Consider the following 41,355-nt stretch of genomic DNA (forward strand, 5'->3'; position numbering starts at 1 on the left):
ACAAGCCAACCGACGGCGGCGACAGCAACAACTTCTACGGCCTCAAGGATCGCGACTTCCGCAAGACCCGCGCCGACATCAGCACGTTCTCCATCGAGCACGACCTGAACGACAACATGACGCTGAAAAACACCCTGCGCCACGGCAACACCGGCCAGGACTATATCGTCACGCAACCCGACGACAGCCAGCACAACGTCAACCAGTTCGGCACCGTGTGGCGCCGCGCGAACACCCGCGTGTCCACCACCGAGACCACCACCAACCAGACCGATCTGTTTGGCAGCTTCCAGGCGCTGGGCTTCAAGAACACCTACTCCACCGGGCTGGAATTCACCGGCGAAGAAACCCGCTACAGCGGCTACACCGTCAGCCCGAACAGCAACCCCGGTTGCCCGGCGCCCGGCAAAGGCGGCCAGTGCACCTCGCTGGGCAACCCGAACCCGGACGATGCCTGGACCGGCAGCATTGCGCGCAACTACAACGGCACCAACACCAAGGCCACCAGCCGTGCCGCCTATGTGTTCGACACCATCGAGCTGGACCCGAAATGGCTGCTGAACGTCGGCCTGCGCTACGACACCTTCGACACCGTGGCCAACACCAATGCGGTGCCGACCGCCACCGTCAAGGCCCGCAGCAAGATCAAGAACGACAGCCAGTTCTTCAACTGGCAGGCGGGCCTGGTCTGGAAGCCGGTTGAAAACGGCAGCATCTATGCCTCCTACGCCACCTCGGCCTCACCGGCCGGCGGCCTGGTAGGTGAAGGCGCCGACGGCAACCCGCTGTCTGCCGGCGCCGCCACCAGCGACCTGAAACCGGAAGAGACCGTCAACTACGAGCTGGGCACCAAGTGGGACATGTTCCACGACCGCCTGTCCCTGACCGCCGCGGTGTTCCGCACCGAGAAGAAAAACACGCGGATCCTGGTGGACGCGCTGACCTATGAAAACGGTGGCGAATCCCGCGTCGACGGCCTGGAGCTTTCCGCCAGCGGCAAGCTGACCGATCAATGGCAAGTGTTCGCCGGCTACAGCTACCTGAAAAGCGAACTGGTGGACCCGGGCCTGAACGGTCGTAACGGTGTCGTCAGTGCCGGCTCGAACAAAGGCAACCAGATGCCCAACACGCCGAAGAACACCTTCAGCCTGTGGACGACGTATGACGTGACACCGAAGCTCACCATCGGCGGCGGCGCGTTCTATGTCGACGAGGTCTACGGCGATGCGGGCAACACCGTCTACGTGCCGTCCTACACCCGCTACGACGCCATGGCCAGCTACAAGCTGACCAAGAACGTCGACCTGCAGTTGAACGTGCAGAACCTCACCGACAAGACCTACTACGACAAGGCCTATGCCTCGCATTTTGCCAACCAGGCAGCCGGTCGTACGGCCCTGCTGACCACCAGTTTCCATTTCTAAACCGATACAAATGACTGCACGAAACCCCACGCATCGGATGCGTGGGGTTTTTGCGTGTAAAAAAGAATGTTTCTCGACAACTCGCGGCATAATGCGCGCCGTGAAACACCTAACCTGATGACGAGGCCGTACGACGTGTTGAAGAAAACCCTGTTCCAGTTGCATTGGTTCTTCGGCATTACCGCCGGGCTGGTGTTGGCCTTGATGGGGATCACCGGCGCGACGGTGTCGTTCCAGGATGAAATCATCGAGTTGCTGAACCCGACGGTGTTGACGGTGGAAAAGCGTCCGGCCGGGGTACTGCCGCCCGCTGAACTGGTGCACCTGCTGGAAGCCCGTGAAGGCAAAGTCGTGTCGATGCTCACGGTGCAGCCTGACAGCACCAACGCGGCCAAGGTCTGGTTCACCCCACCGCCCGGTGAACGTCGCGGGCAGATGCGCTACTTCGACCCGTACACCGGCGACTACCTGGGCGATGCCGTCGGCCAGGAATTCTTCGGTTTCGTGCTGCAACTGCACCGCTTCCTCGCCATCGGCGACACCGGCCGGCAAATCACCGGCGCCTGCACGCTGATCCTGGTGTTCTTCTGCCTCTCGGGCCTGTACCTGCGCTGGCCGCGCCAGGTGGCAAGCTGGCGTGCATGGCTGGCGGTGGACTGGCGCAAGAAAGGCCGCAGTTTCAACTGGGACCTGCACTCGGTATTCGGCACCTGGTGCCTGCTGTTCTATCTTCTGGCGGCACTGACCGGACTGTTCTGGTCCTACGAGTGGTACAGCAACGGCATGACCAGACTGCTGTCCGACGCGCCGCAGAACGAACGCGTACGCAAGCGCGGCCCGGCCCCCGAAGGGCCTGCGCCGGTGGCCAATTACGCCGCGATCTGGAGCAGCATCTACAGCAACGCCGGCCCCGGCTTGAGCGGCTACAACATCCGCATGCCCGCGGTCGCCGGCCAACCCGCCACCGTCTACTACCTGCTGAAGACCTCGCCCCACGATCGCGCGCTGAACCAGATCAACCTCGACCCGGCCACCGGCGAAGTCAAATCCCATGACACCTACGCCGGCAAAAGCTTCAAGGCGCAGATCCTGACCAGTATCTATGCGCTGCACACCGGCAGCTACTTCGGCCTGCCCGGCCGGATCATCCTGACGTTCAGTGCGCTGCTGATGCCGCTGTTCTTCATCACCGGCTGGCTGTTGTACCTGGACCGCCGCCGCAAGAAACGCCAGGTGCGCGATGCCCGCAAAGGCCTGACCGGCAACCACAGCGACGCGCCGGCCTGGCTGATCGGCTTTGCCAGCCAGAGCGGCTTTGCCGAGCAACTGGCCTGGCAGACCGCCGGGCAGTTGCAGGCCGCCGGCGTGCCAGTGAACGTGCAGTCGCTGGGCAGCGTCAGCGAAGAGGATTTGCGCCAATCGAGCCATGCGCTGTTCGTGGTCAGCACCTTCGGCGACGGCGAGGCACCGGACAGCGCCCGCGGTTTCGAGCGCAGCGTGCTCGGCCAGGACCTGTCCCTCAAGGGCCTGAACTACTCGGTGTTGGCCCTGGGTGATCGCCAGTACCAACACTTCTGCGGCTTCGCCCGGCGCCTGCATTTCTGGCTGACCAACCAGGGCGGCAACCCGCTGTTCGCCCCGGTGGAAGTCGACAGCGGCGACACCGATGCGTTGCTGCACTGGCAACAACAACTGGGCCAACTGACCGGCCATGCACCCGCTGCGGCGTGGGCCAGCGCGACCTATGAAAACTGGACCCTGAAGCAACGCACCCTGCTCAACCCGCACAGCAGTGGCTCCGGCGTCTATTTGCTCGGGCTCACCCCGCCAGCCCCCCGGGACTGGCTGGCCGGCGACCTGGTGGAAGTGCTGCCACGCAATTGCCCATGGGCCATCGAACACTTCCTGGAAGGCCTGGGACTGGCCGGCAGCGAAGGTGTGGTAGTCGACGGCCTTGCACACACCCTCGACCAGGCCCTGGCCGGCCGCCAACTGCCGGACAATCGCGCACACCTGGTGGGCCTGCATGCCCAGGCGCTGGTCAATGCACTGGTGCCGCTGGGCATGCGCGAATACTCCATCGCCTCGATTGCCAGCGACGGTGTGCTGGAGCTGATCGTGCGCCAGGAGCGTCACCCCGATGGCAGCGTGGGCGTGGGTTCCGGCTGGTTGACCGAACATGCACCGCTGGGTTCGACCATCAGCCTGCGAGTGCGGCGCAACAGTGGCTTCCATCTGCCGACCGAGCCGCTCCCGATGATCCTGTTGGGCAACGGCACCGGCCTTGCCGGGTTGCGCAGCCTGCTCAAGGCGCGGGTTGCCGACGGCCAGCAGCGCAACTGGCTGCTGTTTGGCGAACGCAATATCGCCCACGACTACCACTGCCAGGATGAGCTGCAAGGCTGGCTGGCCAGCGGTGACCTGGCGCTACTGGACCTGGCCTTTTCCCGGGACCAGGCAGAGAAAATCTACGTGCAGGATCGCCTGCGCGAATCAGCGGATGTGCTGCGTAAATGGGTGGCCGATGGCGCCGCGATTTACGTCTGCGGCAGTTTGCAGGGGATGGCGGCGGGTGTGGATCAGGTGCTGCATGAGGTGCTGGGCAGCGAAGCCGTCGAACGCTTGATCGAGCAGGGCCGCTACCGCCGGGATGTTTACTGACCCCCTGAAGATACACCGATCAAAATGTGGGAGCGGGCTTGCTCGCGAAGGCAGTGGATCAGTCCATACATCTGTTGACTGACACACCGCCTTCGCGAGCAAGCCCGCTCCCACATTGGCTCTTCTTCAGTAGGTAGATTGCATTGCAATCACACTGGCGCCAGCTTCTGTTCAAACACCGAAACCCCATCCAGGTCCCGCAAAATCACCGTCAGCTCCGCCGTCTGCCCGTCAATCTGCACCTCGCCAAAAAACTGGAACCCGGCAAACGGCGAGCTGTTCTGCACCGTCGGCGCCTTCTCGAACACCACTTCCGGGCCAAAGGTTTTATCCAGCGGATTAGGCCCGAAACTCCCGGCATTCAACGGCCCGGCGACAAACTCCCAGAACGGCTCAAAATCCTGAAACGCCGCCCGATCCGGATGGTAATGATGGGCCGCGCAGTAATGCACATCCGCCGTCAGCCACACGTGATTACGCACCTGCTGCGCCCGCAGAAACGCGAGCAGTTCAGCAATTTCCAACTCGCGCCCCTGGGCCGGGCCCGGGTCGCCGTTGGCGATCGCTTCCCAACGCGGCACGCCGGGGCTGACCTCACCGTCGGGCACGCCCAGGCCAATGGGCATGTCGGCGGCGATGACTTTCCACTGCGCCTGGGAGGCCTTCAATTCGCGCTTCAGCCAGTCCAGTTGCTCACGCCCAAGGAACGGTTTTTCACCGCCAAGGTTGTCATCGTTCGGCCCGCGATAGCTGCGCATGTCCAGCACAAACACATCCAGCAACGGGCCGTAGCCGAGCTTGCGATAGATGCGCCCGCCCTGGTCGGCGCTTTGCCGGCGCATCGGTGAATATTCCAGCCAGGCCTGGCGCGCACGGCCCACCAGGGTATTGATGTCGCGAGTCTTGTAGCGTTCATCCAGTTGCTTGCTCGGCGACCAGTTGTTGATCACCTCGTGGTCGTCCCACTGCCAGATCTGCGGCACTTCGGCGTTGAAGCGACGTACGTTCTCGTCCATCAGGTTGTAGCGGTAGTTGCCCCGGTATTCATTCAGGGTTTCAGCGACTTTGCTTTTGGCTTCGGTGGTGATGTTGCGCCAGATGCGTCCGTCCTCGGTGGTCAGTTGCGCGGGCACCGGGCCGTCGGCGTAGATGGTGTCGCCGCTGTGAATGAAGAAGTCCGGCAGACGCAGGCGCATGGCTTCGTAGATGCGCATGCCGCCGATGTCCGGGTTGATGCCGAAGCCCTGGCCGACGGTGTCGCCGCTCCACACAAAGCGGATATCCCGGCGCTGCTGCGGCACGCTGCGCAGGTGACCGAACCAGGGCTCGCTGGCCACGCCGGTCTGGGCATCTTCAAAGTGCACACGGTAGAAAATCGCCTGGTCGACGGGCAGGCCGGTGAGTTCGACACGGGCGGTGAAATCGGTGCGGCTGTCGGCCAGGGGCGAGACGAATTTGCGCGGGTTGCTGAATACGCTACGGGTGTCCCACTCCACTACCATCCGGGCCGGGCGGTCGCTGCGGCTCCAGATCATCGCGCGGTCGCCCAGCAGGTCGCCGGACTGCACGCCGTCGGTGAGTTGCGGGCGATCCTTGACCGAGGCGATCACCGCAGGCGCGAGGCCCGGCAGCAACAGGCCGGCGCCGACGGCTTGCATCACGCGGCGGCGGCCGAGATTGAAGTGGCTCATGCGGGTTCCCTCTCGAACGGCAAAAGGGAAACTTAAGCATGACGGGATGAACGAGTTATGACACCGGCCTTATTGCTCACGGAGGTCAAATGTGGGAGCTGGCTTGCCTGCGATAGCCTCAACTCGGTTGCGCTGATACACCGAGGTGCCTGCATCGCAGGCAAGCCAGCTCCTACATGAACCGCGTTATGCCTGGGCGGGTGCGACAGAAAGTTCTACGGTCTCAGGGCGCTTGAGGAATGCATACACCACGGCCGTCAACAAACTGCCCGCCACGATCGCCAGCAGGTACAGCAGCGCATGGTTGATCGCATTCGGGATCAGCATCACAAACAATCCACCATGGGGCGCCATCAGCTTGCAGCCGAAATACATCGACAGCGCACCGGTCAGCGCACCGCCGGCGATGCTTGCCGGGATTACCCGCAACGGGTCCTTGGCAGCAAACGGAATCGCGCCTTCAGAGATAAAGCACATGCCGAGGATCAGCGCGGCCTTGCCGGCTTCACGCTCGGTCTGGGCAAACTTGCGCCGCGCCAGGAAGGTGGCGATGCCCATGCCAATCGGCGGCACCATGCCGGCGGCCATGGTCGCGGCCATGGGGGCACCGCTTTGCGCTGCCAGCAGGCCGACGGAAAACGCGTAGGCCGCCTTGTTGATCGGGCCACCGAGATCGACGCACATCATGCCGCCCAGCAAGATGCCCAGCAGCACGGCGTTAGTGGTGCCCATGGTGCTGAGAAAATCCGTGAGGCCGGTGAGCATCTTCGCCACCGGCGGCCCAACCAGGTAAATCATCGCAAGACCCGTGAACAGGCTCGCCAGCAACGGGATGATCAGGATCGGCTTGAGGGCTTCCAGGCTCTGGGGCAAACGGATCGCGCGGCTGATGAATTTGACGCAGTAGCCGGCGAGGAAACCGGCAAAAATACCGCCGATAAACCCCGCGCCCAAAGTGCTGGCCAGCAGGCCACCGATCATGCCGGGGGCCAATCCAGGACGGTCGGCAATCGAGTAGGCGATGTAACCCGCCAGCAGCGGCACCATCAGCATGAACGCCTGGTCGCCGACGGTTTTCAGCGCGGCGGCAAGAGTGCCTTTTTCTTCAAAGGCATGAATGCCGAACACGAATGACAGGGCGATCAGCAGACCGCCCGCCACCACCATCGGCAGCATGAACGACACGCCGGTGAGCAAGTGTTTGTAGACACCGGTCTTCTCCGGTTTGGCAGCGGCACCACTGGCAGCGGATTCCTGCTTGCCTTCGGCCAGCGCCTTGTTGAGGGTCGCCTCGGATTGCTTGAGCGCGATCCCGGTGCCGCAGCGATAGATTTTCTTGCCGGCAAAGCGCTCGGTGGCGACTTCGATGTCGGCGGCGAGCAGTACCACGTCGGCGTCACGAATCGCCTCGGGACTCAGCGGCGTGCGGGCGCCCACGGAGCCCTGGGTTTCCACCTGCAAGTCATACCCGAGGCGCTTGGCGGTTTGCTGCAACGCTTCGGCAGCCATGAAGGTGTGGGCGACGCCGGTCGGGCACGCGGTGATCGCGACGATACGCGGCGTGCTTTTCGCCGGTGCCGCGTCAGCCACCTGCACCTGGGCCTCCTCGGCCCCGCGACGCAACACCGCGTCCACATCCTGCAACGCCTGGGCCGGCGTGCTGCGGAATACACGTTTGCCGACAAAACGCTGCATGTCCACCGGCGTGCTGCTGACCAGCAATACCCACTCGGCGGCTTCAATGGTGGCCGCCGACAATTGGCGTTCCGGATGCTGCACGTCGACCACTTCGACGCTGGTGCTCCAGCCCTGGCGTTGCGCGGCAGCATCCAGCAAGCGGGCGCACAGCACACTGGTGACCATGCCGTTCGGGCAGGCAGTAACAATGGCTAACTTCATGACCAACCCTCTTATTGTTCTGTCAGCGGGCGCACGTGGACGCCGCTCTGCAAAGTCTCAAGCTGCGCTTCGTCGGTGATGCCAAAGCCGATCTGCGTGACCGCCATCGCGGCAATGGCGGTGGCGCGGCCCAGGGTCTGCTCCGGCGTATCGCCACTGAGCAAACCGTGAAGCATCCCGGCCAGCAGCGAGTCGCCGGCGCCTACGGTACTGGCCACGGTTACCTTGGGCGGCGTGGCGTGCAGCGCGGTATCCGGGCTGTACCAGCTCACACCCGCGGCACCGTCGGAGACCACCACATGCTCCACACCTTGCCGATGCAGTTGGCGGATGGCATCTGTGGAATGACCAAGGGCATCGGCCAGTTCTTCGGTATTGGGTTTGACCAACCACGGGCCGGCGTTCAATCCGGCGCGCAGCGCTTCGCCGCTGGTGTCCAGGGCGACTTTCAAGCCGAGGTTTTTCAGTTGCTGCAGCAGGCCCTGGAACCACTGAGGGGTGATGCCGCGTGGCAGGCTGCCGGCCACGACGACGGCGTCGTAGCCGGGAGCAATCCGCGCCAGTTGCTCAAGCAGTGCGTGTTGCGCCTGCTCGCTGACCAACGGGCCCGGCGCATTGACATCCGTGACCCGCCCGTCCTGCTCGGCGATCTTGATATTGCTGCGGGTTTCGCCCGGCACCCGAATAAACGCATCGGTAAAACCGCGACGGGCAATCAGCATCTCGAATGCCTGGGGATTGTCCTCACCAAGAAAGCCGCCCACGGTCACCTGATGACCAAGGTCCGCCAGCACCTGGGCCACGTTCACGCCCTTGCCGGCAGCGTGGGTGATCATCGCTTCGCTGCGATTGACCTCGCCCGGTTCCAGGCGCGCCAGGCGCACCGTCAGGTCCAACGCCGGGTTCAGCGTCAGGCTTAAAATCCTTGCCATTTACACGGCCTCCACAAGCGCACGCACTTCGGCGGGAGAACCCACCGCCAGGGCTTTTTGTGCCAGGCCCTGGGCCTCGCTCAGACTGAATTCACGCACCCGTGCCTTGACCTCGGGGATGCTGCGCGCAGACACACTCAGCTCATCCACTCCCAGGCCGATCAGCACCGGAACTGCCAACGGGTCGGCTGCCAGCTCGCCGCACACGCCGACCCATTTGCCATGGGCATGGGCGGCGCGCACGGTGATGTCGATCAGTTGCAACACCGCCGGATGCAGGCCGTCAGCCTGGGCCGACAGCGTCGGATGGCCACGGTCGATGGCCAAGGTGTATTGGGTCAGGTCGTTGGTGCCGACGCTGAAGAAGTCCACTTCCTTGGCCAGTACCGGCGCCAGCAACGCGGCCGACGGCACTTCGATCATGATCCCCAGTTGCAGGTCGGCCACCGGGATTTCCAGGCGCAGGCGCTCGGTCATGTCCCGGGCCTGGCGCCACTCGTCAACACTGCCAACCATCGGGAACATGATGCGCAGTGGACGGTTGTCTGCCGAACGCAACAGTGCGCGCAATTGCGCTTCCATGATCTGCGGGCGTTGCAGGGTCAGGCGAATGCCGCGCACGCCGAGGAAGGGGTTTTCTTCCTTGGCGATCGGCCAGTAAGGCAGCGGTTTGTCACCGCCCACATCAAGGGTGCGCACCACCAGCGGCCGGCCGCCGAGGCCGTCGAGCACGCGGCGGTATTCGGCTTCCTGGGTGGCTTCGTCGGGCGCTTGTTTGTGGGCCATGAAAATCAGTTCGGTGCGCAGCAGGCCGATGCCTTCGGCGCCCTGCTCCACCGCGCCGGCAACCCCGGCGCTTTCGCCGATATTGGCGAACACTTCGACGGCATGGCCATCGCGGGTCAGGGCCGGTTCATGGCGTTGGGCGGCGGCGGCTTGCAGACGTTGTTCGCGGGTGTCGCGTTCGACGGTGGCGCGCTGCAAGGTGGCGGCGTCGGCGTCCACATGCAGGCGACCGCGCTGGCCATCCAGCAACAACGGCGTGCCCGAAGCCAACAGCAATACAGCAGGGCCTGCACCCACCAGCGCGGGAATGCCCAAAGCACGGGCGACGATGGCGCTGTGGGCGGTGGCGCCGCCACGGGCAGTGAGGATGCCGGCGACACGCACCGGGTCCAGGCGCGCCACGTCCGAGGGACCCACTTCGTCCATCACCAGGATGTAGGGTTCGTCCGGCTCCTGGGCGGTTTCGACGCCGCACAGTTGTGCCAGCACGCGGCGGCCAATGTCACGCAGATCGGCAGCGCGCTCGGCGAGCAAGGCGTCCTGCAACGATTCCTGCTGTTTGGCGGCGGCTTCGATCACGCTCATCCACGCGGCCTCGGCGCTTTCGCCCTGCTTGAGGCGCGTCTCGACTTCGTCGGTCAGTTCCGGGTCGTCGAGCATCTCCTGGTGGGTGATGAAGATCTCGCGGATGGCCTTGGATTTGCTGCGCTCGATCAGGCCCTGGATGTCCCGGCGCACGTCGGTCAATGCCGCGTGCAGGCGCTGGCGCTCGATCACCGGCGACTCGCCGCGCAGCGGGTATTCGAAAGGTTGCAGCACCTGGATATGCGCCGGGCCAATCGCAATGCCGGGGGCGGCGGCGATGGCCTGGATCAGGCTGCCGGACACTGGCGCGCTGATGACCGGTTCGATCTCGGCCACGGCTTGTTGGGCGCTGACTGCCGGCAACGGCTCGACTTCTTCGCCGAGGCCGTCTTCCACTGCCGCCAGCAAGGCGGGCAAGGCGTCACCGGCAATGGTTGGCTCAGCGACAAACTCCAATACCTGGCCGCGACGCGCACCGAGGCTGAGCAACTTGCTCAGGCTTTTTACCGATACCGCGCCGACGTCTCCATCGACGATGCGCACACGGATTTCACCGGCAAAACTTTTCGCCAATTGCGCGAGGATCTTCGCCGGGCGCGCATGCAGCCCGTGGGCGTTGGCCAGGGCAATGCGCACGCTTGGCCAGTCGGCTGGCAGTTCACCGCCGAGCACTTCCAATACGGCGCGGCTACTGGTGGCGCGGCCGAGTTCCTGGCCACGGCCTTCGATCAGCAAGGCACACAGGCGTTCGAGCAAGGTCTGGTGGGCCTCGCCGAGGCTGGCCAGGCAGAACAGGCCGCTCAAGGGCTGGCCCAGGTAACGCACGGGTTTGTCCGGGGTGACGAAGGCCAGGCCGGGACGCTTCACCGTCTGCTCGCTGTGCAGCCACCACAGGCCATCGCCCAGGGGCAGCGCGTCGACTTGTTGCAGCACGGCGGCAAAGCCATTGCTCACGCAATCGGCCTGGCGCAACAGGCGTGCGCCTCTCCACACCAGTTCTTCGAAATCATCAGCCGACACGCCCAGGCCAATCATCTGTGCGTCCAGCGCCAGCTCCTGCGGCGCGCCTTGCAGCAGTTTCAGCAAGGCTTCGGCAGAACTGGCGCGACGCAGGGCCTGGCCCAGGTCGGTCTCGCCGAGGGCGCGGGTCAGCAGTTGCAGCAGGCGCAGGTGTTCGTCGGATTTGGCGGCAATGCCGATCGCCAGGTAAACGATCTGGCCATCGCCCCAATCCACGCCGTCGGGAAATTGCAGCAGGCGCACGCCGGTGGCGAACACCTGGTCGCGTGTTTCGGGGGTGCCGTGGGGGATGGCGATACCCTGGCCGAGAAAGGTCGAGCCTTGGGCTTCACGCGCTTGCAAGCCACTGAGGTAACCCTCGGCGACCAGGCCATCGGCCACCAGTTTTTCAGCGAGCAGTTGCAAGGCAGCAGACTTATCCACAGCCGTCTGGCCCATGGATATCTGCTCGTGGGTGAGCTCAAGCATGCCGTTCTCCTAGTTAGTGCGGCGGGCGCACTAGGTATTATTTTGAATAAATCAGTGCAAAAGCGTTCGAATAAAATTGACTGAGTGGTCAGTTGGCAGGACCACACTCGTCGCGATAATCGTAAAAATACGCTTGCTGAAACGTTTAATCTAGAATTTATGGCAGATTACGCGTTAATTTCCCATGATTGAAGAGCCACTCGGCTGTTGAGTTGCGACAATGGTCGCCTGCAGTAATCGGTTACGATTGGACAAAATGTCGGGGCAAGCTCTAAAAAACAAGGAAATCCCGGTTTGAAACTCAGTGATATCGCGCGCATTGCCGGTGTGTCTGTGACCACCGCCAGCTACGTCATCAATGGCAAGGCCGAACAGCAACGGATCAGCAGCGCAACCGTCGAACGGGTGCGCGCCGTGGTTGAAGAACATGGCTTTACGCCCAACCCCCAGGCCGCCGGGCTGCGCAGCCGGCACACCCGTACCCTGGGTTTTATCCTGCCGGACCTGGAAAACCCCAGTTACGCACGCATCGCCAAGCTGCTCGAACAAGGCGCCCGTGCCCGCGGCTATCAATTGCTGATCGCCAGCTCCGACGACGAAGCCAACAGTGAGCGGCAACTGCTGCAACTGTTCCGCGCCCGCCGTTGCGATGCGCTGTTTGTCGCCAGCTGCCTGCCGGCCACCGACGACAGCTACCGCGAACTGCAAGCCAAGGGTTTGCCGGTGATCGCCATCGACCGGGTGATGGAGTCTACGCAGTTTTGCTCGGTGGTCAGCGATGATCGCCAGGCCTGCCAGCAATTGACCAGCAGCCTGCTGCACCCGCTGCCCAAGCAGATCGTGTTGATCGGCGCGCGGCCAGAGCTGAGCATCAGCCAGGAACGTACCGCCGGTTTCAAGCAAGCGCTGAAAGACTTCAGCGGCGAAGTGCTGATCGAACAAGGCGAGTCGTTCAGCCGCGACTGTGGCCGACAGCTGATGGAGCAGTTGCTGCAAAGCCTGGGGCATTTGCCTGACGCACTGGTGACTACGTCCTACGTCCTGCTGCAAGGGGTGTTTGACGCGCTGCATGACTTCCCGCTCAAATCCCGGCCACTGCGACTGGGGACGTTTGGCGACACCCAACTGCTGGATTTCCTGCCGCTGCCGGTGAATGCCATGGCCCAGCAGCATCAGTTGATTGCCGACACCGCGCTGCGCCTGGCGCTGGCGGCCATTGAAGAACAGCACTACGAACCCGGCGTGCATGCCATCGGCCGAACGTTCAAGCAGCGGATTCACTCGGAGTAAGCGGTGTGGAGCTGATCGACAGCCACACCCATCTGGATTTTCCGGACTTCGATACGGACCGCCGCGAAGTCCTGAGCCGCAGTCGCCGCCTGGGCGTGCGCAGGATGGTGGTGCTCGGGGTCTACCAGCAGAATTGGCAACGGTTGTGGGACCTGGTGCAAACCGACGCGGATTTATTCGCCGCCTTCGGCCTGCACCCGGTGTATCTCGACGACCATCGCCCCGCCGACCTGACGGAACTGGGCGACTGGCTGACCCGCCTGAACGGCCACCGGCAACTGTGCGCGGTGGGCGAAATCGGCCTGGATTATTTCCTCGAACAGCTGGACCGCGAACGCCAGCAAAGCCTGTTTGAAGCGCAACTGAAGCTGGCGGTGGATTTCCAACTGCCGGCGCTGCTGCATGTGCGCCGCAGCCACGCTGCCGTGATCGCCACCCTCAAGCGCATTCGGCTGCCACGAGGCGGAATCATCCACGCGTTTGCCGGCAGCCAGGAAGAGGCCCGCGAGTACACCAAGCTCGGCTTCAAACTGGGCCTGGGCGGCGCGGCCACATGGCCGCAAGCCCTGCGTATGCACAAGGTGATCGCCCGGCTGCCGCTGGAAAGCGTGGTGCTGGAAACCGACTCACCGGACATGGCCCCCGTGATGTACCCCGGCCAGCGCAACAGCCCCGAACACCTGCCAGACATCTGTGCCGCCCTGGCGGAGCGCATGGGCATCAGCTCCTCAGCGCTGGCCGAGGCGAGCACCCGCAATGCCTGCGAGCTGTTCAACTGGTAGGGGCCCATCCCCGATGCATGCCTGGCCATGCCTCACACTCGAAAGGCCCCGATCAACTGCTTCAGCTCGATCACTTGCAAGGACAATTGCCGGCTGGCCTCTTCAGTCTGGTGCGCGCCCTGCGCTGCATGTTCACCGGCGCGATTGATCTCGACGATGTTCTGATCGATGTCATGGGCCACGGCAGTCTGCTGTTCGACGGCGGCGGCAATCTGCTGGTTCTGGTCGACGATCATGCCTACCGCGCCGAGGATGTTTTCGAGGGCCTGCTGGACTTTTTCCGACTGCCCCACCGTGCCATTGGCCATCTCGTGGCTGGTGCCCATGGCCTTCACCGCAGCGCCGACACCGCTGTGGAGCTTGGCAATCATCTGCTCGATTTCCTCGGTGGAGTGCTGGGTGCGCCGGGCCAAAGTGCGCACCTCATCGGCCACCACGGCGAAACCGCGTCCTTGCTCACCGGCGCGCGCGGCCTCGATGGCGGCATTCAACGCCAGCAGATTGGTCTGTTCAGCAATGCTCTTGATCACTTCCAGTACGCGACTGATGGATTGGCTGTCGATGGCCAATTGGTTGATGACCCGTACCGATTGATCGATCTCCGAAGCCAACGCCGCGATACTGCCTTGCTGGGACTGCACCAGGCCGCGTCCGCTGACGGTTTCATCGTTGACGCTGTGGGCGCTGCTGACCGCCGCCGCTGCACTGCGCGCCACTTCCTGGGCAGTGGAGGACATCTGGTTCATGGCGGTCGCCACCTGCTCGATCTGGCTGCGTTGGCCGGACACCGCCTGGTTGCTGCTGGCCGAGACCGACTCCACTTGCCCGGCCTGGTGTTCGACCTGGTTGACGGTGTGCCCTACCCGCTCGATCAGGTCATGGATCTTGGCCACGGTAGCGTTGAACACCTGGCCCAAATCCCCCAGTTCGTCGCGGCTGTGGGCGATGAAGGTGACGGTCATGTCACCGGCCGCCACCTTGTCCATCGTCGCCCCCAGGCGGCGCAAGGTGGTGCGGGTGGAGGCGTAGAAACCGGCATACAAATAGAAGATCAGCAAAAACACCGACGCCAGTGCCGCCACCAATCCGATCATGTGCGTGCGGTTTTCTGACAGACGTTGCTCCAGTTGCTGCTCGAGAAAGGTCAGGGTGGCTTCGTCGAGCTGATAGGTCTTGGCCATCAACGTGCTGACGTCGTCGTAGAAGCCTTGCCATGGGGCGTCGAGGGTTTCGGCCACCACGACCTGCTCTTCGAACAACTCACTGCCTTGCTTGAGGCTGGCCTTGCTCGCGTCCGCCAGGCTCGCCAACGCTGCGTGGGCGGGCTTGCTGGAGCCGAGGGCATCCTGCAGTTTCAGGCCGTATTCCGCCTGGAGCTTTTCCAGTTGCTGCAGCAGCTCGTCAAAACGAGTGCTGGACGACGAATTGAGAAAACCCTGGCCCAACGAATAAGCCCCCATGGCCCGGCCTTCCCCCAGGGTCTGGGTGACTTGCGGGGTGACGCTGGTGATCAGTTCACTGAGTTGGCGCAGGTCGCCCTGGGGGTCACGGCTCAAACCCGACTGGCTGGCGATGATCTGGCTGAGCATCTGCGCCTTGTTGAGGAGTTTGCCGATCAGCGCGCTTTTGCTGAGCAGTGAAGTTTCCTGTTGCTGGGCCTTGAAGGCGGCGATCATTTCATCGCGCTTGGCTTCGAAGGCGGCGGCCTGCTCAGGGTCGGCGGACAGGGCGTGGAAGCTTTGCAGGCGCTGCAGCAGGCTGTCTTCGAGGGCGGTGATTTTGTTTTCGATATCACCGGCCTTGCCTGATTGGCCGAGGGTTGCGTTGATCTGTACCTGGTTGTTCAGGGTTTCCAGGTCGCGGCGCAGGGCCAGGCTGCTTCCCAGCAGGTCGAGGCTTTGCAGCTCGATGCGAGTGCCCTGGAATTCACGCCAGGAATCGCGCACCAGGTAGTAGTTGGTGGCCAGCATCGGGAACAGGAACAGCACGCTGATAAGGCTGAACTTCATGCCGAAGGTCAGGCGGTTCATGAACGCGACGGCGGGATAGAGCAAGCTCTTCACAGGTGAACTCCCTTTTCTTTTATTTTTATTGAGGGCGCAGGGCGGCGGCAGATAGCCACTATTTGGCGCTCTGTCTGTATAGCTCAATTCGAAAAGGAGGTTTGTAACTTAAGGTTAACGAGGTAGGAGCGAGCTTGCCCGCTCCTACAGGGGGGGCAAATCAGGGCAGCACGGTCCAGATGGCAAAGCCGGCGTACCACAGCACGGCGGCACGCAGCAGCAACTCCCAGATACGATCAAGGCTGTTGATGCCCTCGGCGCCTACCACCGGTGGCGGGATCTCCGCGGCCACCAGGCCCACCTTCTCCACCAGTTGCGCAGCACTGATGTCCCAGCTCAGCAGCTCATGCAGCATCACCCGGCCGACCGCCACAAAGTTGCCGACCAGGGCGAAACTCGCCGCCAGCAAACGTACCGGCAACCAGTCGAAGGCATGGCGCAATTGCCCGGCACGCTCGGCCACCAGTGGGTTCTTGCTGTTCTCGGTCGCCAGCGCCAGCAGACGGTAGGCCAGGGCGGCCACCGGCCCGAGGAGGAAGTACCAGAAAATCACCGCGAAGAAGCTTTGGTAGGCCTGCCACAACAGATGGCCCTGGACCCGCTCCAGCAACTGCTCACCACTGTCGGCACTGATGCTCAAGTCACGTTCGGCCACATGTTCGGCCGCTTGCAGGTCACCCCGGCGCCAGGCATCACGGAACGGGCCCAATCCGGCCAGGAGATCGCCACGGCCCAGGCTGTAGATCACCACCAGCAAGTGCACCGGCAGCGCCAACAGGCCATAGGCCACTGGCTCCAGCACCAGCAACAACAACGCAAGCAAGGCCACCGGCAGCAGCACCAGCAATGTGAGGATCAGCCACGGCTGCTTGCCCAGGCTGGCGCTCGACTCCAGCTTGGCCAGTTCCCGCAACCAACCGCCATCACGTTGTATTCGGTGACGCAGGGCCGAGAACTTCTCGATCCATACCGCCAGCACCAACACCAGAAAACTCATTGTGCGTGTCCTCCATCCTGCAAGGCGCTGCGAAAGCGCGCCCAATCAAATTCGGGTCCGGGGTCGGTCTTGCGTCCCGGGGCGATATCGCTATGGCCACAAATGCGCTGGCGGGTAATGCCCGTGTACGCCGCCAGCAACTGGCGCGTCAGGGCGATCAGGGATTGATACTGGGCATCGGTGAAGGGCAGGTCATCAGTGCCCTCCAGCTCGATCCCCAGGGAAAAGTCGTTACACGTCTCACGCCCCTCGAAGCTCGATACCCCGGCATGCCAGGCCCGGTCCCGGCACGAGACAAACTGCGTCACCGCGCCATCACGCTCAATCAGAAAATGCGCAGAAACCCGTAGGTCGGCAATACCTTCAAAGTAGGGATGTTCCGTGACATCCAGGCGATTCTGGAAAAACTCGTGCACCTTGCCGGTGGCGAATTGCGCCGGTGGCAGGCTGATGTTGTGCACCACCAACAGGGAAATCTCGCCACCGGGGCGCTCGTTGAAGTTGGGCGAGGGGCAATGGCGAATGCCCTGGCACCAACCGCTGGCGGGGTCCAACTGCATACTGGTTCCTTGAACGAGGCTGGGGTGACTCAGTATGCCGCGTTCCGCTGTCTGGTTGCGATCACTTGGCGCGATGAAGTTGGCGCAGGTTGCCAATCACCGAAGCCAGGGCGCGGTCGAACAACAGCGCATCATCCAGGGTTCGCACCGCGCCGCGCTTGAACTCCAGGGCCAGTTCAAGCGGATTTTTTTCCAATACCTTGAGGCCGGTTCGATTGACGAAAATACAGGTATTGCCCGGCGCAATAATCGCCGTCAGCTTGCAACGCAGGGTGTTTTCGGCGTCTTCCTGAAATTCCACCCAGCAACCGATCCGCAGTTGGCGAACCTTGAGCAGGTCGGGATCATCTTCCGGCAGGCTCGCCTCGATGGCCGGTGCCGCGGGACTGAGGACGAATGCCTCGCGCACCTCGACTTGCGACAGCGACGGTTGTTCCTCGGCACTGCCCCGGAACGATTGGACATGCAGGGTTTGCAAGCGGGTGAAAAATTCCCGGGTAATGAAGGGATCGAATGCCGCGCCGCTCAACCCATCGCGCAAGGCTTTCAGCAAGCCTGGCAACTGCTCCAGCAGGTGCCGGCCGGCTTCGGTGTCTTCGCTGAGGCCGACACTCCAGATCAACTCGTCCATGGTGCGCAACCCGGCCAGCCATTGTGGCGAGTGCTCGCCATGCTTCAGGCACGCCAGCAACAGCACCTGGCTCCAGGCCTGTTGCAGGAACTGCACCACGACCTCGGGCAGTACTTTGCCCAGCAACCGCAGATTGAGGGCTTCGGCTACACGCTGACGAGCGATTTCGGTACGGGCGCGCCCTTCTTCCGCATCGCGGGTACGTTGCTCCAGCAATTCGCTGCGGCGTCGCTCGTCATGGGTAAACGCGGTGAACTCGGTCAGTAACTGGGAAAAGATTGCCGGATCATCCACAAAATCGTTCAGCAACCGCTGCACCACCTGCTCGATGTGCAGGTACAGGCTGTCGCGCTGATAATCGTCGCGCTGGCTCCAGCCCATGGCCGCCGAAGCGATTTCATTGAGCAAGCGTCGCGCCGGGTGATTGGTGCGGCTGAAAAAACTCTTGTCCAGCACCGCCACTTTCAGCATCGGGATCTGCAGGCGCGCGATCAGCGCCTTGAGGGATTCGGGCACCGTACCGTCATTGAGGATGAACTCGAACAGCATGGCGATCAGGTTGATCACATCCTCGTCCGCATCCTCCACCACCCGAGACTTGCCGCTCTTGACGCTGACCCGGGTCAGCAATTGTTCAAGCTGGTTGCGCAGGTCGAAATCATCCTCGACCTCAGGCTCAGGCACATATTGCTGCAAATGGGAGAGCAGGCGCAGCAAGTCACGGGTGGAGATGGGCTGGGTCTCGGCGCTGGCTTCCAGCGTGGGTGCCACGCTGCCGCGCACTGCCGACAGCAATTCCTGCAACGCCGCGAAAACTTCCTGGCCGCTGTCGTCTGCCGGATGGCCGGCAATCGGCGGGGTGTCTTCAGGCAACTCGGCCGTGGCGACGGCGCGCCGCGATGGCACGGCCTTGAGTTCGGGCAATACGCCGGTGGCGATCAGCAACTGATTGGCTTCGCCGTACAACAGATCAGCGTCACTGAGCACGTATTTCTCAAACAGCTTGAGAATGATCAGCTTGACCCGGATTTCCACGCCAAGGCTGCGTCCTGCTTGCAGAAAAAACGCGCACAGCATTGCCGGGCCCAGGGGGTTGTCCCGATCATCCAGGCGTTTGTCGAGCAAGGCATTAAGCCGGGCTGTCAATTGCCCAAGGGCGAGCCCGTCACGGCGCAGCACCTTGCCCAGCATGGCCTCGAGCGCGACGGCTTTTTCCAGCTCATCGCCCGAGACCCCGGGCGCCGCGGTGTAGGACACCACCGGAATCAGTTGCAGCTCACCGCGCTCCACGTTGCCAAGATTGGCAAACGCTTCGTAGAGTTGCTCCATGAAGCCACGCTCGAAATTCTTGCGCTTGAGGCGCAGGTCGCGCATGGCTTCAAAGAAAATACCGTGGTCGACGTTACTGCGGGTCTTGTCGGCCATTTCGAACAGGGTGTCGTCGGCGTTATCAAACAGCTCCTGCAGTCCCTGCCTGAGTTGCTGCGCCGCCTTGTCACGGACCTGGAGCAACACCACCGGCAGGCGGGCGAGCGGCGATGGCGTCGCCCGTGCCTTATTGATCGGCACCACCTTCCCGTCATTGTGCATCCTGGCCTCCTGAAACGGCGGTATTCGATTGTGTGAAAGATCGGTGCAGCAACTGCGCGAAGCACGCCGGGGCACTGCGAAAATCGGGCTATCACCGTGACGTCAAAGCTATGACGCCAATTGCAAGGCGCGAGATTATCTTGCAAATGAGGGTTGTTGCGCCAGCGAACTCTGTGATTGCCGTGTAAATGAACATCGCGCACCGCACCCGTGGTGCCAGTTGCCTTGGGTTCAGGCCCGCCCTGCCCCTATAATCCAGGCACTTTGTTTGTGGAGCCTGTTATGCCCAATCTTCGTCTAGCCGACCTGACCGCCGAAATCGAAGCCAACGTGCGTCGCGCACTGCTGGAAGACATCGGCAGCGGGGATATCACCGCACAACTGATCCCCGCCGAACGCCTGGCCAAGGCCACGATCATCACGCGCGACGCCGCCGTCATCAGCGGCACGGCCTGGGTGGAAGCGGTGTTTCGCCAATTGGACCCACGCGTCGCGGTGCATTGGCAGGTGCGCGACGGCGAACGTGTCAGCCCCAACCAGGCGCTGTTTCACCTCGAAGGCCCGGCCCGCTCGCTGCTCAGTGGCGAGCGTTGCGCGCTGAATTTCCTGCAACTGTTGTCAGGGGTTGCCACCCGCGCCCAATACCTGGCGGACTTTGTCGCGTCCACCCAGGTCAAGCTGCTGGATACCCGCAAGACCCTGCCCGGCCTGCGCCTGGCGCAAAAATATGCAGTGACCTGCGGTGGTTGCCACAACCACCGCATCGGCCTGTATGACGCGTTCCTGATCAAGGAAAACCATATCGCAGCCTGTGGTGGCATTGCCCAGGCCATCAGCGCCGCCCACAAGATCGCCCCGGGCAAGCCGGTGGAAATCGAAGTGGAAAGCCTGGAGGAACTGCGTGAGGCACTGGCGGCGGGCGCCGACATCATCATGCTGGATGAGCTGAGCCTGGATGACATGCGCGAAGCGGTGCGCCTGAACAACGGCAAAGCCAAGCTGGAGGCCAGTGGCGGGATCAACGAAAGCACCCTGCTGCCCATCGCTGAAACCGGCGTGGACTACATCTCCATCGGGGCGATGACCAAGGATGTGAAGGCGGTGGATTTGTCGATGCGGCTTAGTCTCTGAAACGCCCTTGAATGTAAGCGCCTGCTTTTGTGGCGAGGGAGCTTGCTCCCGCTGGAGTGCGCAGCGCTCCCAAGGTTTTTGGGGTCGCTTGGCAACCCAGCGGGAGCAAGCTCCCTCGCCACATCAAACTTGTGTCAGATCGCGAGATTGTTCATCCCGCAATACTCGTTCCAATCGACACCCAACACCTCGGCCGCTTCCTTGTGCAAAGCCAGGCGCGCCGCCTCGAACGCTTCGGGGGTGGAGGTGTACTTCAGGGTCAGTTCCCATGGCTGCAGGCCCTGGGCCTCGGCCTCATCCTCAAACGCCCATTGGATCTGGTCCCTTTGATCATCGGCGCTCAGGTCCTTGATCTCATCCAGCAGTTCCGGCGACTCCGCGACGTACTTTTTGAGGGCTGCTTCGTGCCGCGCTTCCTGGGTCATTTCTTGTGTGGTCATGTCGTTCTCTTAGATCGAGGAATGGGGATGCATCTGGGTCATCAAGGTCGCGCAGATACAAAAGAACAGGCATGAATACCGGTTCGTCTGGCCTTCAGAACCATTCTGGGATCATCTGAAAACTGTGTTGCCTTTGTGCCCGAGACAGGAATCGAACCTGCGACCTTCGCGTTACGAGTGCGCTGCTCTACCGGCTGAGCTACACGGGCGGTGGGCTAAAGCTAGCACTGCCTTGGACGTCCGGCAACTCACTGCATTTCGAGGGCAATCACGCCTTGCACCCAAAAGCGTGGCTGCAGGTGACCGTTACTCAGGCCCATGTAGTGCTCGCTGCGCTCCTTGAGTCGGGGCACATCACGAATCGCGACGAACACCAGCAAGCCGACGGCCACGACGCTCGCGGCCATCCACACCCTGTACAACGCCGGCACCGGGGCGACCGATGGAGCGCGCCACACATGCAATCCCATCAGCCAGCCAACCACGAGCGCCAGCCAGAGTTGCGACACCGGCATCACGATTACCCCATCCACCTGTGCCTGGGTCAGTGCACCGATCAGCGAGGCAAACAGGCACAGGCGCAGCAGGTCCACGGGCGCCAATGACAACGCACGCTCACGCAACACGCCCAAGGTTGACCAACCCGCCCACGCAACCAACGCGATCACGCACAGCGTCGACGGTACGCCCCATTCGCTGGCCCACTGCAGAATCGCCTGGTGAGGGTGAGCGGCAATGTCATTGGCGATGTCGGCAAAATGCATCGGCCCGAAACCCAGCCAGGGCCGCTCGATAATCATGCTCCAGGCCTGCCACCATATCGGCCCACGCCCCGAGAGGCTGGTGGTCAGTCGATCTACGGCACCATTGGAAATTACAATCCCCAAGTACCCTGCCAGCACCGTGAAGACCAACCAATACAACACTAACCCACAGGCCAGTGCCGCCAACTGCCAGCCCAGCCAACGGCGCCCCTGCGGCCCCAGGAACATCAGCACGCAGCCGGCAGCGCCCATACCGAGCCAGGTGCCGCGGGTACCGCCACCGATCGCGATCAGCCACCAGACACACAGCAGAGCGAACACTGCGCCCCGCGCTGGACGAGCGACGTTTGAAACCAGCAAGGGAAGCGCCAGCAGCGGCAGGGTGAAGGTCTGGAACTGACCGTAGAAACGTTTATTGGAGAACCCGGACAACAGCAAATCGGTATTCACGATTGCTTCGCCGCTGGTGAAGGCGAGGACCCCGGCGTGCAGATATTGAATACTTTTAACCGTGCACAGCAGCAATACGAACAGGACCAATACACGATCCAGGGACTCATCCCCATTGCGCCTGGCCCGGCTGAAAGCCACAGCAGTGGCGCAACAACTGATGAGCAGCGCCAGCTCGGTCAACGCCCAGAGTGGCTGGTGGGCCAACAGGGCCGAAACCAGCCCAGCGCCCCCAATCAGCGACACCCCGAGCGCTGTCGACCTGTCGACGCATCGCTCTGCCCGCGGCAAGCACAGCCCATACACCACTGCACACAGCCCCACCGATATCTGCACCGCACGTTGCCAGTCATGGCTACTGAAAGGCGCGCAGATCGCCAGCATCAGCAGACACATAACCACGATGAGGAATATGTTCCCCCGCTGCTGGACAGACGACGTCATCGGCAACCTCTACTTCCTTGTGATGGGCGTAGAGCGGTTTACACACACGCTCTTCCTTGCTGCGTAAACAGTAGACGACCTGATGATCACGCGCCGCCGGAAGCACAACCTTTAGCGGCGTATTGGTCTTCTGCCGTGGTGGTGCACTTCCAGCCGGTTGTGGCGCTACGGGTCAAGGTGATGATCTTGCCCAGGACCGGCGCGGGTGCGTCGAGGATTTCACAGGCAATCGTGCCAGCACCGGTGGCGATGTCGCCGGTCACGTCAATCTTGCAGTTGGCCGTTGGGCTGGTCCCGCCAATCAACGCCAGGGTCGGTGGCGTCCCCTGGTTCAGCGTGTCTTCAAAGCCCGCCTTCAACGCGGAGACTTCGGCCAGCCCTGCGGTGAACTTGGCCTTGGCCTGGTGCTTGGTGTACATGGGCAGGCCGATGGTGGCCAAAATGCCGATGATTGCCACGACGATCAACAATTCGATCAAGGTAAAACCTTTCTGACGCATCACATTCACTCTCCAGAATAAAACCTTTCGCGAGGCGCATCCTGCACCCCGTCTCGGCAACCGCGCCAGTGTACTCACCCCCGCGCAACCAATGCTGAACAAGACGCACAAACTGACATTTTTTCGCTCACGGCGAGCCTGCCCGAATCCGTCACCTGACTAAGCTATAAATCTTCCACTGTCTGTGTGCGGAACCGTGAAATGAATGATGTTTCAGCGATCTATGCCTGGGAAGGCGTCAACCGCAAAGGGCGCAAGGTATCCGGAGAAACCCGTGGTCACAATCCCGCCCTGATCAAGGCACTGCTGCGCCAGCAAGGTATCAATCCTGGGCGCGTACGCAAGAAATTCGCCGGTTGGCCGAGCCTCGCCCTGCCGGTCAAACCGGCAGAGATCGCCCTCTTCACCCGCCAATTGGCGACGCTGCTGAAGGCTGGTATCGCACTTTTACAGGCGCTGGATATCATCGCCGAGGGCTTCGACAACCGGCATATGGGGGCGCTGGTACAAGGCTTGAAGCAGGAGAACGCCGCCGGCAGCAGCCTGGCTGTCGCCTTGCAGAAATACCCACGCTACTTCGATGATCTGTACTGCAACCTGGTTGCGGCGGGTGAACAGGCGGGCGCACTCGAATCGCTGCTGGAAAGGGTGGCCATTCACCTGGAAAAAAGCGAACAGCTGAAAGCCAGAATCAAGAAGGCCATGACCTATCCCGTGACGGTACTGGCAGTCGCCACCGCTGTCAGCGCAATCCTGCTGATTCACGTGGTGCCGCAGTTTCAGGGGTTGTTTGCCGGCGTCGATGCACAACTGCCGGGCTTTACCCTGGGCGTCATCAGCCTGTCGGAGTTCATGCAGCAAAGCTGGTGGATGCTGATCCTGGCCGCGGGTGCCGGTTTCGCAGGAATGCGCAAAGCCTATCGCTCGTCCACAGGCTTTCGCCACTGGCTCGATGCCAGTTTGTTGAAAGCTCCCGTGGCAGGCACACTGCTGAAAAAATCGGCGGTCGCCCGCTATGCTCGCACGCTCTCGACCACCTTTGCGGCGGGCGTTCCATTGGTGCAGGCATTGGATTCCGTGGCCGGCGCCACGGGTAACGGGCAGTTCAGACAGGCAATCAATCGTATGCGGCACGACGTTGCAACCGGAATCCAGCTGAATGAATCCATGGCCATAAGCGGCCTGTTTCCAGGCATGGCGATCCAGATGACGGCTATCGGCGAGGAGTCGGGCACCCTCGATAACATGCTGGAAAAAGTCGCCTGCCACTACGAGGCTGACGTCGATAACCTGGTGGACAACCTTACCAGCCTCATGGAGCCGCTGATCATGGTGGTACTCGGTGGCATCGTCGGGGCATTGGTGCTGGCCATGTACCTGCCGATCTTTCAACTCGGTACAGCCTTTTGAGCACGCCACTGACTGAAATCCTCGTTTATCAGCCGTGGGTGTTTGTGTCAGGCGCGTTGCTGCTGGGCTTGATTGTCGGCAGTTTTATCAACGTGCTGGTATGGCGCCTGCCGAAGATGCTGGAGCGCGAATGGCGAGCCCAGGCCCATGAAGTACTGGGGCTTCCCGCCGAGCCCATCGCGGCTCCCTATAACCTGATGCGCCCCAACTCCTGTTGCCCACACTGCAGCCACCCGATTCGCCCCTGGGAGAATATTCCGCTGCTCAGTTATGTACTGCTCAAGGGACGTTGCTCAAGTTGCCATCAACCTATTGGCGCGCGTTATCCCATCACAGAACTGGCGTGCGGGCTGATCTCGGCGGTTGTCGCCTGGCATTTCGGTTTTGGCTGGGCAGCCGGAGCGGTGTTGTTGTTGAGTTGGGGCTTGCTGGCGATGAGCCTGATCGATGCAGACCACCAACTGCTGCCGGATGTGCTGGTGCTGCCGTTGCTGTGGCTGGGCCTGATCCTCAACAGCTTTGGCGTTTTTGTGTCCTTGCACGATGCGCTGTGGGGCGCGGTAGCCGGTTACATGAGCCTGTGGTCGGTGTTCTGGGTGTTCAAGCTGATTACCGGCAAGGACGGGATGGGGCACGGGGATTTCAAGCTGCTGGCCATGCTCGGTGCCTGGGGCGGCTGGCAGATCCTGCCGATGACGCTGTTGCTGTCTTCCCTGGTGGGTGTGATGGGAGGCCTGATTCTATTGCGCCTGCGCAAAGCCCAGGCATCCACTCCAATGCCTTTTGGTCCGTATCTGGCAATTGCCGGCTGGATTGCATTGCTCTGGGGTGGTCAAATAACCGACTTCTATTTGCAGTCTGTCGGTTTCAGATGACCACTTCTGTCGCAACACCCTGGATTCTTGGCCTCACTGGCGGCATCGGCAGTGGCAAAAGCGCCGCCGCCGAACACTTCGTCCGGCTTGGCGTGGACTTGATTGACGCCGACCACGCCGCGCGCTGGGTAGTCGAACCCGGGCGCCCTGCCCTGGCGCAGATTGCCGGGCATTTCGGTGCGGGTGTGCTGCAGCCTGACGGGCAACTGGACCGCGGCGCGTTGCGCAAGCTGATCTTCGAAGTGCCCGACGAGCGCCGCTGGCTGGAGGCGTTGCTGCACCCGCTGATCGCCGAGGAGATTCGCAGCCACCTGGCGCGTGCACAATCGCCTTACGCGATCCTGGTGTCACCACTGCTGATCGAGTCCGGCCAGTACACCATGACCCAGCGGGTGCTGGTGATCGACGTGCCGCAATCGTTGCAGATACAGCGTACCCTGCAACGCGATGGCATCAGCGAAGCGCAGGTGCAGGCGATTCTCAAGGCCCAGGCCACCCGTGAAGACCGCCTGCGCCATGCCGATGACGTGCTGGTCAATGACCAGGACCTGGCCCGGCTGCACGCCGAGGTCGAGCGACTGCACCACTTTTACCTTACTTTGCGTGGAGGCCGATCATGAGCCAACCCTTGAACGTCGAATGCCCAACCTGCGGCGCACCTGTGGAATGGAAAGCAGAAAACGTCAACCGTCCCTTCTGTTCGGACCGTTGCAAACTGATCGACCTGGGCGCCTGGGCGTCCGAGGAACACAAGATCCCGGTCAGCCCGGACGCCGAGGACGACCTGTTCTCCGAAGACTTTCAGCCCAAACACTAAGGCCGCATAAAGCCATAGTCCTGCTGGTCGTCGAGATTCTCTGCAAGGTACTGCAGCTCGTCGGCCAGGTCTTCAAAACTGCGCACGCCCTTGCTCTGCTGCACCACCGCACTGAGCATGGCGCGCAGGGTCAAGCCCGGGTCAAAGCCGATTTCCTGCGCCGCGTCCTGGCTTCTGCGTAACTCCTGCCGTGCCCACTCGTACACACTCATGATTCCGTGCTCCTGGAAATTTTGCAGAGCATGCGACCACTTGCGCGTGCGGCATTTGACCTGGATCAAGGCCGCGGATCGTCATCCTTCCAGGGCGCCGAGAGGTAGCGAGTGCGGTTGAATGTCTCCAGCCACTCGGGGCAGAACACCACCAGGGCGCTGATCACCATGCCGTTGATAAAGGCCTCGGGGAAAATGATCAGCCACAAGTAGCCGACAAAATCCTCGATCCATTCCGGCATCGCAAAACGGCCATCGAACCACAGCAGCCCCAGGCCTGCCAGCAGGCACAACAAGGCCGACAGTGCGGCGGCGAAAAAGCCCGAACAGAAGATATACACAAAGGGATTGCGTGGCCTCGCCCGCTCCACCAGCAGCGCACAGCCTTCGGTGACCAGCACCGGCAACAGGATCAGCAGCATGCCGTTGATCCCCACGGCGGCCAGGTCCTGGCGGCCGAGCAACACCAGGCCGATTTGCGCGGCAAAGCCTCCGACAATCGCCAGGGGCCAATCGAGCAACAAGGTCACGGCGGTCATGCCGATGAAGTGGTAGGACACCCCAGTGTCGAAATCCCGGCGCACCAACCACAACATGAACAGTGCGAATACGGTGCCGAACAGCAAGTGCTGGCGTCGGCGGTCGGCAAACAGCTCGACCCACGGCGAACGCAGGAGCGCCCACATCACCACCGGCGCATACAGCAGCCAGCCGATGCTGAGGGTTTCCGGCGCCAACACCGCTGCGCTGATCACGGCTGCACCTGCTCCAGGGCCTGGCGCAGTTCAGCGGCGGAGTCGTATTCGTGCTGCGCCACCAGCGTCCCGTGATCCAGTTGCAGCCACAGCACTTTATCCACAGGTGCGGGATAGCGCGGGGTAACACGGGCATCGCGGTCGAGCATGACGCGATAGTTGTAGGCCTGCATCGCCGGCACCGCGAACATCTTCGCGATCAGCCGGGGCATGCGCTGGATATCGGCGAGAAACACCACATGCCGAGCCTCCAGGTAACCCTTGGGCTGGCCCTGCAGCGCCGTATCGACGATCTTGGCGGCGTCCATGCTGCGCGCTACGAGCAAGGTTTGCGCCTGCTCATCCAGGGTGTAGGCCTGGTCGAACTGATCAAGCAACGTCCAGGGTGCAACACGCTCACCCACTTCGACGGCGTGGGCCCACACGGGCAAAAGACTCAAGAACAGCACCACAAAACCCTTCACTGCATACTCCTCATGCCACGGGACACTGTCGAGTGGCCAGTCTACACCGACCTTTTGACGCAGGACTTCCTGCGGTCATCATTTGGACGCTAAGCTGGTGACATGGATGACTCAGATTATCTGCGCCTGCTCACCGTAGCGGCCGAACAAGCCAATGCTTTCCTGTCCAATGCCCGCAAATGGGAGCGTGAGCGTTGGGTCTGCCAGCGCCTGTTGCAAGGCTTGAACGTGCCCTACCGCGCCGAAGAATTCCACGCCGCCGGGCAAGAGCCGCCGGACGTGCTGTTTCGCGACGCCAGTTTTGAAGTGTTTTTCGTACTCGATGAAGGCCGGCGCCTGAACGATGAATGGCGTGACGAACTGCTGCGGCGGCGCAGCGCGTTTTCCCTGAGCCAACTGGTTCGGCGAGAAGCCAAGCCCCGGCGCATTCCCGCCCACGAATTCCTGTTGCGCCTGGCGCCCACCCTGCGCAAGAAGGCCCACAACTATAAAGAGCGCGGGATGGACCTGGGGGAGCTGGACCTCATCGCCTTCGCCAGCCTCAAGCGCGAAGTACTGGACCTCAACAGTCACTTCCCTCCTCCCACCGAGTACCTGCGCCAGGGCTGGCGCTCGCTGTCCCTCGTGGGGCCGACCTTCGCCCGCGTACTGTTCGCGCACCCGGACGCACCGGACTTCTTGCGCAACAATCTGGGGCGCAGCATAGTGTTCGATGTGGGCATCAGCCTGTGATCGGGTTGGCGACTATGCTTCAGGCAATGCCGCCAATCACCCGACTGTAACGTGGCGCCCTTCAGCAACGTCTACCTGACGAGGCCTTTATGACCAGCCGCCTGAACCCCGACGACCAACAGCATGTCGAAGAGTACCTGCAACTGTCCCAGAACCAAGTCGAGCGCAAGCCTTTCCGGCCCTGGCTGCTCCTTGCCGTGGTGCTGGTTGCAGTGATCGGCCTGGGTTTGCTGAGCCGCCTTTTGAGTTACCTGACGCTATGAGCTGCCTGGCGCTCGCTCGGGTAACTGCACCGATTTCCTTTAGCCTTGCGAGATATCCCCATGACCCATCGTATTATTATCGTCGGCGGCGGCGCCGGCGGCCTGGAGTTGGCTACCCGCCTGGGTAAGACTCTGGGCAAGCGCGGCACCGCCAGCGTCACCCTGGTGGATACCAACCTCACCCACATCTGGAAACCCTTGCTCCACGAGGTGGCGGCCGGCTCGCTGAACTCTTCGGAAGACGAACTCAATTATGTTGCCCAAGCCAAATGGAACCACTTCGAGTTCCAGCTGGGGCGCATGAGCGGGCTTGATCGCGAGCAGAAAAAAATCCAGCTGGCCGCCACCCTCGACGAAGAAGGCCGGGAACTGGTGCCCGCGCGCGTGCTGGGCTACGACAGCCTGGTGATCGCCGTCGGCAGCACCACCAATGACTTCGGCACCGAAGGCGCGGCGCAACACTGCCTGTTCCTCGACACCCGCAAGCAGGCTGAGCGTTTCCACCAGCAATTGCTCAATCACTATCTGCGCGCCCATGCCGGGCAGACGGACGTGGTAGAGCAGATCAGCGTCGCCATCGTCGGCGCCGGTGCCACCGGCGTCGAGCTGGCCGCCGAGCTGCATAACGCCGCACATGAACTGGCCGCCTATGGCCTGGACAAGATCAAGCCGGAAAACATGCACATCACCCTGATCGAAGCCGGCCCAAGGGTGCTGCCTGCCCTGCCGGAGCGGATCGGCGGGCCTGTGCATAAAACCCTGGAGAAACTCGGGGTGACCGTCCTGACCAACTCCGCCGTGAGTGAAGTGACGGCCGACGCCCTGATCACCAGCAGCGGCCAAGTAATCCCGGCCAGTCTCAAGGTATGGGCCGCCGGGATTCGTGCGCCAGGCTTCCTCAAGGACATCGACGGCCTGGAAACCAACCGTATCAACCAACTGCAAGTGCTGCCGACCCTGCAAACCACCCGCGACGAGAACATCTTCGCCTTTGGTGACTGCGCGGCCTGCCCGCAACCCGGCACCGATCGCAATGTGCCGCCACGGGCCCAGGCAGCTCACCAGCAGGCATCGTTGCTGGCCAAGTCGCTGAAACTGCGAATCGAGGGCAAGGACCTGCCGTCGTACAAGTACACCGACTACGGCTCGCTGATCTCGCTGTCGCGCTTCTCGGCGGTGGGTAACTTGATGGGCAACCTGACGGGCAGCGTGATGCTGGAAGGCTGGCTGGCGCGGATGTTCTATGTGTCGCTGTATCGCATGCACCAGATGGCGCTGTATGGCTTCTTCCGCACGGCGATGCTGATGCTGGGGAGCAAGATCGGGCGAGGGACCGAGCCGCGCCTGAAACTGCACTGACAGCACGTTCCGGGATAGGACTCGGTGAGTGTGGGAGCGGGCTTGCTCGCGAAAGCGGTGGTTCAGTGCCAGATGCACTGGCTGACACACCGCTTTCGCGAGCAAGCCCGCTCCCACATTTGTTTTGTGGTGAGGCCAGGATTCCGCGCACAAAAAAAATCCCCGTATCTTTCGATACGAGGATTTTTAATATGGTCGGGGTAAGGGGATTCGAACTCCTGACATCCTGCTCCCAAAGCAGGCGCGCTACCGGACTGCGCTATACCCCGGTAAAAAAAAGGCGACCTCTCAGTCGCCTTCTTCGATCAGCGCTTTTGGCCTCTGATCTTAAGATTCGATTCCAGCGTTAACTGGTCTCAAAAATGGTGGGTCGTGTGGGATTCGAACCTACGACCAATTGGTTAAAAGACAATTGGTTTTAGTGCTTCATAGCCCAGGATCGTGTTCGCTACACATAGCTGTTTCCGTGGCCTCGCAGCCTCTAATGAACCCACATTAGAGGCTCCAAACCATGAAAATCTCTGCGGTCGTTTCGACCAAAGGCGGCGTAGGCAAAACTACCATCGAGGCCAACCTCGGCGCTTTTTGTGCGGATGCAGGCCTGCGCGTGCTCATGATCGACCTAGATCCTGCACAGCCTTCGCTCTCCTCGTATTACCAATTGGTCGATGAAGCTCAAGGAGGCATCTACGACCTGCTGGCATTCAATATCACCGAATCAGCCAAGATCATATCCAGCACCACGATACCAAACCTGTCGCTTGTCATTTCCAACGACATCAACAACCAACTGAACAGCCTGATCCTGCAAGCACCTGACGGACGGTTGCGACTCGCCAACCTGATGCCGGGCTTCAAAGATCATTTCGACCTGGTACTGATTGACACCCAAGGCGCCAGGTCGGCAATGCTCGAAATGGTGGTCCTAGCCTCTGATTTGGTCATATCCCCACTTCCGCCCAATATGCTCGCTGCACGGGAGTTCAGCCGGGGATCCATGCAGATGCTGGACGGCCTGCGCGCCTATGGGCGCCTGGGCATGAAAATCCCTCCTGTGCGGATCGTCGTCAACAATCTCGACCAAACCACCGACGCGCAAATGATCGAGCAGTCGGTACGGGAAATTTTCCAGGACAATGACGAAATCAACGTTCTGGAATGCGTCGTCCCCTCCGCAGTGGTGTTTCGTAACAGTTCATCCCTGGGCGTCCCAGTACACCGCTTGGAATACAGACAGCCTTCCAACCGCATATCCCCTGCAGCCCTTGTCGTGATCCGCCAATTGGCCATTGAGCTTTTTCCAGAATGGCGTGACCGCTTCGAGGCCATGACCGAGGAAAAGGTAGCTAACTTGGTGAGGGAGGGTCGTTGAAATGGCGAAGCCCTCCATTACCGACGCCCGCAGTATTACTGCAAACCTCATCCTAGAGGTTGGCAAGTACTACAGCGCTCAGCAATTGCGCAGCTTGCAAGCCAAGCTCAGTGGAACCGCACGAGAAATCCGAGCCCTGACAAGCGGTTACCAATTACCCGGTCGGATTGGCGCTCAGTTGAGCGTTGACCAGCTTCAGCTTTTGCAGGACGCCGCGAAGCTTATCGAGTCAGTGAACTCGAACATTAAGCACGCGAAGGAAAAGCGCGGCCGCGACGAAAACCAAGCCAAACGCCGTCAGCAAAGTCGATATGCCGAAGCCAAACGCCTGGTAGCTGAAACATATTTAGAACCCTTTGCTCCTGAGCCAACGGCTTTGGACCCTCTTCTAGATATTCTTAAAACAGCGCTGACGCTTAATCGAGCAGACGTTTTCAGGAATGGTTATTCCCCTAGGGAGTTCAATCTCAGGCTCCGTGATTACCTGTCGCCTGCCAGAACTCGAAAGCTCATTGGCTGGACCAGCCCAAGTGCTTTTTGGATAAGCACGGTTCTCTCTCTTCGTAATGACGTTGTGCAAGCTGTTGAGCAAGAGATTGCTTACGACGATGGGTCAAGTGTTCAAGACCGCCTTGATGCCCTGAAACAGAAGGTTGCGGACTGCCTTGCCCGGACTCACCTCTCTGCTGATGAGGAAGAAACACTTCGCCTGTGGTCAGAGGCGCTCTCCCCCAGCCTTCAAAAGGAAGGGGGCGAATGATGGACAAGCAAAAAGTCCTCTGCAAGGTTGCCAAACTCATGGCGCTGGCCAAGTCACAAGGCGCTGCCCCAAACGAAGTGGAAATTGCACTTCGTCAAGCTCGCCATTTGATGAAGCAGTACAACCTGGAACACACCGAAGTTGCTGCCCATACAATCAAAGAAGCCATTGTGGGTACCAAAACCCGTAGGGCACCGCAGGATTGGCTGCACAACCTGGCCTCAATCTGCTCCCAAGCCTTCGATTGCAGCCACTTGGCGTATTTCAATCCGCTGCTTGGCTGGTCCTTCAAGTTCTTGGGGAAGGGTATTTCACCCGAGCTGGCAGCTCACACCTATTCAACGCTGCATCACCAGCTTGTCGCAGCCCGACGAGCTCATGTTGCCCGGCAGAAGCGCTGCCAACAAAAAACCAAACGTCACCGTGGCCAACTGTTTGCAGAGGGCTGGCTCAATGCCGTCGCCTCTAAGGTGCACCAGTTTGCAGGCGGGATAGACGAAAACACTGCGCTGGAGATCCAAGCCTACCTGGAATGGCACCATCCAAAACTAACACTAGCCATTATCAAGCCCATCGAAGCCAAAGGTCATGACACCCGCTCTTTGCAAGCGGGATGGGACCAGGGCAAGCATGCCAGGCTGCATCGTGGTGTTGGACAGCAGTCGCAAGGAGCCCTTGGGCATGGGAGGAGCCAATGAGAACTCATTCGCCTCCACCTTTGGCCATGGCGGCGCTGGAAAAAGCCAGATCCCAGCTTGGACTTACCCCGGTTCACAAACACCATGTTTGGAGTGAGGCAGAAGAGCGCACGCTCATTGCCCGTTATCCCGATGAACCGACTCATGTCCTAGCCGCCGAATTGGGGCTCAGCGTCTATCAGGTCTATGCCAAAGCCAAACGGCTGGGTTTGAGCAAAAGCACCGAGTTTCTTCGCAGTAGTCTCTGTGGCCGGCTTGACGGCAAGTTGGGCGCTGAATTCCGCTTTCCCAAGGGTTTTGTCCCGTGGAATAAGGGCCTCAAGGGGCTCCCCTCCTCTGGTCGCATGACTCAAACGCAGTTTAAGGCGGGGAATAAACCAGGGAACTGGCTCCCTGTTGGCAGCCTGCGCACGACTCCTGACGGCTATCAGCAGAAGAAAATCACTGATACCGGTTATCCACCCGTTGACTGGAAAGCGGTGCACGTACTGCTCTGGGAGGAGCATCACGGACCAGTCCCTTTAAACATGTGCGTGTGCTTCAAGGACGGCAACAAGGCCCATATAGCCCTGAATAACCTGGAGTTACTGACGAGGGCAGAACGCATGCGTCGTAACACCATTCATCGGTATCCGGAAGAGCTGAAATCCGCAATACGCGCTATCGGCAAACTCAAACGCACCATCCGGGAGGTTGAAAATGAAGAACAAGATTGAAGATCTACGTAATCACCTGTTCGTCGCGATCGAGAGCCTCCTGGACCCGGAAAAACCAATGGAAATCGAACGGGCTAAAGCGGTAGCGGAGGTTGCTCAGGTCATGATCAATTCAGCGAAGGTTGAAGTCGACATGGTCAAAGCCCTGGGGGCACGCAACGGGAGTGGTTTTCTTCAGATAGGTCAGGAGTCAGGGAAATGAATCACCTTGACCTATCACCGCCCTACTCCGTAGAGGCTGAACAAGGTGTGTTAGGTGGGCTACTGCTCGACAACAACACCTGGGATCTCGTCGCGGACAAACTGGATGCCTCTGATTTTTTTCGACACGACCATCGGTTGCTGTTCCGGACAATGGCAAGCCTTGCTGACAAGTCGATTCCGTTCGACATCGTCACCGTCCACAACGCGTTGGAGGAGCCAGACGAAGCCGGAGGGCTGGGCTATCTGGGCGAGCTGGCCAAAAACACGCCGTCTGTAGCCAACATCGAGCATTACGCATCCATCGTGCGTAATCGCTCTCGGCTCAGACAGCTCATGTCCCTTGGATACCAATGCTCTCGCGAGGCGACAGACCCGTTGGCAAGTGCGGAGGATGTTCAAGAATCTATTGAACAGCAACTGTTCGCTCTGGGTGAGGGCAAGAGCGCAACGGAATTCGTCAATATCAACCAGTGCCTGACGAATGTCGTCGAACAAATAGACGAACATTTCAACGGCAATATCACCGTGACCGGCCTGCCTTCAGGCCTGGAGGACCTGGACGAGCTGACGTCGGGTTTTCAAGAAGCCGACCTGATCATCCTCGGCGCGCGCCCGTCTATGGGGAAGACCTCTCTGGCCTTGAACTTCATAGATACGGCTCTGCAGGCAAAGCTTGATCGTACAGTTCAGGTTTTCAGCATGGAAATGCCGGCCAAAGCACTGATGTATCGATTGATGGGCATCCTAGGCCATATCGATCTGGGCAGGCTATTGAAGGGCAAGCTCGATGATGATGATTGGCCGAAGCTGACTGCAGCGGTTTCTCGTATTAATGGCTATGGAGAGCGGCTGGTCATCGACGACTCATCAGCGCTCACGCCTGCAGTAATCAGAGCTAAATCTCGTCGAGCAGCTCGTCGCTTCGGACACCCGAGCTTGATCCTGATCGATTACCTGCAGCTCATGCGCTGCCCAGGTCAGGAAAACAGGGCCAACGAGATCAGCGCTATATCCCAGTCCCTCAAGGCCCTAGCGAAAGAGATGAATTGCCCGGTGGTTGCGCTTTCCCAGCTCAACCGAGAACTGGAGCGACGGCCAAATAAGCGTCCGATCAACGCAGACCTGCGTGATAGCGGTGCGATTGAACAGGACGCGGACCTGATTATGTTCGTCTACCGGGACGAGGTGTACCACCCTCAGAGCGAACACAAAGGCATTGCAGAAATCATTCTCGGCAAGGCGCGTAACGGCCCAACTGGGACCGTACGAACAGCCTTCATCGCCAATCAGACCCGGTTTGCCAACCTCAGTCCCAACGCCGGCTGGCAAGGGGCTCAACTATGAAAAAGCACACCTCAGCGATGAATACTCTCGTACGCATCACTCACTGGTGCCTTCAATGCGATAGCCACCACCCGAAACATCAAGTGAGTGGCGCTCCAGCCTTACCCGGCGGTGAAGTGGACGAGCTTATTTGCCCTACTTGCAATAGCTATGACATCGAGGAGCTTCAGGAGGTGTCGGATGCACAGTAGCGCCGAGCTATTTCCTAGTATCCATGCCGGTGCCGTGTTCGAAGCCTCTGCTGTGGCTCATGCCCATAAATCTGGGATCAACCCGGTGGAGCTCGACGCATTAGCTCAAGCGATCGGCCGCCTTGCTCGTGACCACAGCACCGTGGTCCCAATGAGCATGCGTGAGGATCTGTTGGAGTTTGAGAAGCTCGGCTACGTCGAGCTGACCAACACGCCCAGCGCAACAATTACCGTTGAACTGCTCTGTGCGGGCGCCTTGCTATCCAGCTACTTCTGGTCGGTTTGGGTGCCCCGCTACCTCCAGTGCTGCTCGCTGAAAGTGGCCGTCATGTCTCACCTGCAACACCCCGCGGAAGTTCAGCACTGCAGCGTGGTGTTCCGCGTGCCTGGAGCACGTGAGGCTACGCGTCACTTTTTGCATGAGCTCGGTACCAAGTTTCCTGGCGATCAGGCTGAAATCATCGCGATCCAGACCGGTAACGTTCTGGCAGACAGGGATGCAGAGCTATGACCACCAATCTCCTACGCGGAAAAAGCGAGAGCCTTCGTGTACTCGTGAAGTTTGCTGAAGCGAATGGCTGGACGGTGTCTCGCACTCAAGGTGGCCATATCAAGTTCACGAAATCTGGCCTTGGATCGATTTACACCTCATCAACCGCAAGCGATTACCGCTCAGGCCTCAACGCCAAAGCCCGTATTCGTCGTGCTGATCGAGCTCAAACCCTACACTCGCAGGAGGCAATCTAATGCCTATCCGTCATTGCATCGTCCACCTGATCGACAAAAAACCCGATGGCACACCTGCTGTTCTCCAGGCACGCGATTCGGAGCTATCCGAATCGGTCGCCATCGAGAACATGCTTGCCGACCTCAACGAGAGCTATAACGCCAAACAAGGCAAGGCCTGGGGTTTCTTCCATGCCGAGTCCGGCGCGCACCCGTTTAGCGGCTGGTTAAAGCAGTACTTTGAAGGTGACCAGGACTTCACCGCCTTCAGCCACACGGCGGTCGAGCATCTGCAAAAGCTGATGGAAGAGTCCAACCTCTCCACCGGTGGCCACGTACTGTTTGCCCATTACCAGCAAGGCATGACCGACTACCTAACTGTCGCCCTGCTCCACCACAGTGAAGGCGTGGTGGTTACTGACGATCTGGACGTCACTCCTTCACGCCACCTGGACGTTGGCCAGTTGCACCTGGCAGCGCGTATCAACTTGTCCGAGTGGCAGAACAACAAGCAATCCAAGCAGTACATCTCGTACATCAAAGGCAAAAACGGTAAGAAGATCTCGGGGTATTTCAGCGACTTCATTGGCTGCATGGAAGGCGTCGACGGCCCGGGCGAAACCCGCGCCCTCCTCAAGGCGTTCAGCGACTTCGTTGAAAACGAAGACCTGCCAGACGAATCGGCCCGCGAGAAAACCAAGGCCCTGGTGGACTACGCCACCAGCCAGGCCAAGCTCGGTGAACCCATGGGCCTGGAGGAACTGTCAGGCTTGATCGATGAAGATCGCCCCAAGGCGTTCTACGACCATATCCGCAATAAGGACTACGGCCTGTCGCCGGAAATCCCCCTGGATAAACGCACTCTCAACCAATTCCGTCGGTTCACCGGCCGTGCCGAAGGCTTGTCCATCAGTTTTGAAGCGCATCTGCTAGGGGACAAGATCGAGTACGACGAGGCGTCCAATTCATTAGTCATCAAGGGGTTACCTACCCAACTCACTGATCAGTTGAAACGTCGCTGAACACACTTTCTACCCTAGGCATCGGAGCCCACCATGAGTAACAAACCACAGCGTCTGCATGAAGAAAAATTCGTTATTCGCCTGCCCGACGGGATGCGCGAACGCATCGCGTTGGAAGCACGTGAAAACGCCAGGTCGATGAACTCAGAAATTGTTTATCGGCTGGAGACAACTGCCGAACTTGAAGCTGCTCTGGATCGTGCTTTGAAAATCATTGACCAGCTTTTGGCGGCAAGCCCGGCTTATGAGCAGCCAGGAGCCAGAGTATGAAAGCGTCTTTGGCCCAAACCATGAAAGATAAGCTGTTGCTGCCGGCGTTTGAATCGAAGTCGCCGGTGGCAGCGCGAATGAGCGACCCCATCGTCGATACCCCCATGCTGTTGACTCTCGACGAAACGCTGCCGTATGACGAAAACCCAAGGACGACTCGTAACCCGAAGTACGATGAAATTAAAGAGTCGATACGAAATCGGGGACTCGATACGCCACCTCCCGTCACTCGTAAACCTGGGGAAGATAAGTACCGGATCCGCAACGGCGGCAACACTCGCCTGGCAATTTTAAACGAGTTGTATCGTGAGACCGGCGACGAGAAGTACTTCAAGTTTCACTGCCTATTTCGACCCTGGGACGCCGTTCGGGGCGAAATCATCTCGCTCACCGGCCACTTGGCTGAAAACGACCTCCAAGGCCAGCTCCTGTTCATTGAGCGGGCTATTGGGGTCGACAAAGCGAGAGCGCTGTATGAAACAGAGGCAGGGGAGTCTATCTCATTACGTGAGCTTTCACGGCGGCTGTCAGCGGATGGCTACCCGGTCTCCGCGTCTCACTTGAGTCGTATGCACGACACCATTCGGTACTTACTGCCAGCAATTCCAGGCGCGCTGTACTCTGGACTGGGAGTAGACAGAATCATAAAGCTTCTGTCTTTGCGCAAAACAGCTCTTCAGTGCTGGGATCGCAATTATCAAGAGCAGGAGCAGCACCTTGATTTCGATACGCTTTTCCAAGATGTACTGTCCCAGTTTGAGGGCGACGCTGAAGAATTTCTATTCCAGCGATTTCAGGACGAACTGATAGATCACCTTAAAAAGCCGCTGAACCTCGGCTACGAGCAAATACTGTTGGAAATCACTCAGAACCAGGACCAATTGCGCCGGTCTACGCCGGTTCTTGAGCTGCCACAGTACCCTGCATCGCAATTTGAGGGGGGGACTCAACTTAACGTTTCGAACAATGGCATTGAGGCTAATCAGAACCCTCTACAACTACCCCCTACTACTTCGGGGGGCAGCACACATAAGACGACGCCCTCCAAAGAGAGTCCTTCACCTCAAGGGGTGCAACAGCAACTGGCCCCAACTCCGCAGGAGCAAATGAGCCCACAAGAGCGCCAAGCACGTATCGATGGGCACGTTGCGAGCCCTGTGAAGACTTCTCCCAGAGTCGACAAGATGAAACGGGAGCTCGCTGCGCTTGACGGTGAGGTCTTGCCCGACTTCGCCTCCAATGCCTTGGTGGCCATCCCTGTTCAAGCTGGCGGACTCAATCCCATTTCTGACCTTTGGTACATCGAACGCGAAATAGACAATACCGCGACCCTGCGTCAGCACATCGCTCAATTGGCTCGCGAAATAGCCAGCTCGGTCAAAGCCCCAGGTCAATTTATCGATATCGATGGTGGCGTCGGGTTCAGCTACCGACACCCCGAAGCGGAAGTCGAAATTACTGCCACAGCCCAACATACCTTGACGCTGCTCCAGTCTTTGAGCGGCTCGATGGCCATCGTACTGAAAATGATTCAGCAGCAACCCAAGCTTCAAATCGACGCGTTGGCTGACTTTGAGTTCGCAGCCGGACTGGGCCAGATCTTACTGGGCCAGCCTCACACAAAAGATCAGCCCCCTGAAAGTGAATGCCGTCTCAGCGACGGCGCTCTAGTGAAGCTGTTCCGCATTATTCGTCTCGCAAGACGTTTGATTGACCTGGAAATCCAGTCAGTCGCCAACAACGGTCCGAATTCAGCCAGTTAACACACGGACTCTACAAGGGGGAGTCGTCATGTCCAAGACACCAATAAATGAAGCAATCCTGTCACAGGTGCTTCATCACATGCGTAATGGCCAACTTCGGCGCTGCATCGAAATGGGCCTGGAGCCAGAGATATTGGCTCAGCTCCAACAACCTTCAGTACTGAGCTTGCTGCTTAACACTCCCGTGTCTTGGTGCAACGTCACCATTGATGGGGACATGGTAAAAAAACTACTGTCAGGCGCGCAGCGTTCTGATGAAGAAGTGCGCATGATTGAACGTGCGCTGCGACTTGGCGCGACCACTCAAATGCTGCAACAGTTCTTCGGGCTGTCTCCGCAGGATGTGGCCCTTCAACGCCTAATGATCGGCGTGACGGCACGTCGTGGCCGTTGGCGCGAATTCAGTGAGGAGATGGACGCTCAGCTTTGGTACCGATGGACGCACCTAATGCAAGAGCATCAGGTAGAGCTTGGCGACAGTCTCGCGTTGCTGGACATCGCCATGTTGGTCGCCGAGGAACTCAATGCTCCACAGGATACTAGCCCAGATGAGACCCACGAAAACCTCAGCCTGGCCATCATCTGGCATCGCATTCAGTCCTGGATAAAGGAAGGGCTTTACCCTCCTGCAAACCCTGGCCTTCCGAGAAGGCTACAGCTTGTGTCTTCTCAACGACTTGCACAGCCTGCAGCGACATCGGTGGAAGGTGACTCTGTATTATGAGGTTGTCTCGGCTTCCCTTGTCGACGCTTTTAGACTCGGCCTCGGGTCACCTTGAAGCTCATTTGCTTCAGAAAAAAGAGTCGGCGCCTCCGGGGATTGAAGGGTCTTCCCCCTACTCCGGAATTATTTTCAGCGGGAACCCACACGAAACGGTTCCTCGCCGATTGCTTTTGGATGATCGCTTAACCCCGCTTGAAAGAAACACCTGGCAGGTATTTCGCCTACTGATCAATGACGACGGCCTTACGGCGTTCCCTACCTATGACCAACTGCGGCCATATTTGGGTATGCAACCCGGTAGGCCTGCCTCGCGTGAAACTGTATCAAAAGCATTAGTGACCTTACGTCTCACCCGTTGGCTTAGCCTGGGGCGACGGGTGCGCAATGATCTGAGTGGACAAGTGCAAGGCAACGTCTACCTGCTTCACGACGAACCGGTCACACCGGCCGAAGCTATAGAGTTCGACAAGGACTACTTGCAGCTACTCGCGCAGTCAATGCAGCACCAGACCAAGGTGATTCGCGAAGTGGCAGAAATTGCCTGGAAGGAATTTGCAGCTGATCCTGATGTTGGCCAACGCTTACCTAGCAGGCTGGACATCATCGAATCCCGCATGAATAGCCAGGCCTGGACCAAAGCGCAGGCTCCAGTCGTTCTTAAAGCGACTGAGTTCGGAATCCGAACTCAGCAAAATATAGCTCTATCTCCACTGAGTTCGGATACCGAACTCAGTGAAAAAGGCGAAGAGCGAATCGCTTTGGAGCAGAGTTCGGATGCCGAACTCAGCCGTAAATCACTGAGTTCGGACTTAGTTCGGCATCCGAACTCATATAGTACGTATACAGATACACACAAAGATGTTTGTAAAAGCTCTGTACATGTACCGCCCACACCAAACGACATCGCTGCCGATTTGCTCGGTGCACTGCATCGACTACCGGTCGAGCAAAAACAGAACGCGGTCCTGGCGCTGCAAAAGGTTCCAGCAGAGTTGAAAACCGCGCTCATCAAACAATGGGTCCACCGCTGTGACTCGGGAGGGGTCCGAAACCCGCTTGGATACTTAATGACGCTCGTCGGCATGGCCGTTCGCGGCGATTTCAACAGCCAATGGAACCCTGACGACAAGGCAAAAGCGAGCCCCGAGCGTCAAGACGCTTCAGCCCCGCCAGAGGGCGCAGAGCAGCCGACGAAGACGCTAACGCAGACGCGTAGCCCTGAGTCGATACAAACCGCAAAACACACACTCAGCGGAATGCTGCATCTGCTGAAGCCTAATCGGGGTACACATCCATGATGTCAGGTGGACAACCAGAATATCGTGGTAACGCGGCCCAGAGCGAAGCGGTCGTGACCGGAATCTGTGCCAGCTACACAGCAAGTGTTGCGGCCCGCAACACCCTGACAGGAACCGAAATACGCCGCGGCCGCCACGCAAGTGACTCGGCCCAAATCACTTGCCCAGGATCCGGCATTCGTGCCAGCGACACGGCAAGTGTTGTGGCCCACAACACCCTGACAGCATCCGGCACCGGAGGTGGCCGCCATATAAGTGGTGCGGCCCGCACC

Annotated in this window: 39 protein-coding genes, 2 tRNA genes and 1 pseudogene (1 of these 42 cut by a window edge); 25 read left to right on the forward strand and 17 right to left on the reverse strand. The window is 60.1% G+C overall.

Annotated elements, in window-relative coordinates; all coding sequences use genetic code 11:
• Both AC3WKX_RS08345 and AC3WKX_RS08350 read left to right on the forward strand, forming a co-directional pair.
• On the forward strand, window positions 1-1,424 hold the 3' portion of the coding sequence (locus AC3WKX_RS08345) for a TonB-dependent receptor (RefSeq protein WP_102604568.1). The gene continues 871 nt to the left of window position 1, outside the view; 1,424 of the gene's 2,295 nt are visible here — the last part of the coding sequence; the start codon falls outside the window, past its left edge; its stop codon occupies window positions 1,422-1,424.
• A gap of 135 nt (window positions 1,425-1,559) precedes the next feature.
• A complete protein-coding gene (locus tag AC3WKX_RS08350) occupies window positions 1,560-4,085 on the forward strand; it encodes a PepSY domain-containing protein (protein WP_102604579.1) in 2,526 nt (841 codons plus the stop codon).
• Between the two features lie 149 nt (window positions 4,086-4,234).
• Here the strand turns inward: AC3WKX_RS08350 and AC3WKX_RS08355 are convergent, their stop codons facing one another.
• The 4 genes from AC3WKX_RS08355 to ptsP form a co-directional block, all read right to left on the reverse strand.
• A complete protein-coding gene (locus AC3WKX_RS08355; protein WP_008437279.1) occupies window positions 4,235-5,776 on the reverse strand; it encodes an alkaline phosphatase D family protein in 1,542 nt (513 codons plus the stop codon).
• Window positions 5,777-5,962: 186 nt separating this feature from the next.
• Complete coding sequence (locus AC3WKX_RS08360; RefSeq protein ID WP_008437280.1) at window positions 5,963-7,675, reverse strand: PTS fructose-like transporter subunit IIB; 1,713 nt, start codon at window positions 7,673-7,675, stop codon at window positions 5,963-5,965.
• 11 nt (window positions 7,676-7,686) lie between these two features.
• Entirely contained in the window at window positions 7,687-8,607 is a 921-nt protein-coding gene (gene pfkB / locus AC3WKX_RS08365; protein WP_087694617.1) for a 1-phosphofructokinase, read from the reverse strand.
• Window positions 8,608-11,466 (reverse strand): phosphoenolpyruvate--protein phosphotransferase, encoded by a 2,859-nt coding sequence (gene ptsP, locus AC3WKX_RS08370; protein ID WP_102604569.1) that lies wholly within the window; start codon window positions 11,464-11,466, stop codon window positions 8,608-8,610.
• Window positions 11,467-11,760: 294 nt separating this feature from the next.
• On the opposite strand from ptsP, the gene cra reads away from it, so the two are divergent.
• Both cra and AC3WKX_RS08380 read left to right on the forward strand, forming a co-directional pair.
• Window positions 11,761-12,756, forward strand: a complete 996-nt coding sequence (cra, locus tag AC3WKX_RS08375) for a catabolite repressor/activator (RefSeq protein ID WP_102604570.1) — start codon at window positions 11,761-11,763, stop codon at window positions 12,754-12,756.
• 5 nt (window positions 12,757-12,761) lie between these two features.
• A complete protein-coding gene (locus tag AC3WKX_RS08380) occupies window positions 12,762-13,538 on the forward strand; it encodes a TatD family hydrolase (protein ID WP_102369919.1) in 777 nt (258 codons plus the stop codon).
• A gap of 32 nt (window positions 13,539-13,570) precedes the next feature.
• Here AC3WKX_RS08380 and AC3WKX_RS08385 read toward each other — a convergent pair whose 3' ends face one another.
• The 5 genes and pseudogenes from AC3WKX_RS08385 to AC3WKX_RS08405 all read right to left on the reverse strand — a co-directional run bounded on the left by AC3WKX_RS08385 (window position 13,571) and on the right by AC3WKX_RS08405 (window position 19,379).
• On the reverse strand, window positions 13,571-14,500 hold the full coding sequence (locus tag AC3WKX_RS08385; protein ID WP_371135982.1) for a methyl-accepting chemotaxis protein: 930 nt from the start codon (window positions 14,498-14,500) through the stop codon (window positions 13,571-13,573).
• Window positions 14,477-15,568 (reverse strand): annotated as a pseudogene (locus AC3WKX_RS08390) (methyl-accepting chemotaxis protein); the annotation flags it as partial. The pseudogene AC3WKX_RS08390 and the gene AC3WKX_RS08385, both read right to left, overlap by 24 nt.
• A gap of 193 nt (window positions 15,569-15,761) precedes the next feature.
• Window positions 15,762-16,598 carry a regulatory signaling modulator protein AmpE gene (ampE, locus tag AC3WKX_RS08395; RefSeq protein ID WP_003215936.1) on the reverse strand — a complete coding sequence of 279 codons (837 nt, stop codon included), beginning with the start codon at window positions 16,596-16,598 and terminating at the stop codon, window positions 15,762-15,764.
• Entirely contained in the window at window positions 16,595-17,158 is a 564-nt protein-coding gene (ampD, locus tag AC3WKX_RS08400; protein WP_003215934.1) for a 1,6-anhydro-N-acetylmuramyl-L-alanine amidase AmpD, read from the reverse strand. Before ampD ends, ampE begins: the two co-directional genes overlap by 4 nt.
• Window positions 17,159-17,219: 61 nt before the next feature.
• Window positions 17,220-19,379, reverse strand: a complete 2,160-nt coding sequence (locus AC3WKX_RS08405) for a DUF1631 domain-containing protein (protein ID WP_087694621.1) — start codon at window positions 19,377-19,379, stop codon at window positions 17,220-17,222.
• 282 nt (window positions 19,380-19,661) lie between these two features.
• On the opposite strand from AC3WKX_RS08405, the gene nadC reads away from it, so the two are divergent.
• Window positions 19,662-20,510: a carboxylating nicotinate-nucleotide diphosphorylase gene (nadC, locus tag AC3WKX_RS08410; protein WP_008437288.1), complete on the forward strand. Its 849-nt coding sequence runs from the start codon at window positions 19,662-19,664 to the stop codon at window positions 20,508-20,510.
• 134 nt (window positions 20,511-20,644) lie between these two features.
• On the opposite strand, the gene AC3WKX_RS08415 is transcribed toward nadC, so the two are convergent.
• From AC3WKX_RS08415 to AC3WKX_RS08430, 4 genes are all read right to left on the reverse strand, one after another.
• Window positions 20,645-20,950 carry a DUF6388 family protein gene (locus tag AC3WKX_RS08415; protein WP_008437299.1) on the reverse strand — a complete coding sequence of 102 codons (306 nt, stop codon included), beginning with the start codon at window positions 20,948-20,950 and terminating at the stop codon, window positions 20,645-20,647.
• 136 nt (window positions 20,951-21,086) lie between these two features.
• Window positions 21,087-21,159: transfer RNA gene (locus AC3WKX_RS08420), tRNA-Thr, on the reverse strand.
• A gap of 39 nt (window positions 21,160-21,198) precedes the next feature.
• On the reverse strand, window positions 21,199-22,608 hold the full coding sequence (locus AC3WKX_RS08425) for an O-antigen ligase family protein (protein WP_102604572.1): 1,410 nt from the start codon (window positions 22,606-22,608) through the stop codon (window positions 21,199-21,201).
• 86 nt (window positions 22,609-22,694) lie between these two features.
• Window positions 22,695-23,108 (reverse strand): pilin, encoded by a 414-nt coding sequence (locus AC3WKX_RS08430; RefSeq protein ID WP_087694624.1) that lies wholly within the window; start codon window positions 23,106-23,108, stop codon window positions 22,695-22,697.
• Window positions 23,109-23,309: 201 nt separating this feature from the next.
• Here AC3WKX_RS08430 and AC3WKX_RS08435 point away from each other — a divergent pair, with 201 nt between their 5' ends.
• The 4 genes from AC3WKX_RS08435 to yacG are packed head-to-tail and all read left to right on the forward strand — an operon-like array spanning window position 23,310 to window position 26,210.
• A complete protein-coding gene (locus tag AC3WKX_RS08435; RefSeq protein ID WP_102604573.1) occupies window positions 23,310-24,518 on the forward strand; it encodes a type II secretion system F family protein in 1,209 nt (402 codons plus the stop codon).
• Window positions 24,515-25,393 (forward strand): prepilin peptidase, encoded by an 879-nt coding sequence (locus AC3WKX_RS08440; protein ID WP_371858862.1) that lies wholly within the window; start codon window positions 24,515-24,517, stop codon window positions 25,391-25,393. Before AC3WKX_RS08435 ends, AC3WKX_RS08440 begins: the two co-directional genes overlap by 4 nt.
• Window positions 25,390-26,013, forward strand: coding sequence for a dephospho-CoA kinase (gene coaE, locus AC3WKX_RS08445; protein WP_008437307.1), 624 nt, complete (start codon window positions 25,390-25,392; stop codon window positions 26,011-26,013). Before AC3WKX_RS08440 ends, coaE begins: the two co-directional genes overlap by 4 nt.
• Window positions 26,010-26,210 carry a DNA gyrase inhibitor YacG gene (gene yacG, locus AC3WKX_RS08450; RefSeq protein ID WP_003215918.1) on the forward strand — a complete coding sequence of 67 codons (201 nt, stop codon included), beginning with the start codon at window positions 26,010-26,012 and terminating at the stop codon, window positions 26,208-26,210. The genes coaE and yacG overlap by 4 nt, the downstream gene beginning before the upstream one ends.
• Here the strand turns inward: yacG and AC3WKX_RS08455 are convergent.
• The 3 genes from AC3WKX_RS08455 to AC3WKX_RS08465 all read right to left on the reverse strand — a co-directional run bounded on the left by AC3WKX_RS08455 (window position 26,207) and on the right by AC3WKX_RS08465 (window position 27,641).
• Window positions 26,207-26,422, reverse strand: coding sequence for a hypothetical protein (locus AC3WKX_RS08455; protein ID WP_003215917.1), 216 nt, complete (start codon window positions 26,420-26,422; stop codon window positions 26,207-26,209). The two genes, yacG and AC3WKX_RS08455, sit on opposite strands and share 4 nt — an antisense overlap.
• A 65-nt stretch (window positions 26,423-26,487) precedes the next feature.
• On the reverse strand, window positions 26,488-27,177 hold the full coding sequence (locus AC3WKX_RS08460; protein ID WP_102604574.1) for an energy-coupling factor ABC transporter permease: 690 nt from the start codon (window positions 27,175-27,177) through the stop codon (window positions 26,488-26,490).
• Window positions 27,174-27,641, reverse strand: coding sequence for an FAD/FMN-containing dehydrogenase (locus AC3WKX_RS08465; RefSeq protein ID WP_102604575.1), 468 nt, complete (start codon window positions 27,639-27,641; stop codon window positions 27,174-27,176). The genes AC3WKX_RS08460 and AC3WKX_RS08465 overlap by 4 nt, the downstream gene beginning before the upstream one ends.
• Before the next feature lie 102 nt (window positions 27,642-27,743).
• Here AC3WKX_RS08465 and AC3WKX_RS08470 point away from each other — a divergent pair, with 102 nt between their 5' ends.
• The 3 genes from AC3WKX_RS08470 to AC3WKX_RS08480 all read left to right on the forward strand — a co-directional run bounded on the left by AC3WKX_RS08470 (window position 27,744) and on the right by AC3WKX_RS08480 (window position 29,995).
• On the forward strand, window positions 27,744-28,373 hold the full coding sequence (locus tag AC3WKX_RS08470) for a DUF1780 domain-containing protein (RefSeq protein ID WP_008437312.1): 630 nt from the start codon (window positions 27,744-27,746) through the stop codon (window positions 28,371-28,373).
• A gap of 89 nt (window positions 28,374-28,462) precedes the next feature.
• Complete coding sequence (locus tag AC3WKX_RS08475) at window positions 28,463-28,636, forward strand: DUF3094 family protein (RefSeq protein WP_010174986.1); 174 nt, start codon at window positions 28,463-28,465, stop codon at window positions 28,634-28,636.
• Window positions 28,637-28,696: 60 nt separating this feature from the next.
• Window positions 28,697-29,995: an NAD(P)/FAD-dependent oxidoreductase gene (locus tag AC3WKX_RS08480; RefSeq protein ID WP_102604576.1), complete on the forward strand. Its 1,299-nt coding sequence runs from the start codon at window positions 28,697-28,699 to the stop codon at window positions 29,993-29,995.
• A gap of 192 nt (window positions 29,996-30,187) precedes the next feature.
• Here the strand turns inward: AC3WKX_RS08480 and AC3WKX_RS08485 are convergent.
• Window positions 30,188-30,264 (reverse strand) — tRNA-Pro (locus AC3WKX_RS08485).
• 242 nt (window positions 30,265-30,506) lie between these two features.
• On the opposite strand from AC3WKX_RS08485, the gene AC3WKX_RS08490 reads away from it, so the two are divergent.
• From AC3WKX_RS08490 to AC3WKX_RS08550, 13 genes are all read left to right on the forward strand, one after another.
• Window positions 30,507-31,367: a ParA family protein gene (locus AC3WKX_RS08490; RefSeq protein ID WP_008437313.1), complete on the forward strand. Its 861-nt coding sequence runs from the start codon at window positions 30,507-30,509 to the stop codon at window positions 31,365-31,367.
• Window position 31,368: 1 nt separating this feature from the next.
• A complete protein-coding gene (locus AC3WKX_RS08495) occupies window positions 31,369-32,127 on the forward strand; it encodes a hypothetical protein (RefSeq protein ID WP_102605715.1) in 759 nt (252 codons plus the stop codon).
• Window positions 32,124-32,825 carry a DUF2786 domain-containing protein gene (locus AC3WKX_RS08500; protein WP_102605716.1) on the forward strand — a complete coding sequence of 234 codons (702 nt, stop codon included), beginning with the start codon at window positions 32,124-32,126 and terminating at the stop codon, window positions 32,823-32,825. The genes AC3WKX_RS08495 and AC3WKX_RS08500 overlap by 4 nt, the downstream gene beginning before the upstream one ends.
• Window positions 32,822-33,541, forward strand: coding sequence for an HNH endonuclease signature motif containing protein (locus AC3WKX_RS08505; RefSeq protein ID WP_102605717.1), 720 nt, complete (start codon window positions 32,822-32,824; stop codon window positions 33,539-33,541). The genes AC3WKX_RS08500 and AC3WKX_RS08505 overlap by 4 nt, the downstream gene beginning before the upstream one ends.
• Window positions 33,525-33,743, forward strand: a complete 219-nt coding sequence (locus AC3WKX_RS08510; RefSeq protein ID WP_032877851.1) for a hypothetical protein — start codon at window positions 33,525-33,527, stop codon at window positions 33,741-33,743. Before AC3WKX_RS08505 ends, AC3WKX_RS08510 begins: the two co-directional genes overlap by 17 nt.
• Window positions 33,740-35,089, forward strand: a complete 1,350-nt coding sequence (gene dnaB / locus AC3WKX_RS08515; RefSeq protein ID WP_060766607.1) for a replicative DNA helicase — start codon at window positions 33,740-33,742, stop codon at window positions 35,087-35,089. The genes AC3WKX_RS08510 and dnaB overlap by 4 nt, the downstream gene beginning before the upstream one ends.
• Window positions 35,090-35,269: 180 nt before the next feature.
• Window positions 35,270-35,791 carry a hypothetical protein gene (locus tag AC3WKX_RS08520; RefSeq protein ID WP_008437321.1) on the forward strand — a complete coding sequence of 174 codons (522 nt, stop codon included), beginning with the start codon at window positions 35,270-35,272 and terminating at the stop codon, window positions 35,789-35,791.
• A complete protein-coding gene (locus AC3WKX_RS08525) occupies window positions 35,788-36,027 on the forward strand; it encodes a type II toxin-antitoxin system HicA family toxin (protein ID WP_008437325.1) in 240 nt (79 codons plus the stop codon). The genes AC3WKX_RS08520 and AC3WKX_RS08525 overlap by 4 nt, the downstream gene beginning before the upstream one ends.
• On the forward strand, window positions 36,027-37,028 hold the full coding sequence (gene yejK / locus AC3WKX_RS08530; protein WP_008437326.1) for a nucleoid-associated protein YejK: 1,002 nt from the start codon (window positions 36,027-36,029) through the stop codon (window positions 37,026-37,028). Before AC3WKX_RS08525 ends, yejK begins: the two co-directional genes overlap by 1 nt.
• 33 nt (window positions 37,029-37,061) lie before the next feature.
• A complete protein-coding gene (locus AC3WKX_RS08535) occupies window positions 37,062-37,298 on the forward strand; it encodes an Arc family DNA-binding protein (RefSeq protein WP_008437327.1) in 237 nt (78 codons plus the stop codon).
• A complete protein-coding gene (locus AC3WKX_RS08540; protein ID WP_008437328.1) occupies window positions 37,295-39,061 on the forward strand; it encodes a ParB family protein in 1,767 nt (588 codons plus the stop codon). Before AC3WKX_RS08535 ends, AC3WKX_RS08540 begins: the two co-directional genes overlap by 4 nt.
• Window positions 39,062-39,089: 28 nt before the next feature.
• On the forward strand, window positions 39,090-39,785 hold the full coding sequence (locus AC3WKX_RS08545) for a DUF2857 domain-containing protein (RefSeq protein ID WP_008437329.1): 696 nt from the start codon (window positions 39,090-39,092) through the stop codon (window positions 39,783-39,785).
• Entirely contained in the window at window positions 39,782-41,083 is a 1,302-nt protein-coding gene (locus AC3WKX_RS08550) for an STY4528 family pathogenicity island replication protein (protein WP_019816979.1), read from the forward strand. The genes AC3WKX_RS08545 and AC3WKX_RS08550 overlap by 4 nt, the downstream gene beginning before the upstream one ends.
• Window positions 41,084-41,355: the final 272 nt, after the last annotated feature.

It is taken from the genome of Pseudomonas sp. GP01-A4 (assembly GCF_058780865.1).

Coding starts and splice junctions, on each gene's coding strand:
- ampE (WP_003215936.1), bottom strand. CDS start 16,598: ATGAGTTTTCTGGTGTTGGTGCTGGCGGTATGGATCGAGAAGTTCTCG.
- nadC (WP_008437288.1), top strand. CDS start 19,662: ATGCCCAATCTTCGTCTAGCCGACCTGACCGCCGAAATCGAAGCCAAC.
- AC3WKX_RS08355 (WP_008437279.1), bottom strand. CDS start 5,776: ATGAGCCACTTCAATCTCGGCCGCCGCCGCGTGATGCAAGCCGTCGGC.
- ptsP (WP_102604569.1), bottom strand. CDS start 11,466: ATGCTTGAGCTCACCCACGAGCAGATATCCATGGGCCAGACGGCTGTG.
- AC3WKX_RS08540 (WP_008437328.1), top strand. CDS start 37,295: ATGAAAGCGTCTTTGGCCCAAACCATGAAAGATAAGCTGTTGCTGCCG.
- AC3WKX_RS08415 (WP_008437299.1), bottom strand. CDS start 20,950: ATGACCACACAAGAAATGACCCAGGAAGCGCGGCACGAAGCAGCCCTC.
- AC3WKX_RS08425 (WP_102604572.1), bottom strand. CDS start 22,608: ATGACGTCGTCTGTCCAGCAGCGGGGGAACATATTCCTCATCGTGGTT.
- AC3WKX_RS08535 (WP_008437327.1), top strand. CDS start 37,062: ATGAGTAACAAACCACAGCGTCTGCATGAAGAAAAATTCGTTATTCGC.
- pfkB (WP_087694617.1), bottom strand. CDS start 8,607: ATGGCAAGGATTTTAAGCCTGACGCTGAACCCGGCGTTGGACCTGACG.
- AC3WKX_RS08520 (WP_008437321.1), top strand. CDS start 35,270: ATGCACAGTAGCGCCGAGCTATTTCCTAGTATCCATGCCGGTGCCGTG.
- AC3WKX_RS08455 (WP_003215917.1), bottom strand. CDS start 26,422: ATGAGTGTGTACGAGTGGGCACGGCAGGAGTTACGCAGAAGCCAGGAC.
- ampD (WP_003215934.1), bottom strand. CDS start 17,158: ATGCAGTTGGACCCCGCCAGCGGTTGGTGCCAGGGCATTCGCCATTGC.
- AC3WKX_RS08525 (WP_008437325.1), top strand. CDS start 35,788: ATGACCACCAATCTCCTACGCGGAAAAAGCGAGAGCCTTCGTGTACTC.
- yacG (WP_003215918.1), top strand. CDS start 26,010: ATGAGCCAACCCTTGAACGTCGAATGCCCAACCTGCGGCGCACCTGTG.
- yejK (WP_008437326.1), top strand. CDS start 36,027: ATGCCTATCCGTCATTGCATCGTCCACCTGATCGACAAAAAACCCGAT.
- AC3WKX_RS08495 (WP_102605715.1), top strand. CDS start 31,369: ATGGCGAAGCCCTCCATTACCGACGCCCGCAGTATTACTGCAAACCTC.
- coaE (WP_008437307.1), top strand. CDS start 25,390: ATGACCACTTCTGTCGCAACACCCTGGATTCTTGGCCTCACTGGCGGC.
- AC3WKX_RS08475 (WP_010174986.1), top strand. CDS start 28,463: ATGACCAGCCGCCTGAACCCCGACGACCAACAGCATGTCGAAGAGTAC.
- AC3WKX_RS08405 (WP_087694621.1), bottom strand. CDS start 19,379: ATGCACAATGACGGGAAGGTGGTGCCGATCAATAAGGCACGGGCGACG.
- AC3WKX_RS08545 (WP_008437329.1), top strand. CDS start 39,090: ATGTCCAAGACACCAATAAATGAAGCAATCCTGTCACAGGTGCTTCAT.
- AC3WKX_RS08505 (WP_102605717.1), top strand. CDS start 32,822: ATGAGAACTCATTCGCCTCCACCTTTGGCCATGGCGGCGCTGGAAAAA.
- AC3WKX_RS08490 (WP_008437313.1), top strand. CDS start 30,507: ATGAAAATCTCTGCGGTCGTTTCGACCAAAGGCGGCGTAGGCAAAACT.
- AC3WKX_RS08385 (WP_371135982.1), bottom strand. CDS start 14,500: ATGACCGTCACCTTCATCGCCCACAGCCGCGACGAACTGGGGGATTTG.
- AC3WKX_RS08480 (WP_102604576.1), top strand. CDS start 28,697: ATGACCCATCGTATTATTATCGTCGGCGGCGGCGCCGGCGGCCTGGAG.
- dnaB (WP_060766607.1), top strand. CDS start 33,740: ATGAATCACCTTGACCTATCACCGCCCTACTCCGTAGAGGCTGAACAA.
- AC3WKX_RS08435 (WP_102604573.1), top strand. CDS start 23,310: ATGAATGATGTTTCAGCGATCTATGCCTGGGAAGGCGTCAACCGCAAA.
- AC3WKX_RS08500 (WP_102605716.1), top strand. CDS start 32,124: ATGATGGACAAGCAAAAAGTCCTCTGCAAGGTTGCCAAACTCATGGCG.
- AC3WKX_RS08510 (WP_032877851.1), top strand. CDS start 33,525: ATGAAGAACAAGATTGAAGATCTACGTAATCACCTGTTCGTCGCGATC.
- AC3WKX_RS08360 (WP_008437280.1), bottom strand. CDS start 7,675: ATGAAGTTAGCCATTGTTACTGCCTGCCCGAACGGCATGGTCACCAGT.
- AC3WKX_RS08470 (WP_008437312.1), top strand. CDS start 27,744: ATGGATGACTCAGATTATCTGCGCCTGCTCACCGTAGCGGCCGAACAA.
- AC3WKX_RS08550 (WP_019816979.1), top strand. CDS start 39,782: ATGAGGTTGTCTCGGCTTCCCTTGTCGACGCTTTTAGACTCGGCCTCG.
- AC3WKX_RS08430 (WP_087694624.1), bottom strand. CDS start 23,108: ATGCGTCAGAAAGGTTTTACCTTGATCGAATTGTTGATCGTCGTGGCA.